This window comes from Geobacter sp. (assembly GCA_009684525.1).
Lineage (GTDB): Bacteria > Desulfobacterota > Desulfuromonadia > Geobacterales > DSM-12255 > Geoanaerobacter.
In genome coordinates this window covers 633,476-691,146 of record WKKR01000002.1, presented here as the reverse complement: position 1 = coordinate 691,146, position 57,671 = coordinate 633,476, and the positions used below count along the sequence as shown (strand labels likewise).

The window sequence follows — 57,671 nt, the reverse complement described above, 5'->3', positions numbered from 1 at the left end:
GCCGCGGAATAGAGGTTGAAACCAACGCTGTTCCCCGGATAGTGGGCGGTGGGGTCGGCAACCGTACCGTCGCCCCCCGCACTGATGACATGGCTGTGGGCCGGGATCTGCGTCGTGTCCAGCGTGACCGTCTCCGTTCCAAAGGCACTGCCGGGCAGCCTGTTGGTCAGGTTCGGCCCCTGCCCGCTGTGGACCGGCACGCGGCCCCGCAGATCGGGCAGCTTGAAGGTGGTCACGCCATCGCCGCCGTAGGTCGTACCAATCAACGAGTACAATTCGTTGTACTCGCCGATCGACAGTATCCTGCCGTCACAAAAGGCCCAGTTTACCGGGGCGAAGTTCCCCCCGAACATTCTGATCTCTCCGATATAGCAATCGCTCATCTCTGTCCTCCCTGTCAGCAGGTTGTTGAAACACAGCCATCTCGCCGTCGTCCTCGAAAAGCCGCCTTGTGCGGCGTAGCGTGGCTACGCCTCCGCCGGGCTTTCTGCGGGTACGACGATCTGACCGTTTTTGAACAACCTGAGGTTTTTTACAACGTCATCGTTTCGGCGCGCTGAAGATCGCCTGGTAATAGATCGCATCCGGCCTGCCGGTATGGACCGGCCCCAGAAAAAGCTCCATCTCCCCCAGGGCGGGATGTCGCACCCGGTGGGTGTCGTGTCGGAACACCGGGCCCGTCCCCCCCCGGAACAGGAGCGAGAAGCCGTCCAGCGCCGCAAAACCGCTATCCTTCACCTCGACCAGTTCCACCGGCACCCGGTCCATGCCGACCGGCGCCACCTCGAAGATTGTCGCAATATGGGGCTCGAAGTCCTCTCTACGGAAACTCATCATTCCCTTCCTCCGGTTCTCTGCCAGTGTCGTCCCCACCAGAACGGTCCTTTGCCGCCGGGGTCCGGATCATGTAGAAATAGGCTCCCCGGTCTTCCGCGATCCGGAACCCGATCCGCCGGTAGTAGTCGAGGATCGGGTTGTGCTTCTCCACATGCAGGCTGACCGGAAAGCCCTGCTCTTCGGATTCCTGCACGACCGCCTTCAGGAGGCTGCTTCCGATGCCCAGGCCACGGAACTGCGGCAGCAGCGCAAGGTCGATCAGACGGTATTCGTCGGCCCGGCGGTCGAGATAGAGCCTGCCGACCGGGGTGTCGTCCGCCAAGATGATGTCGAAGGAGGGGTTGTCGTAGCTTCGCCGGTAGTGGGCCTGCTGGAGATCGAACTGCATCCGCATGAACTGGTCCCACAATTCGTCCGGCCAGCCGACCAGCTCCTTTTCTTCGGCGCGGGTCGAAGCATAGAGCTGGATGAGAAACTCCTGATCGTCATCGGTAACGGGCCGCAGGGAGATCCGGGGAATGGTACTGCACCTGTTCGTGGAACAGGTCTTTCCATACCGTGAAACCTTCGCTTCAGACATATCCTCCCCAGGCATCGATTCTCCGGTCATCGGCACCGGAAAGCCGTCAGCGCACCACCCTCTTCATGCAGCTACTGCACTCTCTCATTTCTGAATTACGGAGGATTACTACACCACATAACACTAATTGGCAACCACAAAATATAAGTGTAAATTTTCTTTACACAGTAAAATATCTTTACACATCACCTCGATAACTATGTAAATATCATGTTATGCCAGTACATCATAAAATATAAAACAAATTTTATTTGTATTAACTTCATGTGCGCATTTAATGAGGATATCTGCAGCAGGAAACAGCAAAATCAGCCCTTGACTGGAGACAATGTCTCGCATCAAGGGCTGAACAGGTGCTTCTTTCACCGGAAAAGTCTCTGCAACGAGCCGGTTACTCAGCCTGGGGCGGGTTGAGTTCGATGGCGTCGGAGTAGACGAGGCGCGGCCAGACCGCGGTCTTGCTGACGCTCGCCAGCATGCGCAGTTCAGTGGCGGCCCTGTTGTCGAAACCGCGGCCCGGATCGGCATTGAGGAACTCGTATTCCTCCACGACGATCCGGTAGCGCTGGGCGTCGCGGACCTGCGGCAGGGCGATCTCTCCGCTCCAGACCGTGACGGTCTTGGAGACCTGCATCTCGGCAAGCGGCACCCACGGGCCGGCAACCGGCACCCAGACGGGCGTCTCGGTACCGGGCATCATCACCTCGGCCCGGATAATGACCCGGTTGGGGCAAACGACATTGAAGCAGGCGCGCGGCGCCACACCCGACAGCGAGACGCGCACCCCGGCCGGGTTATTGGGATCGGGGCTCACCCAGGCGAGACGATCGGGTGCGGTCTGGACGCAATCGGCGGTGAAGACGCGGGAGAGTTCGGTTCCCGCGACCGAGCAGGGCTGGTAACGTGCCAGGGCGAGGCGGACAAAGGGGTAATAGGACGGGCCGGCATCGATGTCGATGTCGCAATACCAGAGCTTCCGCTCGCTGTCGTAGGCAACCGGGTGGCCGGCCACTGCCACTCCCCAACGCGGCTCATCCGCCGGGACCGGCGGATTTTCCTCCAGGGTGAGGTCGGTAGCGCGGGCAACGGCAGCCGGAAAGTGGTGGAGCGTGGGGGTCTGATGGACAAGGCCCGACAGCCAGACAGGATCGATCCCCCAGCGGGTAACGAACGGCTGGAGCTTTTCCGGTGGCACCGGCACCCTGGGGCTGGCAAGGGCCATCCCCTCCTCGTCGGTCAGGCCGTTGGTGGTGACAATCTGCGGACCGTGGGCAAGGAGAACGCCGAGCAGCTCCCCCTCCCCCGACGAGAACCAGTCGCCCCCCATGTAGACGCGGAGGCTGTTGCCGCTGCGGCGGCGCGAGACGCCGTCGTCGGTCCGCTCCTCTTCCCAGCCAAAGGTGGGGATGATGTATTCGATCCTGGGCGCCAGCGGCCGGGCCGAACTGGGGACATCGAGGACGAAGTCGGCCGGACGGTCGAGGGTCACCGGGGTGGTGAAGGTCAGTCCCTTCGGCAGGGTCGGATCGGCATCGTTTTCAAAGTACTCGCGGAAGCGCGAGGCAGCCGTTGCCCAGTAGGAGATGCGGCGATGCCTGGTATCGCCCAGTTCGTGACGCTCCGCCATTGCCGCATGCAGCATCTCGGGGTCGCTGACGTTGAAACGGCAGGCATCGGCAGCCCGTGGCAGACGGACGAACCCTTCCGCAGCAGCAGGAGCCGGCTCGAAATCCTCCCAGGTCGCGCGGAAATCCACCTTGTCCGTGCTCTTGCCATGGAGATGGAGGATTCCCTTGAGGGTGCAGAAGGTCTCGCCGGCATTTCTCCAGGGAGAGGCGCCCTGGAGGCGCGGGGCTGTAAGCGGGTTTTGCACCGCATGAACGAGCGTGATCTCGCGGTACGGGGTGATCATCCAGTGACGGCCTTCGGTGGCAATCTTCGACAGCTTGCCGAGCCAGGGCGTGGGCGCGGCCTCGCGGATCCAGTGCCAGAGCCCGAGCTTTTCGAGGGTGGCGGCATCGGGAAGCGAGCAGCTCAACCGGACGGTGACCCGTTCAGCCTTGGGGAGGCTGACGAGAAGGCGTTGCTCCGCTTCCCGCCATTCATAGCCGGCAGCCCCTTCCTGCAGCTCCAGCCTGAAGGTCCCGACGGATGGCCACGTCTTGCCGGCGAAATCCACGGAAAAGGCGAGCGGCGCATCGGCACCGGGGAGCCCCACAAAGGTGGCGCCCCTGGCGATCGGTTCGGGCAGGTAGGGGACCTCTGCCATGCTTTCGCCCGGATCGAGAAACTGGTCGACCTGGGCGGCATCCCGTTTCTTCAGCTCGGCATACCAGGAGGTCGCGCCGGCCGGGGCAGGGCCATCGATCATGCCGTGCTGTTCGGCCAACTGCACCGAGGCGCGCGGCGGCAGGATCTGGCGGCGGGTGGTCTCGCCGGTGGCAGTGGTTTCGTGCGCGGCCCAGCTCCGGATGACGAGGCGATCCACGGATTCGCCAGGGCGAAGGGCGGGATCGCTCATCATGGCTGGCGAGGCGACCGGTTCGAACCGCAGGTAGGGCGCGGAGGCAGTGGCACCGCTGGCGTCCAGGTCGGTTTCGAAGAGGCGGCTGTTGCCGGCGATGTCGACGATGCGGGCCCGGAGCCGGTAGTGCCGGCCGAAGCGAAGCCGCGGCAGGGTGCCGGGGGGGACGGTGAAGGTGGTTGCGAGGCCGATGGTGTTGGCCATGTCGCTCGGTTCGTAGCCGACGTTGTTGTCGGCCGCATCCTTGACCGGCTTCTTGATGGTCTGGCCGGGGAGACCGACGACCAGGCTCCAGCCATCCCAGTGGAACAGCGCCTCGTGCAGGTAGAGGTCCGTGCTCCCGGCCGGGTCGCTGCTGCTGATACCGGGCACGGTAACGGTCCCCTCGTCCCGCAGCCCCTGGGGCAGGATGAAGCTCCCTGCCGGGTCGCCGGCGTGGGAGTAGTCCCCCTGACGCTGGCAGAGGGAGAACCATTCCCCCTTTTCCTGGTCATAGATGTCGATGCGATAGCCGCGGGCAACATCCTCGGCGCTGAATTTGATGCTGTTGCGCGTCGACGGGTTGGCGAGCAGCGTCTCGTAGCCGGTGCCGTTCTTGAGCTTTGTGACGAACTCCGCGGCGCGGTCGCTCATCAGGACCGACATGCCGCCGGAACGGAGCGCGGGAAGGCCGGCAGTCCGCGGTGTACCGAGCACGGCGGGCTTCTTGATGCCCAGGTCGCCGAGCGTCTGGGTGAAGCCGATCGCCTTGATGGCCGAGCCGTCGATATCGACCTGGGCGACGGAGAAGTCCGGGCCGGACATGTCGAGATGCCCGTTCGTGATGAGGCTCCCCGCGGCCCTGGCGCTGAACAGGCCGGCAGCGGCGTTGTAGTCGTAGCGGGTGGCAAGGGCGACCTTGGCGTCTGCGCCATCCTGGAGCTGGTTCTCCGGCCAGACCCGCACGATCCGTTCGACGACGCCCCCCATGCCCGCCGGGATCGGCACCTCGATGTCGAAGATCAGCCCCAGAGCCCGCATCAGCTCGGGATAATCGCCGAGCATGGCGATGACCTGGTGGAAATCGAGATCGGGCCGGACCGGCGCAATGCCGTAAGCACCACCCTTGGGGGCGTGGAAATATTCGGCCTGGAAAAAATCAAGCCGGATAGCCTCGGCAGCGGAGACTGATGACGGGTAGGTGGATGGCACGACGCCGTTCACCATGAGCCCATCAAGCTGCGCCTTTCGTTTTTCGCGGTCGCCGAGATCGAGCAGCGAGAAGTCAGCCGTGCCGTGGGGGAAGGAAGTACCCGCGACCACCTCCCCCTTGCGGCCGTAGAGCCAGCCGGGCGTGGGGAGATCGGTGGGGGATTCGAGCGCCACGGCCGTGTACTGCTGCCGGATGAAGTCGAGCACGCGCGCCGCCGGGAACGAGCGGACCACGGGGTTGGAGAAATCCCTGGCGGTCCTGTCGCGAACGACAACCGTCGGCGTGCCCTGGAACAGCTTTGTCCAGAGCGCGGGGAGCAGCGTATTGACCGGCTTCAGCCCGGTGGCGGTCGGGACGGTGGGACCGCTGGTCATGTAATCGCCCAAAAGGACCGAGAACGACCAGGGCTTGCCGGCCCAGTCGACGAAGTCGGCAAAGCTGGCAAGCGGGGTTTCCCCCCCATCGGGGGTAAGCCGCGGGGAGACGCGCACGGAGAGCTTGAGCACGGGGGCAGTGCCGCCGGTGGCGGTAGCGATGCCGTTCGGGAGGGGTGTCCAGGTGATGAGCTGTTTCATGATCTGTCTCTCCTTATGCCGCAAAGGCTGCGCAGTAGTCGTCCCACTCGCCCTGGCTGAAGGTATCCCCAAGGGTCGGATCGGCGGCGTCGCCCGCGAATTCGCGGCGGACGGTGAGGGTGACATCGGCGCTGAAGAAGAGCACCTCCACCTCCACGGTCATGCTCGCCTCGCCCCAAGCCTTGTTGTTGGAAATTTCGTAGGTCAGCCCGAGGTAGAACTCCACGCTCACCGTGATCAGGCCGAGGACCTCGACGGCGCCGCCGGCCCGGACATAGCCGGTGAGCGAGGCGGCCTCATCCGTGTATTTGATGTAGATGCCGGCCATGACATAGACCCCGCCGCTGGCTACACCGATGTCGAGGGAGAAGCTGCCGCCGAATTCCAGCGAGACCTCAAGCAGCTCCACGCCGTCGAGCCCGACGCCGACAGCGAAGAAGCCGCCGCCGGTAAAGAGCGAGACCGATATCAGGAACGGGTCCTGGCGCTCCGACAGGGCAAAACGCGCCCGGAAGGGGTCGCCGGTAAAGGGGAGCGTGGCCGCGGCCCTCAGTGCCAGGTTCTGCAGGGCAAACGCCCCCACCTGGATCGAGGGGATCTGTATCCCATAGCCGATGGACAGCCCCTCGGCACTCACATCGATGCTGGGCGGATCGACGAAACGGTCCAGGTGCAGCTTGTCTTCGATCTCGGAGACAAAGGCGAGTGCGCCGCAGAATCCCACCTTGCCGATATCGACGTTCACCTCGGGTTTACGCCCCGCCTCCATGGTCATGGAAAATTCGTTGAAGCGGATGGCAATGACATCGGCCAGGGTGATGGTGAAATCGACCAGCCTGGCGAGGAGGGTTGCCTTCGTGTCTACGCCGGCCGCTCCGACCTGCACGGTGCAGGTGATCTCCAGGGCGCGGGCGTCGCCGGAGGCAAAGGCGCCGGCAGCGGCCTTCAGCTTGTCGGTCTTCCAGGTGAACGAGCGGGAAAGGGTGCCGTCGGCAGCAGCGGTGCTGATCCAGCGCGGGATCTGCAGCTCGCCGCCGCCGGCGAAGTCGTCGATCCCGGTGAGGATCGAGAAGAGGTCGATGCCGCCGAGGATCTTTGCCGAGGTGCCGCCGAAGAAATCAGCCGGGTTGAACGTCCCGGCACCGAAGCCAGCGAGCTGATCGTCGACGCTGGTGGCGCCCTCCGTGATGCCGACGATGCCGTGGGCGCGGGAGAGGCCGCCCGCCAGCATGCCGGGGGAAACGATCCCCCCCACCTTGTCGGTGCCGTTGCCGCCGCCGTAGGTGATCGGCACGCTGTTCACGAACCGGGCAAAGACCTGCCCCTGGCTGTTCGTGCCGGCAAAGCCGTTGGCGAGGTAGCCGCTGATGAAGCTGATGGCATTGGCCGTCACCACATTGGCGAACTGGCGCATGGCCGGCACCACCACCTCGGCCGTGGTCATTTCCGGGTAGAAGGGGCGGGCCCAGGTCTCGCCGCTGTTCTTCTGCCGGAAGAAGGCGGTGAAGGAGATGCCGGTTGCCTCCAGCGCCTCGTCGGTGCCCCCCTGGGGATCGGCGAAGACGACCTTCTGGCCGCCGAAGGGATAACGGCGGCGTTCCTCTGGTCCGTCTTTCTGATTTTTAATCACCGCCGCAACATCGTCGGCGCTCTTGCTCACGTCGTTACGGACAAAGGCGAGTGGGACCGAGAACTCGACCTGGTTGCCCGCCTTGTCGGTGGCGCTCAGGTTGAAGAGGTAGTCGGCATTGCCGACCCGCGGCCAGAAGGCGGCCTCCTCTGCAGTCGAGGTGGAGACCGGGATCGTCTCGAACGGCTGGTCGAGCAGGGGGGTGATCCGTGTCAGCAGCCGCACGCTCTGGAACGGGATCTCGCGCCCCTGGCTGGGGAAGACGCTGTGGCCGCTCTGGTCGGCGCTGTAGTTGCGCTCGTATTCCTTTGCCACGAGAAACTTCCGCTTGCGCAGCCAGGCGCCGACGCGGCCCGGAGGGTTCTGGCCGAATTTCCTCTCGGTGATCTCGATCAGCACGGCCTTGTGCCCGAAGGGGAAGAGGTAGCCGCGCTTGACCACCTGGACGAACTGGTCGCGACCGAGGGTGGAGCGGTGGAGCCATTTCTCCAGGGTGACCAGGTCGTCGGGAAGCTGCGACCAGTCGCCGTCCAGATTCAGCCAGGCACCGAGGGAGGTGAGCATCAGCCGGTTGGCATCGACCGCCTTCAGGGCGCTGTTCGTGACCAGGAGATCCCGGTCCTCTGCGGTCAGGGAGGCATTCTCGCCAAACGGGTCGGGAGAGACGCCGGGGGTGTTGTCGACCGACCAGATGGCGCGCACGTCGGGAACGGAAGCGGCAAGGGCGGAGGTCTTGAGCCGGGCGTGCCAAAGCACGGCGCGGGGGCTCGCCTCCATGGCGGCCGAGACTGCGGTGTCCCAGTAGCCATACTGGTCGGGCGAGAGGAGAAGCCGGTAGGGCGCCTCGATGGCGGTGCTGTCGAGAAATGGCGGGTACTGGTCGCTGCCGGCGCTTTCCTGGGGAGCGGCCGGCATGAACATGCCATGGGCCAGCCTGGCCGAAACAATGCCGCGTACCGCGTAGTGCGGTTCCAGGGTCATCGAAGGGCTGACGGCGCGATCGTCGAGCCTGGGTTTCAGGCTGCCATCCTTCCAGTTGAGCAGCTGATCCACGGTGTAGGGAATCTCGGTGATCCCTGACCTGAAATCGAAGGCCAGCCTGGAGAGTCCGGCGCTCCGGTAGTTGATGGGGGTCGCTGGAACGGAGTCGGCGGTGGTCGTGGTGTCTTCCTTGAAGGAGCGCTCCCCCAGGCTTTGGGGCGGGAAGTAGACGACAACGCGCGGGACATCCTTGGTCGAACGGAACAGGCGGCCGGGTCCGGTACCGTGGAACTCGGGACGCAGGCCGAGGAACTGCAGCCCCAGGACCATCAGGTCGCGCGGACGGACGATCTGGGTGAGAACCCACTCCGGTAGCCGGATGCGAGCGTACGGATCGGCATCGGAGACGGCGATTTCCCCTTCGACGGACACCAGGTCGCGGTCGAGCGACGCAATGGAGAGCACCATGTAGCTCTTGGTCAGCGGTGGCATCGGGTCGACCACGACCTCGTCCAGACGCGGGGCGGTCGCATCGAGGGCAAAATGGAGGCCGTGCTGGAGGATGCCGCTCCCATTGGGCAAGGGGCCGACGTAGAGGCTGGCGGGCTTGCCGGCCAGCGCCGGGATGTCGAGCAGCATGAAGCCGGGCTTGCGGGGCATCGGCCCCAAGAGAAGGCTGCACCGCTCGGTGTGAGCCGTGAGGGTAACCGGGGTGCGGAGAGCGAGCAGGGCCGCGCCGCGCCGGTCGCCGTCCCCCGTGTAGACTGCCGCGTAGACCGGCATCTGCAGCGGGATTGAGAACGGCACCATATAGTCGTTCTTCAGGTCGGCACCGGGCTGAAACAGTATCCCGCTGGCAGGCGGACCGACCGCGACAACCGCCCGGCGCACATCGCCGTCGAGCTGCTCGTCAGCCTCGATGGCGAGCCAGTGGAAGGCAGGCAGGGGGCGGACGAAACGCCACCCCTCGGTCCGTTCCGGCCAGAGCGGCATATCGAACGGCTCCTGCTCGGGGATGAAGAGCGCCGAGCGGCGTTTGGCCGGGTTGGGAAGCGTGCTCGGCATGCCGGGCGCGAGAAGCGCCAGCGCCAAGGACCTGGAGCTGATCGTATCGCCTTGCGTGGTCAGATCGACAAAGGGCTGCCCGGCGCCGAACAGGAAGAGCCAGGACGGGTGAAAGACCGCATTGGTGGAACCGCCCACCCTGAGATGCATGCCGCCTGTGACGTAACAGACGGAATCGTCGAGCAGGACCTTGGCCGTGGCCTGAGCAGTACCGTTCAGCCAGTCTGCCAGCCCCACCCGGCTGGAGAACCCGCAGAAGGCAAACGCCAGCTCCATCTGCGCGACACCCCCCTCCATGAAGAGCCGGGCCGTCAGATCGGCGGAGATGTCGAGACCGGGAAAACGCGCGCCGGTGAGGGTGATGATGATTTCGCCGCTCGCCTTCACCTCCACCTTGAGCTTGGGGGTGCCGCTGAAACGTGCGGTGTTGATACCCCAGTGGCCGCTGCTGCCGGGCGTCAGGGTCACCCAGCTCGCGGTATAGCTGACCGTAACCGTCCCGAAGACGATCTTTCGCACCAATGTGACATTACCGACATGACCGGCCATGCCCGGCTGGATCTCCCACCTGTGCAGGGTTGCGCCCGATTGCGAAACGAGGAATCTGCCGGATGCGTCGAGACGGAGATAGCTGTTGGTCTTCAGGACCGAGAGGTTAAGCGGCGTCGGATTCATGGCGATGTCCTTTCGAGGAATGCGGCCGGAAGCCGTCCTGGGAATGGGTGAGGATCATGACTGTGCGCCTTTTGTCCATCGAAGATTGCCTATATTCAAACCATCGAATCAATTAAATGTTCACAAATCACAAATATGCCTGCAAATCAATAAATGTTACACACTTAGCTAGCAAAAAAGTTTTCTTTGATATCGCATATACTATTGATAAACCTAAATTAATGTGGATTACTACACGACATCCCGAGACTTGGCAACAGCAAATATTCTGTGCAGACTAATTCACACTCTGTCCATACAATATGCACATACAGTAAAATGTCGTGGTTTCGAAAGGTTATTCCAGCATTACTACACTGGCCAGGTCAGCTATTCCATACCAAGCTGAGAACAGTCGGCTTCTAAGCCATTGTGGGCAATTGAACGAAAAAAGGCCCTTGCGCGGGCAAGGGCCTTTTTTCGTTTCGTCGGCATGACGAAGTATGAATGGTGGAGCTGATGAGGATCGAACTCACGACCTACGCATTGCGAACGCGTCGCTCTCCCAGCTGAGCTACAGCCCCACAGATGAATTACGTGACGCAACGGAAGGTAATATACATTCAAACCCCCTCCGGCGCAAGGGGGAAATCAGCCCCCCTGGCTCGGCGGCGGGGGTTCCAGCGGGATGATGACCACGAACTCCACGCCGACACCCTGGTAGTTGTTGACCTGCAGCTTGCCGCCATGGTTGGTGACGATCCGGTTGGCAATTGGGAGCCCCAGACCGGTACCGCTCTCCTTGGTGGTGAAGAACGGATGGAAGATGTTGCCGAGCGATTCCAGCGGTATCCCGCCGCCGGTGTCCGCCACCTTGACCATGATGGCATCGCGGCCGGCGAGCCTGGCAGGCGATGCGGCAATCTTCAGCTCGCCCGGTCCCTGCATCGCCTCCTGGGCGTTGGTGAAGATATTGATGAAGACCTGCTTGAGCTGCTGGCAATCGCCGAGAAATGAGAGAACCTTGGTGGGGAATTTTCGGCTGACGGTTATCCGGTTCTCCTCAAAACCGAGGGCAACCACGGAAAGGGCCTCGTCAATGATCTCCTGCATGGTGCAGACCGAGTAGCAGATGGTGGATTTGCGGGAGAAGGAGAGGATGTCGGTCAACATCTTTTCCAGCCGGTTCACCTCGCCGACGATGGTGGCAACATAGCCCCCTTCTTCTGACGCCTTGGGGAACTTCCGCTGCAGGCGCCGGGCAAATCCGCCAATAGAGATGAGCGGACTCTTCAGCTCGTGGGCGATACCGGCAGCCATCTCGCCGATGGTCGCCAGACGCTCGCCGTGCAAGAGCCGCTCCTGGGCATCGCGCAGCTTGCGGTTGGCATCCTCGATCCGGTTATAGAGCAGCGAGTTCTCGATGGCCATCCCGGCCTGGTTGGTAAACAACTCCAGAAAGCGGAGATCGTCCTGGCTGATGGTCTTGTTGCTGCAGGGGTTGTCGACGACCACGACCCCCACCACCTTGTCCTTGGCCAGAAGCGGCATGGCGGCAAAGGAGCTGATGCCGAATTTCCTGATGAATTCCCGATCGACGCGCTTTTCGCGGCCGGTGTCCGCAACGTAGACCAGGCGCTTCTCCAGGACGGCCCGCGAGGACATGTTTTTCACCTTGCTCAGTTCAAGCCTGCTGGCCCTGACTTGGGTACTGAATTCCGACTGCTGCTGCCGCTGCATCTCTTCCTCGGAGATATCCCAGCGGCTGGTCAGCGCACTCTCCACATCCACAAGGGGGGTAGCAAGGCCGGTAGGCGACTCGCGGGTCACCCCGAGCATCCCCTGCATGACCCCGGCACGCTCATTAATGAGAAAGAGCATGGAACGTTCAAAGAGCGGATTGGACCCGCTGGTGAGCGCGGAGAGGATCAGGTGCATCAGCTTGTTGAGACGGATCGTGGAGAGCATGGTATTGCTGAGCCGGTAGAGCAGGGAAAGCTCCTTGAGCTTCTGATCGTTCTCGCGGCTCAGGCGGACGGCCTGCTGATAGTTTGTGGCGCCGGTGATGGCGTTGGAGATCAGCACAGCCATGCTCTCGAAAAGCTCCCGCTCTTCTTCGGTGAAATTCTGCCAGGTCCCGGCCTGCCCGCGTCTGCCGAAGAAGGTCAGGGTGCCGAATATCCTGTTCTCGAATTTGAGCGGCACGCAGACATAGGAGGGGGGGAGTTCGTCTTCGGAGATCAGATCGCTGATCAGGAGCGGAACGCCGCTCAGCCTGACCTTTGCCGAGCATAGCTCCTCGATCCCCAGCAGGGTTTCCTGGTGGCGGCGCATGGCATGGCTGATGCGATACTGAAGGAGCGGCAGCATCCCCTCGCTCCCCATCAACCGGAAAACGGTACAACAGGAATCGCTCTGCTGGTGGCAGGTATCGAGGATAACGGGAATCAGGGTCGCAGGGGGAACGGAGCGGTTGAGGAGCGCACCCAGTTCGCTCAGCATGGTCAGATTGCCGATGCGGCGCTGCGATCCACTGGAGATCCCGATCCGCTGGATGATCCCGCCGATGACGACGAGGATATCCTCAAGGGGCTCCAGTTCGCTGCCCGACGGCGGATCGGTTGCGGAGAGGCCAAACATGAGGACGCCACAGACCATCCGGGAATCCCCTATGGGAAAGGCGCAAAATTGCTTTTCCGTCCCCCGGCGCGGCTCCTGTGGGTGAAGAGCGGTCGGCGACAGGCAGACCTGCTGGCGTTTCGCAGCGCACAGGCCGGCCAACCCTTCTCCCAGCGTGATATTACAGTCAGACGATGCGCGGGAAGTCGCCGTAGATACCAGCCTCGCCAAGGAGCGGTTGTTCTCGTCCATGAGGTATATGGTTGCCGAGGTGCAGGCATAGGAAGAACAGAGAAATTTGGCAAGGGACTTGAGACGTTGCAGGTAGGAAAGGTCGGCGGCATTGGCGATTCGGACCGCTTTGCTCAGAAGGGTATATCTGTCCTTACCAGGCATGGTCACACCAGAGGCTCTTCCCCGGATAATGGAATGAGCGGAAGTACGGCTCGGTGGCAATGGCTAAGGGAGCTTCTCTTTCTGCTCCTGCTCCATCTTGCAGTCGATACAGAGGGTGGTGACGGGACGGGCCTTCAACCGGGCCTCGCTGATCTCTTCGCCGCAGACGTCGCAGATGCCGAATGTCCCTTCGTCGATCCTCTCCAGAGCTTCCTTGATCTTGTTGATGAGTTTGCGCTCCCGGTCGCGGATGCGCAACTCGAAACTCCGGTCCGATTCCTGGGTGGCACGGTCATTGGGGTCCGGAAAATTTGTGGTTTCCGCCGTCATGCCGGAAACGGTCTTCTCGGCATCTTCCAGCAGAACCCGCATCTCTTCCAGCAGCACTCCCCGGAAGTATTCACTTTTGCCCTCTTCCATCTCATCACCCCACAGATCTTAAACTTTCGTAATACACAATAGTATGTAAACAGCGCTGTTAAGTAAAGAAAAAATGTCTATCGTCACCCTCTGACATCAGGTCAGAGACGCTCCAGCGACTCTTCGAGGGAGCGAACACCGATCAGTTCGATTCCCGGCACCTTCATCTGCTTCTGGTTGCCATACGGAAGAAGGCAGCGGGTGAACCCGAGCTTGGCAGCCTCCCTGACGCGCAATTCGGGCTGGCTTATGGCCCGCACTTCGCCGGCCAGCCCCACTTCACCCAGCACCAGGGTCTGCGGATCAACCACCCGGTCCAGATGGCTGGAAGCGACAGCCAGGGCCATCCCCAGGTCGGCTGCAGGCTCGCTCAGCCGCACCCCTCCCGCCACGTTGAGAAAGATATCCTGTCCGGCCATGGTCAGGCCGACCTTCTTCTCCAGGACGGCAACCAGGAGCGCCAGCCGGTTGTGGTCGACACCGATGGTGGTCCGCCGAGGCACGCCGAACGAGGAAGAACTCACCAGCGCCTGCAGTTCCACCAGAAGCGGCCGGCTCCCCTCCAGGGCCGCAACGACCAGGGAGCCGGATACCCCCAGCGGCCGTTCGGAGAGAAAGAGTTCGGAAGGGTTCTTCACCTCTGCCAGCCCCCCCTCCTTCATCTCGAAGACACCGATCTCGTTGGTGGAACCGAAGCGGTTCTTCACGGCGCGCAGGATACGGAACGGATGGCCGGCATCACCCTCGAAGTAGAGCACGGTATCGACCATGTGCTCCAGCACCCGCGGGCCGGCGAGGGTCCCGTCCTTGGTGACATGCCCGACCAGGAAGACCGGCAGGCCGCTCCCCTTGGCGAGCAGCATGAGGCGACCGGCGGTCTCGCGCACCTGGCTGACACTTCCCGGCGCAGACTCGATGGTGGAGGTAAAGACGGTCTGGATGGAGTCGACCACCAGGGCCGCTGGCTTCAAGCGGTTCACCTGGGTGAGTATCCGCTCCAGGGAGGTCTCGGCCAGCAGAAAGAGGTGCTCGTGGGTTACGCCCATCCTGGTGCCGCGCAGCTTGATCTGCTGGGGCGACTCCTCGCCGGAAACATAGAGGACCGGGCCGCCGCTGCCGGCGAGATGATGCATGACCTGCAAGAGGAGGGTCGATTTGCCAATCCCGGGATCGCCGCCGATGAGCACCAGCGAACCGGCCACCAGCCCTCCCCCCAGCACCCGATCGAACTCAGCGATCCCGCAGGGAAGCCGGTCTTCGGCACTTGCCGAGATCTCGCTGATGGGACGGGGCTCTGTCTCGGCAACGCCCCCCAGGCCATGGGAATCGCGCCGGGAAACCAGCTCTTCGTGGATAGTGTTCCAGGCGTTACAGTCAGGGCACTTCCCCAGCCACTTGGCTGACTGGTAACCGCACTGCTGGCAGACATAAAGGGCTTTTGTTTTCACGGCATTCCTTCGGTTAATCTTTTGTGCATACTAACCCCATAACCTCCCGCTGTCAATGTACGGCAACGAGTGCCAATGCCCGCCGAGAGCAGTTTTCCGCAACCCTCAACACTGTCATGGGCAATGGAACACTTCCAGCACGGGATACCGTGGATATCCAGCCGTACCGCGCTGTTTTGTTGATGCAGAATCCGTCACATGAGCGTATTATGCCATCCGTCTTATTACACCCCCGTGCCGGGATGCCGACTGCTCAATCCCCCCCCTGCACAAAAGGACCAGTTCGTGCGTATCAACCTCAAGGCAGCCCTCCTTTCGGCATTCATCCTCCCCGGTCTCGGCCAGCTCTACAAGGGTGACAAGCTCAAAGGAGCGATCCTCATAGCGCTTGTCAACATATTCCTGCTCGCGACCCTGTTCCTGCTCCTGCAGGCAGCTGGCCCCATCCTAGCAAGCCAGATCGGCGGGCCACCCGACGCGTCTGCCGTGCTGGCCGAGCTTAAATCCCGCTCGCCGGCAGCCAGGTGGCTGCTGTCGGCCTTTTTCGGCCTCTGGATCTTCGGCGTGGTGGATGCGGCACGGCAATGACCGGCCACTGATCCTGTCTTGCGGGGATGAATTGGTTTGACAAACACTGTTTTTATGTGCGATAAGATGTTAATTTCGCTCTCATGAAGGCACCCTTGTACGGCCTCGGTCGGCAGAGTGACAATAAAGGATCAGCCATGAACTACTCGCATGTACTGGGAACCGGCGGAGCACTCCCCGAACGGGTCGTGACCAACGACCATTTCTCCTACCTGGTGGAAAATGCCGACGAATGGATCCAGTCACGCACCGGAATCTGCGAGCGCCGCTTTGCCTCGGAGCAGGAATCGTCCTCGGATCTCGCCACCATTGCCGCCCGCCGGGCGCTGGAAAGCGCTGGTCTTGACCCCCTGGAACTGGACGGCATCATCGTCGGCACATCGACCCCGGACATGTGCCTCCCAGCCACGGCCTGCATGGTGCAGAAAAACATCGGGGCAAGGAATGCCGTTGCCTTTGACATGAACGCCGTCTGCAGCAGTTTCGTCTTTGCAGTGGAAACCGCCGACAGCTACATCAAGGCGGGCAAATTCGGCAAGGTACTGGTGATCGGCGCCGACACCTATTCAAAGATACTCGATTTCGATGACAAGAATACCTCGCCGCTCTTCGGCGATGGCGCCAGCGCCATGATCCTCGGTGCGGGCAGCGAGCGGAAAGGGATCATTTCGAGCCTCATCCGGAGTGACGGAAACGGCTGGGAACTCATTCAGGTGCCCTCCTCGGGCTCCCGCAAGCCGGTTACGGCGGAAACCATCGCCAACCGCGAACACACCTTCAAGATGGAAGGGAAAAAGGTCTTTATCTTCGCCACCGATGTGATCCCGAAGATCATCGAAGAGGTTACCAGCAGGGCGGGCGTGACCCCGGACCAACTCGACCATATCATCCCCCACCAGGCCAATGTCAGGATCATCGATTTTATCTCGAAGAAGACCGGCATCGCCAAGGAACGGTTCCTGCTCAACCTCGACCGTTGCGGCAATACCGCTGCCGCCTCCGTGGGGCTGGCACTGGACGAGAACATGAGAAACGGCGTTATCAAAGCGGGCGAGTCGGTGCTTATCATGGGATTCGGCGGCGGGCTGTCGTGGGGAGGCATGCTCCTGCAGTTCTAACCGCAGATCAGAGCCCTGCCGGGCATCAGCCCCCGGAGGGCTTTTATGCCTCCGATTCCTTCGCCGACCTGTACCAGCGATAGCCCCTCTGCGCAGAACAAGGATTCCAGCTGGGTTGCTGGCACCACCTTCCTCCAGCCGGCATGAAACCGGTCAGCTGCTAGCAGTATCCCCCCCCGCTCCAAGCTCCTCGCCAGCCGCCTCACAACATCTTTCAATGCATCATCGTGATGGAGCATCGGACCTCCAAGCACACCGTTACAGAGTATGACGTGGAAAAGCTCCGGCGGCTCCCATGTGCGGAGGTCTGTAGCAGCGAAACGGATTTCGCCCCAGGAATGTCCATCATTCACAGACCCCAGGAAACTACGAACCAATCGTTCATGATCGGGATCGTGCGGGAAGCAGGCATGGCTTGCAGCGAAGACTTCCAAAGGACTCAGGGTAACACCTGAAATGCTGACTGCTCCTGCTGGAACGCCCGCATCCTTTACTAGACGGGCAAGTTCATACGTCCCTTCGCCGCTGCCGCAGGCAGCATCGAGACATCGAAGCTGACCACCGCCAGACACGCCCCGCGCTCTCAACCACTGCCGGAGAAAGGCGTACTGCTTGGGATACCTGCCAAACCCACCCCCGAACTGCTGTGGCAGATATATTGAAAACAGAAACCTCTGCCGTTCCAATTCATTACCCATGAGCACCCCAAGGACGGCGGCAGGATCGGTACGTACGAATCCACCCTGAAGGCGATGCAGCAGGTCAAGCCAACTGGAAGACTGCTGGAAGAGCGGCGGGATAATTTCACGACCCTGGCGCAAGGAGAGGCGCACCAGGCGCTGAAAAGCTCCTTGAATGACAGCAAACGGGAAGAAGGTCTCCGACATCCTGCTGGTTTCGTTGGTAACGATCAGTCCAGGAGCCCAGAACGGTACGGGACAGAAATTTACGTAACTGAGGAAGTAACGGGAGAGGTCAGTCCGACGACGCTGCAATTCGGGGTCGTCGATAACACCAGTGACCATCAGCCGGGAAAGGTCGCTGATTGCAGCTTGTGGATCAAAAATTGGATGAAGCCAGTCGAGCGCTGTGTTCACGGAGAGAGGAATACAAGGGCAGTGATCATGAATATTGCCGTAAAAACCTGGACAGCGCTTAGAGTATTCGTGGTCATCGCAAGCGCCTGCTTCAGAAAAGGAAATACCCTGCAAATCGGTGATAATCGGGACTCCGTGGCTTTCTGCTACGATCTCCGCCCGGTTACCCCAGCAGAACTCAAGCTGATCCTTGCTACGCCAGATGCTTTTCTTGACAAGAAGCGTCGACTCCTGCTGACAATTATCGATTGCCCCCTGCTGTTGGCACCACTGCTACTCTTTTACTTGAAACGTCATGGTTTTTCAAGATGTAGGGTATGGCGGGAACCAGCAGGAATGACCTTTACGGCCGCCAGGTGATCTACCCACCAATGCGGCCGATCTCATAACCGATCTCCCCGAGCGGCAGCACTTCGTCAGCCACGCCCCCGTCGACGCAGCTCTTGGGCATGCCATAAATGGTCGAGGTTGCCTCATCCTGGACCAGAGTCACCCCGCCTTTGCTCTTCAGGTGCTGCATCCCCTTGAAGCCGTCATTTCCCATCCCGGTAAGGATAACCCCTAACATCGAACCGTTACAGGCATCCGCCATCGAGGTCATCATCAGGTCAACCGACGGGATATAGAGATACTGGGGATAGTCGGTAGTCGGCACGGTCTTTACGGTGATACCAGCGGCATGACGCACCAGGAGAGTATGCTTGCCTCCGGGAGCTACGAGAGCCTGTCCTGGCTTCAGAATATCCCCGTCGACAGCCTCCTTTATGGCAAGTGAGCATTTGGAGTTGAGCCGCTCGGCATAGGGGCCGGTAAAAGCCTTGGGCATGTGAATGGCGATCATGATGCCATACGGATAATTCACAGGGACACGTGAGAGCACTTCCTGGAGTGCAACAGGCCCCCCGGTGGAAGCACCGATCCCCACACAACTGATCTTGCGCTGCGAAAAGCGGGAGCTGGCAACGCGATGCGCCGGAGCAACTGCGGGACGGGATGTTGCCGCGACTCTTTTGGCAAACAGGGATATGGATGCTTCCTTTACCCTGCGCAACAGTTCGGAGCGGAACACTTTCTGAGCATCGACCGAATCGGTGACGTTCTTGGGAATATAGTCGACAGCCCCAGCTTCCAGGGCCTCGAAGGTAGCCTTTGCACCTTCGTTGGTGAGGGTCGAGACCATCAGCACCCTGGTCGGCGCCTTGGCCATGATCGCCTTCAGGGCGCTGATACCGTCCATGCGCGGCATCTCCACGTCCATCGTAATCAGGTCGGGTTTCAGGTTCAAGGCCTTCTCGACCCCTTCGACACCATCGGCCGCAACCCCGACCACCTCGATATTTGGATCGCTGGTCAGTATGCCGCGGATCGCCATCCGCATGAATGAAGAGTCGTCAACGATCAACACCCGCATCTTTTTCGCCTGAGTCGTGAATGTCATGCAGAATCACTCCATTACCATGCCTTCAAAGATAGATTTCACCAAATCCTGCACTTCAGGTACCCGGTCGTCAAGTTCATAACAGAAACGTTCGACATCAAGCTTGGCCATGTGCGGGGCAAACTTCTTGAGGATATCCCATGCCTTCTCCTCGGCAAGGTTGAAACTGACCCATTCACGACCGCCATAATCCAACTGCCGCACCGAGCAGAAGAGGTCGGCAAGATTGACGATTGCCACCAGGTTAGGGTCAATGGTTGCCAGTTCCGGTTCATGATGATGGGCAATGACTTCACAGTATTCGGGGGGGAAGTTCCACTTCTGTGCGATGGCAACCCCGATGTAGCTGTGATTAGTCCCCCAGAAACGGTCCTCGGCATCCACCAGCTTGTAGGGAGTCGATTTTATCTCCTGAAGGATGCGCTGAAAGTCCTTTTGGTAGTAATAACTGAGGAAAACTTCACCGATATCATGAATGATCCCGGCCAGATAGGCTTTTTCCGTGTCGATGTAACGCGCCCTCTGGGCAATGATCTTGGCGACAATCCCCACGCCGAAGGAGTGTTCCCAGAAGGTCATGACATCGAATGCCCCGTCTTTTCCCTGGAATGCCTCGATGAATGAACAGGTCAGGGCAAGTTCGCGGATATGGCGGAAACCGAGATAGACCAAAGCGCGCTTAACGGACTTGATCTCCTGGCTGGAGCGGTACAGAGGAGAGTTGACGATCTTGATGACCCTGGCTGCCAGCACCTGGTCGGTGAGGATCATATCCGCAACTTCTTCAAGTTCCACATCAGGCTTATCGAGAAGTTCCAGGACCTTTGATGCAACTATCGGAATAGTGGGGAGATCGCTGATCTTCTCCACCATCTCCTGGGCCTTCTTAAGCTTTACATTTGTTTCCATTGCATCCTCTCACTTTTTATAGGCAAAACCACCCGGGAAATGGATCGTCTTGAAACTGTCATTCACTCCATGCAAGGACTCGGACTGCCCGACGAAAAAGTAGCCGTAAGGCTGTAGGTTATTGTAAAAATGCTGGACAACCTTTGATTTGGATGCAGTATCGAAATAAATCAACACATTTGCACAGAAGATGAAATCGAAACTCTTCATGAAAATCATCTTGGTGTCATCGTAGAGGTTCAGGTGAGTAAACGTAACCAGCTTCTTCACATCCGGCGACAGTATGAATTTTTCGGTCGACTCCTGCTTGAAATATTTCTTGCGAAAGAATTCAGGGGTATTCCTCACTGAATAGGAATTGTACACCCCCTCACGGGCCATGGCGAGGACGGTTTCATTGATATCGGTTCCCACGATCTCGATAATCCAGTCCTTAAGCAGCGTCTGCCGCTTTTCGAGCAAGATCATGGCCATGGTATAGGCCTCTTCCCCCGACGATGAGCCAGCACTCCATATCCTCAGCTTGCGGAAACCGATTTTACCCTTCACCTCAACCAGTTCGGGCAGGAGTTTGTTTTCCAGAGCTGTCAGCTGCGGCACATTACGGAAGAAGCAGGTTTCATTGGTGGTAACCTCGTCCAGAAGCCGCTTCAGCTCCTGAGCTCCTCCTGCTCCCCCCTTGAGAAGCTTGTAATAGTCGGCATGGCTCGTGATGCCTGTCTCTTCCATGCGCCTAGCCAGCCGGCTCTCAAGGAAATACTTCTTGCTGGCATGGAAATAGATGCCGCACAGGTTATAGATATAGTCCCTGAATAGTTCGAAATCCTTATCCGCTAGTTTCACGGCAATCCCTTCTCTGATAGGTGTTGTAAAGCTGAGGTCGCGCTATGCCGCTATCCGACCGGTACTTGCGCCGTCATTCCCTTCGACCAGGCTGACAGGATCGACTATGAGGGCCACACTACCGTCACCCAAAATGGTCGACCCCGCAATGCCGGGGAGATTGGCCAGATATTTCCCAAGAGACTTGATCGCCACCTCCTGCTGTCCGAGCAGCCTGGTAACGATGAGTCCTACCCGCTTCTCGCCAACTCCGACCACAACCACATAACACGCCGAATCCGTATCCATCTTGCGAGATACACCAAACACCCGCTCCAAGCGGACCAGCGGCAGAACGATTTCCCGGAGTTTCAGCATCTCCTTGCCGCCAATGGTATGGAACTCCCGTTGATCTACCCGGAGCGTTTCCATAACCGCCGAAAGCGGAATGGAGTAAATTTCCCCTTCCACCTCCACCAGCAATGACTGAATGATGGCGAGGGTGAGCGGAAGCTTGAGGATGAATTCAGATCCTTTCCCCAATTCGCTCTTGATATCTATGATGCCATTCAGCTTCTTGATGTTGGTTCGCACCACGTCCATGCCGACTCCTCTTCCCGAAAGATCCGATGCCTTCTCTTTCGTGGAGAACCCCGGCAGGAAAATGAGGTCAAGGATCTCTCTAGGCATCATGGATGCCAGCTGATCATCGGTAATCAGCCCCTTCTCCAGTGCCTTGCGGCCGATCTTGTCCGGATCGAGTCCTTTCCCGTCATCCTTGATGCTGATGATGATCTGGTTCCCTTCGTGGGCTGCGGCAAGAATCAGTGTGCCCATTTTTGACTTGCCTGCGGCAAGTCGCTCGTCGGGAGTTTCCAGACCGTGATCCATGGCATTGCGGATGAGATGGATGAGAGGATCACCAATCTCGTCAACAACGGAACGGTCGAGTTCGGTCTCTTCACCCATGAGCTGGAGATCGACTTCTTTCCCCAGGTCTCGAGCCAGGTTGCGCACGATGCGCGGAAATTTCTTGAACACCTTTTCCACGGGGATCATGCGCATCTTCAAAACTTGCATCTGCAGTTCTGAAGTTACAAAATTCAGACGCTTGGTGAGCTTGTTGAAATCCTCGGAAAAACTTTCCTGGTTGACCTCACCCTGATAATTGGAATTTAGCTGGATCATCCGGTTTCGTTCCAGCACCAATTCCCCAACCTGGTTCATGAGATCGTCGAGTCGCTTCACATCCACGCGAACTGTCGTATTATCCGACAGGTCTTCACCTTTTGACTCTACGGCCTTTACCACGGGTTGGGGTGGCGGCGCCACCGTTGCGGCTTTCGGCGGTTGTGGCGAGATTGCATTTGATTGCGGTTCCGCTTCCGGTTTTGTTTCCCCGGCAGCAGGAGTCGCCGTGGCGGTTGCTGCCTGCTGCGGCGGGGCAGCTTCCGATGCGGAACCACCATCCGTGGCAGAAGATGAAAGGAGCGGGATAAGCTTTTCAATCGTTCCGTCGATCTCCCGTTCCTTGATATCATTGGCCTTGATATCGCTGACCAATACCTTCACGAGATCGACCGATTCGAGAATTACGTCCATGATTTCGGGTGTGACTACCAGTTCACCCTTGCGCAACCGGTTCAACACATCCTCGGTCTTGTGGGTTACCTTGACCAGCAGCTCGAAACCCAAAAAACTTGAGGCGCCTTTGACAGTGTGAATCGATCGAAAGATCCTGTTCAGAAGCTCGGTATCACCTGTGGTCTTTTCCAGGGTTACCAGGTCGTCATCAAGCTTTTCAAGAAGCTCGGTGGTCTCAGTGAGAAATCCGTCCAACAACTCTTGATCTTCGATTTCCATTGACATGTGAAGTCCCTCTCTCAAACGATAAATCAAGCACATGCAAGTCACTCCGAAACCGGAGTCGACGGATTAGATGGAAAGATTGCTCAACATCTTCCGGTCTTCCCGGGAAGACATCTTCTCCAGATCGAGAAGTACCAGCAATCGCTCAGGCTGGTTGATCACGCCTGACATGCATTCCTGGTCCACACCGCTAGTTGCCACCGGAGGAGGCGGCTGGATCTCTTTCTCGGAAATCCTGATGACCTCGGAAACAGAATCGACGATGAATCCCATCAATTCGCCATCCACATCCATCACCATGATCCTCGTGCTCTTGTCGTTTTCCACCTCTCCCAGTCCAAACCGCCGGCGAATCGACATGATGGGGATCACCTTCCCGCGCAGGTTGATCACACCTTCCACATAGTGCGGGGTATTGGGAACCCGCGTAATACTGGGCATCCGGATGATTTCCCGCACTTTCAGCACATCGACCCCATACTCTTCCTCATCGAGTTTGAAACTTACCAGTTGAATCAGTTCACCTGAGGCATCTTCTTTTTCTTTCTGGTCACGGTGAATCGTCAATGCATTTTCCATCAGAACCTCCTATCTGAAATACGTGAGGGTATTGCATAAACTGAATCGCTCAGTGACATGAAAAGGCATATGGAACTTTCTCAAAGCCACCTATCAAAATACGTGCGGCATGCGCCTCGCCAGCTCTTTTTGGTTGCAATGAGAGACTGAATGTTCAACTGGTCCATTTCCTCCAACCAAGATGCTATTCCCTGTGGGAGGGGAAATGGCACGGGAAGGGGTCATGTTTTCTGCCACCAAGCCGAATTCCGTCCTGATGAAACCAAGCGGCACTGCGCTATGTAAGTGGAAACCGTATCCGGAGTGCAATGCACCTGTTTTTCGCATAAATTTATATCCTCATGACTCCGCCCAAAAAGAAATCGCAAATTATTCCTTACCTGCTCCTCGCTCAAGCGTCAGCACAGAACCGTCCTCGTATATTCCTGACACACTTTTGACACCTACGCCGCTGACTGGCAGGATATTTCTTTAATTGCAGCAGGGTAGAATCGTCCAAGAGTCGAGATGATATTTCACTTTACCCGCTCCCTTTCGATACATTTTCAGAGAGTCATTTTATTGACTTTCACTGCCCATGTGTTATAGTAGGCATCGTTATGAAACTCTTCGGCGAGTAATGTTCTAACTTTAATCGCCGGAACGAGGTATCCATGGAGAATGCCAAGATTCTCATTGCTGATGATGACAAAAAGACGAGAGATTTTGTCGCTGCATTCCTGAGTTACAAGGGGTACCAGGTTTATCAAGCTTCTGACGGTCAAGATGCACTTGAGAAGATTGACATGAATGAAGTGCACCTGGTCATCACCGACTTGATGATGCCTCGCATCAACGGAATAGAATTTATCAAGAAACTCAAGGCATTAAGGCCCGAAATCGTGACTATCGCGTACAGTGCCTTTGCCAATTCGGAGATGACTGCTAACCTCCTCAAAGCAGGAGCATTTTTCTATCTCGAAAAACCGTTTAACCTTGAAGAACTCGAAACCCACGTAAAGCGTGGTCTTGAGCACCATGCACTGCAGAATCAGAGCTTCCGCACCAAACCCTGCATCAAAAACCGGCCACGCCTCAACAATATCATTGGTGAAAGCGACAAGATGCTTGCCCTCTTCGAGCTTATCGAAAAGGTGGCAAACTCCGACTCGACCGTTCTCCTGCAGGGTGAGTCCGGCACGGGCAAGGAGCTTGTTGCACGTGCCATACACGATCTGAGCAACCGGCACGCAAAGAACTTCGTCCCGGTAAACTGCGCAGCTATTCCCGACGATCTCCTGGAAAGCGAATTATTCGGTCATGTCAAGGGTTCCTTTACTGGTGCCATTGCAACCAGAATCGGACGTTTTGAAATGGCCGACAAGGGGACTCTGTTCCTTGACGAAATTGGGGACATGAAGCCCAGCCTCCAGGTAAAGTTGCTGCGCGTTCTGCAAAACAAGGAACTCGAACCCGTCGGTTCCACCACAACCAAAAAGATCGATGTGCGCATAATTGCTGCGACAAACCAGAATCTTGAAAAACTGGTTTCGGTGAAAGAGTTCCGCGAAGACCTGTTTTACCGGATTTCAGTCATCCCCATAAACCTTCCGCCGCTTCGCGAACGTAAAGGCGATATCCAGCTACTGGTCAATACCTTCCTGGAGCGATTCAACAAAGATAAACAGCACAAGGTCAAAGGTCTCGATGCCACGACCATGCATCTCCTCTCCAACTATGACTGGCCGGGAAACGTTCGCGAATTGGAGAACCTTATCGAGCGAATGGTCATACTGAAAGGGAGTGGCATCATCTCAGTCAGCGACCTTCCCGAAAAATACCGGGGGCGAAGATCCACCCTGACGAACGAACCGATCTCCCTTCCGGACAAGGGTTTCTGCCTCAACAGTGCAGTCGAGGAATTCGAAAATCAACTGATCCTTCAGGCACTGGAAAAAACCGCCGGGAACAAGAAAGAAGCTGCCATGCTGCTGAACCTGAAGCGAACGACACTCATCGAAAAACTGAAGAAGAAAAAGCTGCTCATCCCGGGATCAGCGCAACCTCTGTAACGTATTCCTCCTGCCCTGCACGGAGCCTTCATGGCACCGAAGACGAGCATTGAGAATGGCATACAATATGCTTTCCTCTCTCCATGGCCATCAATCCCGTTGAATCCGCACTATCCCTGCTTCCTGGCAAGCCCCCCGAGCGTCCTTCAGCCAGTGATGCAGCCGCCCGCCAATCCTTTGCCGACGTCATGTCAGCAGCTGTTGATGTGCAGCAGCAAGGCATCCCACGGACTAGTGGTGCAGCTGCCAACGCAGCCATAGAGCTCATGCAGCTGGAGATGATGAAAAATGCCCTGTCTTTGGGTAACACCGAATCATCGGCATCTCCTGTGTCATTCATCTCACCAGCTAAACTGATTTTGGCTAATCTCGTGGGAGGAAGTCAACAGGTTGACAGTACAACAACCCAGCAACTCCCGGCACAGGGTCCGCTCATCAGCCAGGAAACGCTTTCATCACCCACTGATCTTGACGGAATCATAAACCAGGCGTCACAGCGTCACGGCGTTGATGTGTCTCTCATCAAGGCAGTCATAAAAGCTGAAAGCAACTTCAACCCCACCGCCGTCTCCCACGCCGGGGCACAGGGCCTGATGCAACTCATGCCCGGGACAGCTCGGGATCTAGGGGTCACCAACTCCTTCGACCCCGAACAAAACGTCATGGCCGGCACCAGATTTCTCAAAGACATGCTGAAGCGGTATCACGGAAATGTGGACTCAGCACTGGCTGCCTACAATTGGGGGCCGGGCAATGTGGACAAGAAGGGAACCTCGGTACTTCCCCAGGAAACGCGTAACTACCTTGCTCGGGTCAAGGGATACTATTCCCAGTATCAGGGCTAGCTTGGTACACTCATAAAAAAAGCGGCCGGTGTGGATACCGACCGCTTCTGTTTTTTTCTGAATCATATTTGCTACTTTGCTTTGCCGCTCCCTGCTGTACCAGATTCACGATCTCCTTGCTTGAACGGATTTGACAGAAAGTGGCCGATCACCTGACGATCTCTAGCTGTCAACCTGACCCCTTTGGCCTCCATTCTGCGAAGGATGGCCTCTGTGTCCCGTTGCGCTTCCCGTGCAGCATCAATCCGCTGATGGTTGTGGCAGACTAGACACTTTTCTTCGACAACCTTCTGTTCAGGTTGCACGAGCTTTACCTTCCGCACATCTTGCGAACCCCAGGCCACTCCCTGAACACCCGCCAGCAAAAGCAGGGCGACTACACGTATTTTGGCTCTGTGTCTCATCATTCCCTTACATAGGTATCTTGGTCGGATTTGTCAACCATACGCATGACATGCATGTACTCGTCTTCAATCATGTCGTAATGGTTCTGCGTTTCCTTGACAACCCGGGTAAAGATCCCCTTGACCAACGGATCGATGATGTCCTTGGCCAGGAGGGTGTACTGTTCGATACAGGACTTCTCTTCCTTGAGGGCGATCTCCAGGGCCTTCTGTTCATGGGTATTCTCGTTGATGGCCTTCTCAAGAGCCAGAATGGTCGCGCTCTTTTTGTCGGGCGGTGATTCGATGAAGGTTTTGAGATCGCCGAATTCCCCTCCCTTATAGTGCTCGAAGAAAGACTTCAGGTGACCGACCTCTTCATTAGCCAACAGTTCAAACACCTTCTTGGCCCGATCATTCTTGGTAACCGCGGCTGCCTTGCGATAAAAATCCAAGCTGTCCTTCTCACCCTGAACCGCCAATTTCAATGCTTCCTGCACAGAGTATTCTTTTCCCATAAACGTCACCTCCTCTGCATTCGATTGAAATATTTGTGGAAGTCAGTATATCGGCAAATAGAGGCGAGTCAATGCCCCCCGATGATTTTCAATCAAGGGTTTTCAGTAGGTCGTTTATGGCAACGCCTGCCATGGTGAGGCCAAAGATACCCGGGATAAAGGAGATACTGCCGAGAATCAGCCGACGATGTTCACAGGTAAACGCCTGGTCATCGCGATTGGGGCAGATACAGTTGCCACGGCAACTGCCATCCTGGGTGAGAGGGGCGCGGTACTCCTCTGTGGAAAAGACCACCTTGAAACCGCGAGTTATGCCTTGTTTTTTCAGCAGTTTCCTCATAGTCCGCGCCATGCGGCAACCATGGGTAGCAGAGATGTCAGCAACCTGCACCAGGGTCGGATCGAGACGGTTTGCTGCACCCATGCTCGAAATGAGGGGAATGGAACGCTCCAGACTGCTTTTGATCAAATGGAGCTTGCTGGTAATATGATCGATGGCGTCTACGACATAATCGAGTCGCTGGGAAAAGAGAAGATCGCTATTCTCGGCTGCATAAAACTCCCTGAACGGGACGACCTCGGCATCCGGATTGATCAAGCGAAGCCGCTCGGCCATTACCTGCACCTTGGGCTTCCCCACCGTACCCACCATGGCATGCAACTGCCGGTTGACGTTGGTGAGACAGATATCATCAAAATCGACGATTACCAGACGTCCGACTCCAGCCCTGCAGAGCGCCTCGGCTGCGTAACTCCCGACGCCACCCAGGCCAATGACCCCAACGGTCGCCTCACGCAGCCGGCCCTGCCCATTCGGACCAATCAGGAGCTCGTTTCGTGAAAAACGGTGTAACATTGCCACCTATCCCTTTCTCCAGGAGCCAACGTGCCGCATGTATGCCGAGAAAATCCGCTTCATATCCCGAATAATCGGCGGGCATTTGCCGTTGTTGCTTCCGCCACCTCTTCGAAGGATACACCGCGAATACGTGCAACCGCCGCTGCAACCAGAGGGAGGAACGCCGGCTCATTCTTCCCGCCTCTGTGCGGTTCGGGAGTAAGATCAGGGGCATCGGTTTCGATCACCAGACTGTCGAGAGGTACCTGCGCAGCCACCTGCAGCGGACGAACTGCATTGGCATACGTCACCGGACCGGCAACTGAAATGAGCAAACCGAGCCTTACCGCCTCCCGGGCGATCTCCGGACTTCCCGAAAAGGCATGCATGACCCCGCCGACCCGCTGCACCGTCTCTTGGCGCAGGATATCCATGAGATCGCGAAAGGCCTGCCGGCAGTGGATGAGCACCGGCATCCCTGACTGCACCGCCAGCCGGAGTTGCTGGCGGAAGGCCTCAACCTGTATCTCCCGCGGCACATCCGTGCACAGGTAATCAAGGCCAATCTCACCGACGGCAACCGCTTGAGGGAGGTACTCCTTGAGACGGTCAAACATCGCAGGCGTAAAGTGGGCGGCATGCATCGGATGAAGGCCATAGGCAGGAAAAATCCCTCGTCTCGCATCGGCGGTGGAGGCGATGCGAGGCCAATGCTGCCCGTCAACACCAGGGACGATGAACCGCGACACTCCGGCGTCATTGGCAGTGGACAACACCTGCTCCAGCCTGCAGTTCAGGCCCGGTTCATCCAGATGGCAATGGGTGTCTACCAGCATAGGTATACGGGGAAAGATTCAAGCAGGCGCATGTCGATTCCGCCACCAGCAGAGCAGCACGACAGGCAGGAGGTCTGCGGGCAGGAGTTTTTATTCAGAACAACTGGTCCTTCAGCTCCCGGATGATCTCGACCTGCTTCTGGAAAATGAACTGCGATATCGCAGCTTCTATCCGGTTGTCAGTTTCCAATTCGAAGATATATCGCCACTGGGCGTCGAGGGGGATAATTTTTATGAGTCTGCCGGGAATCTCCAACTGAACATTGGGAAGAGAGACACTGAGGATGCCCGCGGTTTCAAGGTCAACGGCATGCTGCTCGGGGCTGACAAGCGAAAGGCCACCGATGGAGATATCCAGAAGCCGTCCGGGCACATTTACTCCCAACCGCCTGAAAGCAATCTCTATCCTCTCACCGATCTCCACACGGATGAATCGCCGTCGTTCTGCCCGTATCTGGGCATAGGAAAAGCGTGAGAGCAAGGCCACACTCTTGTCAACATTGACCTTATAAGTCTTTGCAACCACATCGTGAGGGAAATGGGCACTCTTCAGGAAGGTCATCTTTTCGGCATACATCACCACGGCCTGGTGTTGATGCACCTTGAGCTCTACCAGGTCTTCATCGATAAATGAGACCACCGCATCATAGCTGACCGGCATCTCCCGGTAATAGTTGAGCAGCCTCAGGTCGTTGGGGAGACGTGATTCATGAATCCCCTTCAGCACCTCGACAATAGCAGCCGTGTCTTTCTGAACATCAGCAACCGTCAACAGATGATAGACATCACTCATACAGAACGCCCCATGTCCGAAACAGGCAGATTGCTGTTGCCCTTTTTTTTCTAACGTGCAATTATAGCATTGTTTTTGGCGAAGATATCCTCTTCGCCTTTATTTTGTCCAGATTTTTTTCGGAGTTGCATCGTGCAGCAATACAATGTTCATGAAATCGACAGGCGCCGCACCTTCGCCATAATTAGCCATCCGGACGCTGGAAAGACCACCATCACCGAAAAACTCCTCCTTTTTGGTGGCGCCATTCAACAGGCTGGCGAGGTTCGGGCGCGGAAGGCATCCCGTCATGCCACCTCCGACTGGATGGAGATGGAAAAACAGCGTGGCATTTCCGTTACTTCGTCGGTCATGAAGTTCACCTACCAGGATTTCGAGGTCAATCTTCTCGACACCCCCGGCCACAACGACTTTTCCGAAGATACCTATCGTGTCCTCACTGCCGTTGACTCCGCTCTGATGGTCATCGACTCGGTGAAAGGGGTGGAAAGCCAGACCAAGAAACTCCTTGAGGTCTGCCGGCTTCGGCACACCCCGATCATGACCTTCATCAACAAGCTTGACCGTGAAGGGCGCGAACCTTTGGAACTGATCGACGAAATAGAGAGCGTCCTTAAGATCCAGTGTGCTCCCATGACCTGGCCGATTGGCATGGGCAAACGGTTTCGTGGCACCTATCACCTCTATACCAAGGAGTTGACCTTTTTCGACCCGGAGGCGGAACGAGGAACCGGACAGATCGTAACCGTTCAGGGGCTCGACGACCCTCGACTCGAACAGCTCCTGGGAAGCCAGGTCGATGAACTCAGGCACGATATCGAACTGATCGAGGGAGTTGCACAGCCCTTTGAACAGGAGGCCTACCTGGCCGGGCTGCAGACACCGGTCTTCTTCGGCAGCGCCATCAACACCTTCGGGGTCCAGCAGCTGCTCGACAGCTTCGTCGAGCATGCACCGGCACCACTCCCCCGTGAAGCGGTGACCCGCACCGTATCCCCCTATGAAGAACCATTCAGCGGCTTTGTGTTCAAGATCCAGGCGAACATGGACCCTGCCCACCGCGATCGTATCGCCTTCTTCCGGATCTGCTCGGGAAAGTTCACCCGTGGCATGAAGGTCAAGCACCTGCGACTCGGCCGCGACATGCAGATCGCCAATGCGACGATCTTCATGGCCCAGGACCGGACCAACGTGGACGAGGCATATCCCGGCGACATCATCGGCATCCACAACCACGGCATCATCAAGATCGGGGACACCTTTACCCAAGGAGAAGACCTCAAGTTCACCGGCATCCCCAATTTCGCCCCGGAGCATTTCCGCAAGGTCCGACTCCTCGACCCGATGAAGTCAAAATCGCTGGAAAAAGGGCTGGTACAGCTGGCAGAAGAAGGGACCACCCAGGTTTTCCGTGCCCAGATGGGTGCTGACTGGATCGTCGGCGCTGTCGGCCTGCTCCAGTTCGATGTGGTCATGCACCGGCTTGAACATGAATACAAGGTCAAGGCCACCTATGAACCGGCATCCTATGTCACCGCCAGGTGGGTAACCGGGGAAAAGAAGAAACTGGACGAATTCCAGCGTAAAGAGGCCATGCACTGCTATATCGACGGGGAAGGTAATCTGGCCTATCTGGCAGGAAGCCAGTGGCGCCTGGAAAACACTATGGAAAACTGGAAGGAACTGGTGTTCCTCGAAACCCGCGAACACCGCTAGCTGTCGGACCATCATCACCTTCAAGCCCTCTCACCCGGAGGGCTTTTTTGTTATACCCCCTGCAGAAGCCACCACCAGAGCGGAAGAGAGAGAAACGACAAAGGAATGCCGATCCCGAGCATGAGCGTAACCAATGACGGGTTCAGCCGGTGATCGACGGCTATGATGCCAGCCGTGATCATCGGCGCCATGGCTGCCTCGAAAAGGGTTACCTGCATGACCTTGCCACTGCCGCCAAGCATGACCACATAGACGAGATAGAGGATCACCGGGCCGAGCGCCAGTTTATAGAGCAACCCCAGCGAAAGCCCCTTCAGCTCCTGTCTGATCTGGCCAAACCGGAGCTGGAACCCGACTGAAGCGAGGGCTAGCGGTGTCAGGGTGTCGCCGAGTTTTTGCAGGACACTGGTGAGCCACTCGGGAAACGGCAGCGGTTTGAGCAGAAACGCCAAGAGCAACGCCTGGAAGGGCGGGAAAAGGATGACCTTACGAATGATCTCACGGGGGGAGGTATGGCCACTCGAATAGATGGTGGCAGTCAGAATACCGAGCGTGGAGAGGACAAGGAAAGAGCCGAGCTGATCGGCAATAAGCCCGATCCCCAGGTACTCCTTGCCGTAGTATGCCTCTATCATGGGCAGACCGACAAATGAGGTATTGCCCAGCCCCCCCACCAGCATGAGGGCACCAATACTTTGGGTATCCAGGCCTGCCAGTCGTCCGGTCAACTTGAAGAAGAGATAGCCAGCACCGAACAGGCACCAGGCCATCCCGGCAGTAAAAAGCAGGGAAACGTCGAGAGTAAGCCGGTGGATATGGAGAAGAGCAAGGGCAGGAAGCGATACGTGAATGATGAAGCCGTTGAGCGCTGCAGGAGTGGATTCGGGAAAGCGGCCGGTGCGCCGTAACCCCATTCCGGCAAGGAAACAGACAATGAGCAAGATGATATTGGACATTACCGTGCCGGTATTCTGAAATGCATCACAGTGAAGTATCCCTGTTTTCCCGCTCAATCTTGTCGACGATGCAGTAAATGCCACCTTCTTTCAGCCCCGGTTTAAAACAGCCATTGCACGAGATACAGCGTGCATGGACTTCGTTCCCCTCCTCCCAGCGCCGGGGGAGATTCGGTTCGCGGATCAACGGGCGAGAGAATGCAACAAAGTCAGCTTCTTCCCGCCTGACAATCCCCTCCACGAGCTCAAACGACCTGAGACCGCCAACGACTATCACGGGACAGGTCACCGCATTCTTGATCCGATACGCCAGCGGCAGATTGTACGCCTCTTTTTCCCGCGATTCGATCCCCTGCCGCACCGGTGTCTTGTTACCGGAGGCAGGCGTGCCGCCGCTCACCTCTATGGCATCGATACCTTCGTCATCGAGGATCCGCGCGGCAATCACCGCATCATCCAGTGTCAGTCCGCCGTCAAGGTTGTCCGAACCATTGAGTTTTGCCAGCACGGGGAATTCATGGCCGACCGCTTCTCTCACAGAACGGTAGACTTCCACCATGAAGCGGCAACGGCTTTCCGTATTGCCGCCGTAGCCGTCTTCACGGCAGTTGGTAAGGGGAGAAAGGAACTGATTGATGAGATAGCCATGGGCAGCGTGAATCTGAACGGCGTCGCACCCCGAATCTTTTACCCGCCGCGCAGCTGCGCCGAAACATTCGACAATGGTCCTGATATCTTCAATCGTTAGCGCTGCCGGCATCTCGGGATACTGATCGACCTTGAGAGCAGATGGAGCGACTGGCTGACTTCCCGCGTAGGTGGCTGTGGTCTGCCCGCCGCAGTGAACCAGCTGCATGCAGAGCTTCCCCCCTTCCCGGTGGACCGACTCTGCCAACAATGCAAGATCGGGCACTACCTCGTCCCGATATATTCCCAACTGGCCGGGGAGTTGCTTGCCATCCGGGCGAACATAGGCATAACCACTGATGAGCAGCCCCACCCGCCCGCTGGCCAGGGTACGGTAATATTCCGCCAGCTTTCGCGTTGGGTGACCGTCATCGGCACACATTCCTTCCCACGTTGCAGAGCGCACTAGCCGGTTGGCAAGGTGCATCCCCTTGATCCGCGTCTCGTCAAACAGCTTTCGCATCAGTGCACTCCCCTAGAATATTTCGTAGAATCCTTTTGCACCTAGCTTGTGTACCTTCATGAGATTGGTCGATCCCCTGGCCTCGATCGGTACACCCATGGTGATTATGGCGACATCACCTTTCCTGTAGCCGAGAGAAAGCATAGTTTCCTCAACGGCAAATATCTGCTCATCGGTGCCGGAGACCTTACCTACCCTGCAGGTCCTCACCCCCCAATAGAGAGAGAGGCGACGCTCAATCTCAGGAACCGAAGTAAAGGCTATTATCGGCAGCTGCGGACGGAATTTCGAGATGAGTGCTGCCGTGCTTCCTGATTCAGTAAAGACCGCAATGGTCTTTGCCTTGAGCGAAGCTGCCGCCTGGCAAGCAGCTTCAGCCACAGCCTGGGCGACATTGTTGCTGTGGGTGTGTTTACGGGGTGTGAGACGCCACAACTCGGAACGTTCCACATCGACTGCAACCTTGGCCATGGTTCGTACCGCTGCCACCGGATGCGCGCCGGACGCCGTCTCACCGGAAAGCATCACTGCATCGGTGCCGTCCAGGATGGCATTGGCCACATCAGAGGTCTCCGCACGTGTCGGTCGAGGATGGATAATCATCGACTCCAGCATCTGCGTAGCGGTAATAACCGGTTTGCCAGCCTCGTTGCAGGCGCGGATGATCTTTTTCTGGAGAAGCGGGACCTTTTCCGGGTTGATTTCCACTCCCAAATCACCGCGGGCCACCATAATGGCATCCGCAGCCCGAAGAATCGATTTGAAATTTCGCAGTGCCTCGGGCTTTTCAATCTTTGCTATAACCGGCACGTTCATGTCATGCTCGAAGATGATCCGTTTCAGCCCTTCGACGTCATTTGCAGTACGCACAAAGGAAAGCGCAATGTAATCAACCCTGGCCTGAAGGCAGAACTCCAAGTCATTCAGGTCTTTTTCCGTCAGTGAAGGGCTTGAGACATTGACCCCTGGAAGATTGATCCCCTTAAGGTCCTTGAGGATTCCTCCTTCCACAACCAGACAGTGAACCGTATCCCCCTTGACATCGATGACCCTCAGCTCAATGAGTCCATCATCCATCAGTATTCGTGAGCCCTGCTGCACATCCTTTGGCAATGCTTGATACACGGTGGATATCAATCCGGGGCGACCGAGCAGATCACGGGTGGTTATGGACAGCTGCTCGCCTTTATTGAGAAGCAGGGCACCGTTTTCCATTCTTCCCGTTCTGATTTTCGGCCCCTGCAAATCAGCCAATATACCAACCGGACGATTTTTTTGTCCCGATATCTCACGAATCATGGCGATGGTCGACAATTTTTCCTGATTGCTGCCATGGGAAAAATTGAGTCGAAACAGATCAACCCCCGCATCCATGAGCTGGCCAACCATCGCCGGGGATGAACTCACCGGCCCAAGTGTTGCGACAATTTTCGTTCTGCGGAGTGCTTTTGGCATCTGGGCGACCTTAATGGTGGAAACGCCCGACACGTCCACGGTGTGCGGCATTGGGAGTACGGTGGCATTCAAAGCATTTCAGGTCCTGAACCTTACGCACCTCAAGGGATGATGCAGGTTGCCCGGCAGCTTGCGGCATGGTGAACGTGGCAGTCTGGAACGCATCCCGGTTCCGTTCGTCAGTCAGTATCGGGGCCTGGTAGGCCACTTTCCAGTCATTGCTGATGGCAGCGGTATGGCACTGGTCACACCCACCGGGAGGAGGTATGCTTTTCCACGCTGAGATCATGACGCATCCGTTCATGACCGCGACCGACATAATGCCGAACAACACTCCAAAGATAAATCTCATATCGCACCTCAACCCAGTTTCATTCAGATTTCAATAGCATAACACACTGTCGTGCTATCTCAACTCTCCTTTACACCTACAATGCTCCTGACATTTGTTCCACGCGCTGACTTACAATTTTATACACTGTTTTCTCCACAAAGAAATGCCAAGATATCATCTACTTAGCCTGCAGACTCCGCAATCATTCTATTGCATAGCATTGTCATGTCTGTATATATACCCGATACAGTAGACACCCAGTCGTCATCTGAAAGCCTACTGCTCAGTGGTCGCTGACACCTTTACAATCAGCATGTTACAATGTTTTTATTAACACCAACTAACTTATGGCACGACAGATGCTAGTGATAAGGCATAATCCGTTATAGATGCAGTCAAAGGAGGCTCCCATGAAATCCGCTCTTAAAATCACAACTGCTCTGGCCCTTATCACATCTTCAGCATTTGCCGCCAGTGGGGCATCTTCAGACGAAAATGGTCTGCTTGTCACGCTTTTTCTCGCATTCGGCGCCATAATCATCATCTTTCAGCTGGTTCCAGGCATGCTGCTCTTCGGTTCCATGCTCAAAGGCATATTTGGCAAGGAAGAAAAAGCACAGCAGGCTAGCGAGTGACCGGCAGGACAACCCCAATACCAGCGAGGCTGACCACCATGATAACCCTTTTGGTTGCCGATAGTGATAACGACAGCAGAGAAAAGATTGCCGCCCTTCTCGGTCAGGCAGGATACTCTGTAACCGTAACTGATTCCCTCGCAAGCGTCCTGAACGATACTCTGAAGAAAAAGGCAGAGGTCATCATACTCGGGCAGAAATGTGACGATGTCAGCGCCGTGGAACTGGTACCGATTCTGAAGCGTTGCAATAAAAAGGTTCCCATCATCCTCGTTTCCGGGGACCAGCCACTACCTGTCATGCGTAGAGTGCGAAGCGAAGGCATTTTTTATCACGCACGTAAATCCTTCGATCCAGAAGCCAGGCAGGAACTTCTGGAGGCTGTAAGGTGTGCCATAAAGAACATGTTGCGTGGACAGGCTACCTGCGGAAGCTATTGACGACTTCTGAGCACCAGTGGAGGTATTACCATGAGATCTGTTGTGAATACTATCATTCAGGCAATGAGCATTATCGTTGTCCCGGCAGCCTTCGCAGCTTCTGGTGCGCGAGAAGATAGTAGCAACCTTTTTGTTTGGATATTCCTTGGCATGTGTGCACTCATCGTTGTGGTACAACTGTTTCCAGCCATAATGATGATTGTCGGTTTTGCGTCAGGTGTTAAAAAGAGCCCGTCCGCCGATTTGGCCAAGGAATCTGCCGAACAGTAACGCGTATGGGGCAAAAGGAGGGGGACCATGCATAGAGGTTACTCTGTCGCAACCGTACTGACCGCCTTGATCTGCACTGTAACAAATTCCTGGGCAGCAGCTTCTGCAGATGAAGGTACCTTTACAAGCGTCTTTGCGTATGTATTCATCGGCTACTGTTCCCTCGTGGCCCTTACGCACATCATAGAATTCATTCGTCTGCGCAACGGCAATTCAGGAAAACACGAAGAACTCGCAACAAGCTCAACAGAAAGCGGAAGCTAGGATTCTAAATTTCGGCAATGAACCTTCTGATGATGCTCTGCGCATCCTCGGGGATCACGGTAAACTCAACCCCGAACCCCTCAGGGAGATCTTCTCTAGCTCCTTGAGGGGTTTTATTTATCCAAACCACACGGCCACACACTTCCACGACTGACGGATAGATATCCGAAACGACAAAACCCATCTCGACCATATCTCCGACTGAAACTGGGCCGTCGTAGGCAATGTACATTCCGTGCACCCCAAGATTCCAGCATGTACCGTATTGATGCAGATGATTCAGGCGGAATTCTACGGTTATTCGGCAATGTATTCTCACCTCGCGACGGTCACCCCCGGTGAGAAGCGTCTGTCCGATCCCGAGCAGTTGAGCGTAGTTGAGTGGTCTTGTCAGTACTGCATCACTCCCAGTGCTTTTGCAATGATTCAGATTATCCTGGTGCGCACTTGCGGCAATGAGTATTACGGGTATTCCCTCTAGCGACTCGTTTCTTTTGAGCATCTCACAGCATGTCACCCCATCCAAGCCGGCAAGATCCTGATCCAGGCAAATGAGCCTTGGTTTGCATTCCAATGCCTCCTGGACAACCTGACTGCCATCAGCGACGAGAATAACCTCGCACACGCAATTTCCCCTGATTTCATCAGCAATTCTTCCGAATTCCTCAAAGGAACCAGCCAAGAGAAGTACCATGTTCTCCATAATCATCTCCCATCAAACAGAAGCATCACTCACTGATTATCAATGCATCGCGCTCCAGACAAGCCTTGCAGCCATGACCAGAAGAAAACAGGCAAAGGCTTTCTTGAGATTCTGCACGGGAAGTCTATGGGCAAGCCGCGCCCCCATCGGGGCTGTCAACATGCTGGCAAATGCAATACCCAAAAGGGCTGGCAGATAGACAAATCCAATGCACAGTGCCGGCAACCCGGCGATGCCGTAACCACTAATCATATAGCCTGTTGAGCCGGCAAGCGCGATCGGTAACCCGATGGCAGCAGACGTCGCAATGGCACGTTGCACAGTCACATTGCACCAGACAAGAAAGGGTACCGTCATACTACCCCCTCCAATGCCCACTAAACTCGAAAATCCGCCGATTAACGCTCCTGCAGTGAACAGGCCTGCCCAGCCGGGTAAGTTGCGCACAGCATTCGGTTTGATATCGAAAATCATCTGCAATGCGACAAAGATTACAAAACAGGCAAACAACCACTTGAGAAAACCGGTTGACAGATGAAGCACCAGCAGTGTCGCGCCACCTGTCCCAATAAGAATCCCTGGCACCATGCGAAAAACCACACCCCATTCAACCGCTCCATGGGTATGATGCGCGCGGACACTGGCCAATGCAGTGAAAATGATGGTCGCCAGTGAAGTACCAACCGCAAGATGCACATGATGGGGTGCAGGCAACTTCTCCGCAGCAAAGAGAACCATGAGTGCTGGAACAACGATCAAGCCTCCGCCGATACCCAATAAACCGGCAAGAGTTCCGACAACACCTCCAACGAGAGCATACGCAGCAAAAAACAACAGGCTCACCTCTGAGACTATCACGTCTCTGGCCCACCATGCACTGACGGGGAAATTGGAGGTATATCTATCAAATAACTCTCCAGGACAGGAAACCCGACGCCTTCAGAATCCAGTCGTTCGTAATAGAGCGATACCATAAGTTGTCCTGCAGGATTGTCATCTGTCAATGCTATCCGCATACCAAAGGGAAGCAGGGCATCCGCTGATACAGCGCGCGGCAGAAAGATAAAACGTGCAACACCCTGTTTCGCTTCCAAGGCAGGATAAAGGCGTGTAGAGATTTCCATGTTCAGGAGCAAACCTCCTGAACAATTGAGTACTCTGCCAGTAAACTCGAGATATTCTTTATATCTAAGTACCTTCCAATGAACACGTACGTTAGGGTGCACATAGGTACCTTCACTCGTAGGAACCTCAGCGGAAACCGCTATAGGCATCTGAATGAACAGGATACAGAATAGCAGAAGACTACATTTGATATATCGGATCACGGTGTGATTCACTATAGCACCTCGTTTTCCGGCACATCCAAAAAATAAAGCCCCTCTGCAAGCAGAGGGGCTTTGAATGTGAACATCGTGAAGACTCTATTACATCAACACTGCTTGCTGAGCAAGTGAAAGGAGCGTCCCCGGAACGATGCCAGGGATAAGCACGCCGGCAACTGCGAGAATAACACAGAGAGCGATTGCCGGGGAGACCTTAAGCCAGTCGAACTCTTCCGTCGGATCTTTCATATACATGTAGACCATCACGCGCAGGTAATAATAAACAGATGCTGCGCTGTTCAGTACGCCGATAATTGCCAGCCAGACATACCCAGCTTGAATGGCTCCGGAGAAGAGATAGAACTTACCAATGAAACCAGCTGCCGGCGGAATGCCTGCAAGGGAGAACAAGAAGATCGACATGCACATGCCGAGTACTGGGTGCTTGAAACCAAATCCAGCGTAATCAGAGACGTTATTGTTATCTTCGCCTTTCTTCCCAACCATGACAATGATAGCAAATGCCCCAATGTTCATGAATGCATAGGAGAGCATGTAGAACATAACCCCCGCAGTCCCAACGGCGTTACCTGCAGTAAAACCGACCAGGACATACCCTGCATGGGCAATGGAGGAATAGGCAAGCATTCTCTTGATATTGTTCTGATAGAGAGCAGTGATGTTACCAACTGTCATGGTGAGAACGGCGAGAACCCAGAGGAGCATGGACCAGTCAGCCCTCAGTGCCGGGAGCGCAACCAGAAGGACTCGCATGAATGCTGCAAAACCCGCTGCTTTCGGACCAACCGACATGAACGCTGTCATGGGTGTCGGCGCGCCTTCGTAAACATCCGGAGTCCACATATGGAAAGGTGCAGCCGCTACTTTGAACGAGAAACCAACTGCCATCATCAACATGCCAACAAGCAACATGGGGTTGGCTAGGACAGAGCCGTTCTGCATGACCTGTTCCGCGATACCTGCAATCCTCGTAGTACCGGTTGAACCATAGGTAAGGGCCATCCCGTAGAGCAGAAAGCCAGTGGAAAATGCACCAAGGAGGAAATATTTGAGGCCCGCCTCGTTTGATTTGACATTGTTCCTGTTGAAGCCTGCAAGGATGTACAAAGTAACCGAAAGAACTTCAAGACCGAGGAAGATAGTCATGAGATCGGTTCCGGATGCCATCAGCATCATCCCGACCGTTGCAAACAGGATCAGCGGGTACATTTCACCCCAGTTGCACTCCTCACGCTGCAGATACTGGTCGGTAATCAGTATCGTCAGAAATGCGGAGATCAGAAATATTCCCTTGAAGAAGAGTGCAAAGTTATCCTGAAGTACTGCCCCGTTAAAACCTGCCTGAGGGCTGTTCCATCCGCTTACCACCGAAACAAAGGTGACGATGATACCAATAAGGCTCATGTAGCCCAGGTAGGCCTTCTGCTCGCTCGGAACGAACACGTTGATGAGCAGGAGCACCATGGCTACCACCGAAAGGATCATTTCCGGCATGATAGCGGCAAAGTTGATTGCAGGCATAGCGATCGTTTCCATCTATAAACTCCTCCGGTGGCTTGTCTACTTTTCTTCCGCTGCGGGGGTCACGGTCATCGGCTCTGCATGAGGCATTGCCGGCATCGCAGGCATTGCAGGAACCGAGGCTACCTGCTGCTTCGTTTTGCTGATCAGGATCATTTTATCAATTGCCGGCACCATACGATCAATGAACGGCTTCGGATACAGACCCATGACAAAGATCATTACTATGAGCGGGACCATGATCACGATCTCACGTGCATTGAGGTCTTTCAGCACTTGATTCTTGGGATTGCTTAACTCCCCGAACATGACGCGCTGGAACATCCAGAGCATGTAAACGGCTGAAAGGATGACACCACTTGTGGCAATGACAGTGTACCAGCGAAGGTTGCTCTCATAGGCGCCAACCAGGACGAGGAACTCGCCGACGAACCCGTTCGTACCGGGAAGACCTATCGAGGAAAGGGTGACGATCATGAATACTGTGGCAAAGATCGGCATCTGCTTGGAGAGGCCGCCGAAATCGGTGATGAGCCGTGTGTGTCGGCGTTCATAAATGAAGCCGACGATGAGGAAGAGTGCGCCAGTGGAAACACCATGGTTGAGCATCTGCAGCATACCGCCGGCAACACCCTGCTGATTCAGGGCAAACACACCGAGCATGACGAAACCGAGGTGGGCTACGGATGAGTAGGCAACAAGTTTCTTGACATCCTCCTGGACCATGGCCACCAAAGCGGCGTAGATGATGCCGATAACCGAAAGTGTTGCAATAAGTGGCGTGAACTGCTCAGTTGCCTGCGGGAAGAGCGGCATTGCGAAGCGAACATAACCGTACGTACCCATTTTCAGGAGGATGGCTGCCAGGATAACAGAACCTGCTGTCGGTGCTTCGGTATGTGCATCCGGCAACCAGGTGTGGAACGGAAACATCGGAACCTTGATGGCAAAGGCAAGGGCAAACGCCAAGAACATCCAGGTCTGGGTCGCTGCAGGGAGATTCAACCCGTAGAAGCGGAGAATGTTGAAATCACCACCACCAGCCTTGAAGTAGAGGACTATCAGAGCGATCAGCATCAACAGAGAGCCAACCATGGTATAGATGAAGAACTTCAGTGTAGCGTAGATACGGTTCTTGCCGCCCCAGATACCGATAATAAAGTACATCGGGATCAGCATCAGTTCCCAGAAGATATAGAAGAGGAACATGTCAAGGGATACAAATGCCCCGAGCATACCGACTTCCAGCAAGAGGAGGAAGATCATGTACTCCTTCACTCTCTCCTCGACCGCAGTCCATGTTGAAAGGATTGCAATCGGCATGATGAAGGTAGTCAGGATGACCAGCCACAGGCTGATACCGTCAATCCCCACATGATAACTCATCTCAAAGGGGCCAGCAGCGATCCAGGGTACTTTTTGGACGAACTGGAATTCAGCATTCGTCACAAAGCCGGTCATTATTGGCAGGGAGATAACGAAGGTGACCAGTGATGTGGCGAGGGCGACCCCCCGCAGCAGACCATGACTGTTTTTCGGTATGAAAAACAACAACAACAGGCCAGCTAGCGGAGAAAAGGTCATCAGACTGAGGATCATGTCGTTCATTGAATCTGCTCCTTTTGCTCTATCTCTAAAAAGAAGTCTCTATTCGTCCTAACGGAAAATGTAGACAACTACGATCACGACGGCACCCAAGGCCATACCGAGTGCATAATTGTGAGTGTAGCCACTCTGCAGGCCCTTCAGACCTGCACTGAAACCCATTACTGCTTTGCCTACGCCATTCACAATCCCGTCCACTATCAGCACATCAAAGCCCTTCCAGAGAAGGTTGCCTAGCGATTTGCACGGATTGACGATCAGGCAGTCGTACAGCTCATCAATGTACCACTTGTTGTAAACCGCACGGTGGAGAGCCGGGAAAGTCGAGGTGAATTTCGCGGGCAGTTTGTCATTGGCCATGTACATGGCGAATGCGATCGAGATACCAACAAGAGCGATTACCACGGAGAGTCCCATAAGCCCCCACTCAAGGGCGTGCGAATGATGTGCCCCGGCGTGCGCGTACTGGGTTCCGTAATGCTGTGCCTGTTCAAAGACCGGCTCAAGCCAATGCTCGAAATAGTTGGGAACGCCACCCAGCAGATCGCCGATCAGCTTCGGCAGGCCGATGTAACCGCCAACCACTGCCAAGAAGCCGAGCACCATGAGCGGAATGGTAATAACCAGCGGTGACTCGTGGAGATGATCCTTCACCTTGGGGTTGATGCGGCATTTGCCGAAGAAGGTCATAAAGACGAGGCGGAACATGTAGAATGCGGTGAAACATGCGGCAACCGCACCAATTCCCCAGAGAACGATGTTGAGCGTCCCATGATACGGGTTGGCAAATGCCTGCCAGAGGATCTCGTCCTTGGAGAAGAAGCCGGAGAAACCAGGGATACCGGCAATAGCGATGGTCGATACAAAGAAGGTCAGGAAGGTGATCGGCATGACCGATTTCAGACCACCCATGTTACGCATGTCCTGAGCATCGTCATGCAGATGCCCATGATGCAAGGCATGATGCATTGAGTGAATAACCGAGCCTGACCCGAGGAAGAGGCAGGCCTTGAAGAATGCGTGTGTCATCAGATGGAAAATACCGGCTGCGAATGCGCCTGCACCCATGGCAAGAAACATGAACCCGAGCTGGGAAACCGTTGAATAGGCCAGAACCCTCTTGATGTCATTCTGCGCCGTACCGATAGTAGCGGCAAAGATTGCAGTTGCGGCACCGACACAGGCAATTACCATCATGGTATCGGGAGACTTGATGAAGACAAAGCTCATCCTGCCGATCATGTAGACACCGGCGGTAACCATGGTAGCAGCGTGGATGAGAGCAGATACTGGAGTCGGACCTTCCATGGCGTCTGGCAACCAGGTATAGAGTGGAATCTGTGCAGATTTACCTGTTGCACCGAGGAAGAAGCAGAGTGTTGCGATCGTCACTACACCACCATAAGGAAGCAGGTGAGAAGCAGCCTTGATCTCAGTGAAATTGATCGTCCAGATGTTATGGTTCGCACCGAACCACCAGTAGAGAGTGAAGAGGCCGAGCAGGAAACCGAAGTCGCCGACCCTGTTCATGACAAATGCCTTCTTGCCTGCATCACCAGCGGACTTCTTGTGGAAATAATAGCCAATCAAGAGATAGGAGCAGAGACCAACACCCTCCCAGCCAATGAACATGACCAGCATGTTGTTTCCGAGGACAAGCAGCAGCATGGACATACAGAACAGGTTAAGATACGCAAAGAACCTGTAGAATCCTTCCTCGCCGTGCATATAACCAATGGAGTAGAGGTGGATGAGCGTACCAACCCCTGTTACTACCATGATCATCACTGTAGAAAGGGGATCGACGAGAAACGCCATGTCCGCTTTAAAATTGCCACAGTGAATCCAGGGGAACATTACCTTCTCGAACACTCTCTGCTCGGCGGGAAGGCCGATCATCTGCATCAGGATCCCGCACGACACGAGGAAGGAGAGGAAGATCATCAGCGTACCTATACCTCCGATGACTGCCTCGTTCTTGATCCTTTTGCCCAGAAGGCCGTTGATCAGGAAGCCGATCAGGGGGAACAGTGGTATGAGCCATACGTTATCAAGCATTCCAGACTCCTTGCGTGAAATGATTCGTGAGCGTTCTCGTCCTTACCACTTCATCAGTCGCAGATCTTCAACGTCGATGGATTCGCGATTCTTGTAGAATGCGATCATCAGCGCGAGACCTACCGCTGCCTCGGCAGCGGCAACCGTCATGACGAAGAAGACAAAGACCTGTCCGTCGATGTTGCCGAGGTACTTGGAAAAGGCGATGAAGGTCAGGTTCACGGAGTTGAGCATGAGCTCCACGCACATGAATATGACGATCGCATTGCGGCGGACCAGCACCCCGACTGTGCCTATAGAGAAGAGTATTGCGCTCAATATCAGATAGCTGTGCAGTGAAAGCATCTCGTCACCCCTGTAACGTTATATTTTCTTCTTGGTAAGGATCACTGCGCCAATAATGGCAACCAGCAACAGGATCGATGTAATCTCGAACGGCAGCAGGAAGTCCGTAAAGAGAGCCTTGCCTATCAGTTCCGTATGCCCGACCTGGTTGATAACTGCCGTGTCCAGGCTTCCACGCACACCGGTGAGGCTGCTGTGATTCAGGAAGTACAGGGAAACGAACAGCAGCAGACAGCCAACGACAGAACTTATGAAGCCTGCGTGGGTATACCGTTTCGCCGTCTCGGATCGCACATTCAGGAGCATGATGACGAAGACGATCAAGACCATGATGGCGCCCGCGTAAACGAGCACTTGGATAGCAGCCATGAATGGCGCATCAAGCATCACGTAGAGCGTAGCGAGACAGAAGAAGGTCATCACCAGAGACAATGCACTGTTGATCGGGTTGCGGCACGTGACAACCAGAAGACCAGTGAGGACAGCAGCCGCTGCCACAAGAGTAAAGAAGATGGTTTCCATTGCTGCTCCTTTATTTCTTTTCTAGCAGGGCTTGCTTGGTATAGATGAAGTCTTCCCGCTTGTAATTGGCAAGCTCAAAGGTATCAGTCATCTTCAGGGCATCGACAGGACAGGCCTCCACACAGTACCCGCAGAATATGCAGCGGAGAATGTCAATCTCGTACCGTGCAGCAAACTTGTCGTGATTCTCGTCTTCCCCAGCCTCAACAGTGATGCACTTGGCCGGACAAACCGTCGGGCAGAGATAACATGCAACGCACTTCGCATTGTTGTGTGATACCTTGAGTGCGTGCAGCCCGCGATAGTTCGGCGAAGGGGTCGGCCGCTCTTCCGGATACAGCAGGGTGACCGGCTTCATGAACAGGTGCTTCAGGGTGATCTTAAGACCATTAATCAACGGCATTATCATGGTGTGTAACCTCTTCGTGAAGTTGAGACTAGAAGAACGATGCGACGATCCCCGTAATAACGATGTTCAGAAGTGTCAGGGGGAGGAATACCTTCCACCCGAGACGCATCAACTGGTCATAGCGGTAGCGAGGGTAGGTAGCACGCACCCACATGCAGAGGAAGATCAAGAAGTACACCTTGGCGACAAACCAGACCCAACCGGGAAGGATTGCAGGTCCATGCCAGCCACCGAGGAACAGGGTGGTCGTTACCGCGCAAACCGTGATCATGTTGGCATATTCTGCCATGAAGAACATAGCGTACTTCATGCTCGAATATTCAGTACAGAAACCGGATACCAGTTCTGTTTCAGCTTCCGGCAAGTCGAACGGCGTCCTGTTGATTTCCGCCAGTGAACAGATGGAGAAGAGAACGAACGCCAGCGGCTGCTTGAATGCATACCAGTTCCAGAACATTCCGGACTGATCGGCGACGATCTTCTGCAGCGACAGGGACTCGGACAGCATGAAGACCGAAACAATGGCAAGACCGGCAGCCAGTTCGTACGAAATCATCTGGGCCGAGGAACGGAGGCCACCGAGCAGCGAATACTTGCTGTTTGAAGCCCAACCTGCCAGCACGATACCGTACACGCCCAGCGATGCGAGACCCAGGATGTAGAGGACGCCAACATTCAGGTCAACTACCTTTCCGGCTGAAGTATCGTAAAATGCGGCGATCTGCAGCGGAATCTTGTAGCCCATCACCTCGATGGTATCCCCGAACGGGATGACGGCAAACCCTATGAAGGCCGGCACCAGGGCGATGATCGGGGCAAGGAGGAAGGCGAACTTGTCAGCCTGTGCCGGGATTATCTCTTCCTTGAAGAAGAGCTTCAAGCCGTCGGCTATCGGTTGCAATAAGCCGTGCCAGCCTGTCCGCATTGGTCCGAAACGGACCTGCATGTGGCCGATGAGCTTCCGCTCGGCATACGTTGCATATGCCACGGTTAGCAGGACGAACACGAAGACCACGAGGACCTTCAAAACCATGGATATGTAGTAGATCATTGGTAGTCCAAACAGTTCGTATCCCATGTGCTCCTCTTCCCCTTCTCTATAGTATGTATAGACGTTAGATGGTTACGCCGCTTATTTAGCGAGGCTGACCCAGGTAATAGCGTTGCCGCTGGTTATGGTATTGATGGATGAATCGGCAAAATGGTAGGGGGCGAACACAAGCCCCTTCGGGACGCGGGAACCAACCTTCACCGCCAGTTTCACCTCGCCGGTTGCCGAGGAAACCTTCACGGTTTCACCGTCCTTCACGCCGACAGCTTTTGCATCCTCTCTGCTCAACTCTATATACCCGGCAGGGCATACCAGCATCGGCCCTTCACCGTAGAGTGAAAGCGTGCCGCAGTGATTCAGTGCGGAGCCGGTTACCAGCGCAAACTTTCCGGCCTCGGAAGTCGGCACGGCAGCAGGGACCGGAACAAACGTCGCGGTTCCCGAAACGGCCCTGATGGCGCCGTTATCGCCGAGACCGGCCTGCGTCAGGCCTGCATAACCAGGTACCGTAGCAGCAAGATCAAGGAAAGCGGCCGCAGAGTTCGCATAGGCTGGCTGACCAGTGATCGCCTGGAAAAGTCCGTTCAGGATAGCAAGGTCGCTCCGGGACTGGCCGATTGCCTTGATTGCCGGGTTGATCCGCTGCACAGCACCGCCAACACTGGTAAAGGTCCCCTCCTTTTCTGCAAAAGAGCACGCAGGAAGTACCACGTGTGCCTTGGCGGACGTTTCCGTCAGGAACAGTTCGGAAACCACCAGGAATTCCACTGCATCGAGCGCTTTTTCCACCTGGGAACGATTAGGATAGGAAACAACCGGGTTTTCACCGGCAATGAACAGGGTCTTAATGCTGCCTGCGGCGCATCCCGCCAGGATCGCCTGGGCTTCCTTGCCACCAGCGGTGGGGTAGATAGCGAGATCGGCAGCACCCTGGCTGTTGTTTTTCTCGCCAAGGATGAGAACACCGCACCCTTCCTTGCCGACGCGACCGGTGAGCAGAGCGAGGTTGATGACGGCCTGCGCCATCTCCTTGCCATGCCCAGGGTAGCCCATACCGGTAGGGAGAATGATGAGGGCCTTTTCCGCTGCAGCATAATCGCGTGCCAGACCTTTGATGGTATCGGTGTCGACACCGCACTGAGCGGCAACCTGATCGATCGCACAATTGGCAAGTGACTGTTGCCAGGCGGAGAATCCGCCGATTGCCTGCGCAGCTGCCGCATTGTGCAGGCTTTCATCGAGAATGACCTTGGCAATGGCATTGACGAGCAGAAGATCAGCACCTGCTTTGTGCACATACGTCTGTGCGTTGGGCAGTTTGGAGAGCTTGCCTTTCTTGTCGGAAAGTAGCCTGATGTCTACACCGTGCTGCTTCACTGCCAGGTTTATCTCAAACCCGAGAACCGGGTGAGTTTCATAGGCATCTGTCTTTATAACCAGCAGGAGATTAGTCTTCTTGATGTCGGCGATGACTGATGGTGATCCAGCATAGCCGAGGCTCTCTTTTGCACCTGCAGTAAGAGCCTTGTGTGAGTAACCACCTGCATGGTCTATGTTGTCGCAGCCCAGAGTCTCTTTGAACAACTTTTTCATGACGAAAAGCTCTTCATTGGTGAGACGCGGAGAGACCAATGCAGCGAGGGAATCGGGTGAACCTTTTGCATCGCCCAGACGCTTGGCAACGAGGCCAAGTGCTTCGTCCCAGCTTGCCGGCTCCAACTTGCCGTTCTTGCGGATCATCGGCGTGGTAAGCCGCTTTTCGCTGTTGACGAACTGATATCCCCAGCGACCACGCGTACAGAGCTGTCCGTTGTGGAAACCCTGATTCTCGTCGTAGATCGTGGTCATGACTTCGTTGTTTTTCACACCGAGGGTCAACTGACAGCCGGTACCACAGTAGGAGCAGACCGACTTGACTTTGTTGAGTGACCACCAGCGTGCCTTGAATTTGAACGGCCGGCTGATGAGAGCGCCAACGGGGCAGACCGATACGCATGAGCCGCAGAATTCGCAGTTCAACGGACCGTCGAATTCGGTACCGATCCGTGCCTGGATACCGCGATTGATGAAAGAGTATGCGCCGAAGGAAACGATCTCGTCACAGATACGTGCGCACTTGCCGCAATGGACGCAACGATTCATATCCCGCTCGATGAGCGGATTTTCATAATCGATCTTCCAGTTGAACTTCTCATCCTGGAAGCGGTTGGTATTGACCTGATATTCGTAGGTCAGATTCTGCAGATCGCAGTCGCCCGCGGCATCGCACACCGGACAATCGATGGGGTGCTTGAGGAGGAGCAGCTCAAGGACCATCTTCCGGGCCTTGATGATCTCATCCGTCGATGTCCTGACGATCATCCCTTCAGTTACCGGTGTGGTACACGCCGGGATCTGTCGGCCTTTCATCTGTTCGACTTCGACGAGACACATGCGGCAGCCGCCAAAGGGCTGCAGCTTCTTGTCGTGGCAGATGATGGGGATGCGAATGCCGGCAGCTTTGGCAGCATCGTATATGGTGGCATCCTTGGATACCGTTACCTGCTTGTCATCGATTGTAAGAGTAACCATCTCGACCTCTGTCTCCCTCGGATGTTTGACTTACAGCTCGCAGCTACTCGATGGCCATGAAACGGCAGGCGTCGTAGCAGGACTTGCACTTTGTGCATTTTTCCTTGATAAGCTCGGCTACCTGACCCTTTTCCCACTTGATGGCATCCACCGGACACGCCTTGAGACAGGCACCGCACTTGACACACTTCTCTTCCACAACCTGCCACAGGAGGAGTTCCTTACAGCAGTTGGAGGGACAGCGCTTATCAAGGATATGAGCTTCATATTCATGACGGAAATATTTGACCGTAGACAGAATCGGGTTCGGTGCAGTCTGACCGAGACCACAGAGCGATGCCTTCTTGATGGTGTTACCCATCTCCAGCAGCGTCTCGATATCAGATTCCTGACCACGCCCTTCAGTGATCCGCTCCAGGATGTCGAGCATCGCCTTCAGACCGATCCGGCAGGGAACACACTTACCGCAGGATTCATCACGGGTAAAAGTAAGGAAGAAGCGAGCCACGTCGACCATGCAGGTCGTTTCGTCCATGACAACCAGACCACCCGAACCCATCATGGCACCGGCCTTGATCAGGGAGTCATAGTCAACCGGCGTATCAAGGATCTCAGCCGGGATGCAGCCACCAGACGGACCGCCTGCCTGTACCGCCTTGAATTTGCGGTTGTTGGCAATGCCACCGCAGACATTGTAGATAACCTCGCGGATGGACATACCTGCCGGGACCTCAACGAGGCCGGTGTGCTTGACCTTGCCGGTTACGGCAAAGATCTTGGTCCCCTTGGTCGTTTCCGTACCGAGCGAGGCGTACCATTCTGCACCGCGGAGGATGATATGGCGAACGTTGGCAAAGGTCTCGACGTTGTTGATGTTGGTCGGCTTCGCCCACAGACCCTTGACTGCCGGGAACGGAGGTCGTGGACGGGGCATGCCGCGCTCACCCTCGATGGATGCCATAAGAGCGGTTTCTTCGCCGCAGACAAAGGCACCGGCCCCCTTCTTGATCCGAAGGTTGAAGTCAAACCCGAGCCCCATGACGTTGGTGCCGAGATACCCCTTCTCGTAGCAGACATCCAGGGCCATCTGCAGACGTTCAATGGCCAGAGGATATTCCGCACGGACATACACGTACCCAGCTGTGGCGCCAATGGCGAATCCGGCAATCATCATCCCTTCGATAATGCAGTAGGGGTCGCCTTCGAGGATGGAGCGGTCCATGAATGCGCCTGGATCGCCTTCGTCGGCGTTGCAGATGATATATTTGTGATGACCGGGGCTTGCTGCGCAAAAGGACCATTTCATGCCGGTCGGGAAGCCACCGCCCCCACGACCGCGCAGACCCGACTTCTTGACCTCGTCGATGACCGAAGCAGGGTTCATCTCCTTGACGCACTTTTCAATGGCCTTGAAACCGTCTTCTTCAAGGTAAGCGTCAAGTTTTTCCGGGTTGATCTGGCCGCAGCCGGTCATGACGACTCGCATCTGCTGATCAACGAAGGTGTTGTAATACGGTTTCGCCTTCCGCTTTTCCAGGACAGTCTTGTTGACGATATGCTCATCAACAAGCATTTCCACCTCTTCCGGCTTGACGAAGTCGTAGGTAACCCGACCCTGTTCCTCGGTGATGATGTCAACGAGAACGTCGTTGGCGCAGAGTCCGCGGCAGCCGGTCTTGATGACGTCACAGCGCTTGCCGACAGTGGCGTTGACACCCTTTTCGTTGATCACCCTCGTGAACTCGGCCTCGACCTCTTTGGCGCCCATCGAGACACCGCCGGTCCCCTGACAGATCAGAATTTTTATCGCTGCGTTTTCGCTCATAACTGAATTGTCCCTTACTGGATAGTATCGAGCTACTTACTTTTTCATCGGCCGCTGGTTGTAATCGGCAATGATTTGATCGACTTTCTGGACCGTCATTTGCCCGTAGGTTGAATCATTAACCATTGCGAGGGGCGCCATTCCGCAGGCTCCGAGACAGGCGACCTTTTCAAACGTGTAGCGCAGGTCAGGGGTTGTCTCTGCATGACCTATCCCGAGTTTGTCGAAGAACGTTTCGACGATTCGGGGCGCGCCCTGAACGTGGCATGCGGTTCCTACGCAGACGCGGATGATGAAGCGACCACGCGGCTTGAGATGGAACTGGGCATAAAAGGTCAACACGCCAAAGATCTGGCTCGGATAGACATTCAGGCGTTCGGCCACCAGATCGATGGTCGGTCTGGGAACATAACCATACTCGTCCTGGATCCCCTGCAATACCGGCATCAGGTTGCCGGGCAGGGTCAGATACTTGTCGATGATATGGTTTGCTGGCTCGAGATCTATCTCTTCAGCAGGTGCTTCTTCAGCTTTCGTTGCTTCGGCCGGAGCGTTGCTCATTACTCCCTCTCCTTTGTCGCGGTGACGTTACCGGTCGATTTCACCAAGCACGATATCCAAGGTTCCGATGACTGCTACCAAGTCGGCGAGCATCGAGCCCTTTGCCATCTTCTCGATCGCACCGAGGTTCACGAATGAGGGTGGGCGGATCCTCATGCGGTAGGGCTTGGGTCCACCATCACTGACGAGGTAGAAGCCAAGCTCACCCTTGGGAGCCTCGACGCTCTGGTATACTTCACCTTCCGGTACGGGGAAACCTTCACTGGCAATCTTGAAGTGGTGAATCAGCCCCTCGATGGTGTTGTACACATTCTCTTTGGGGGGGTAGCAGACCTGCGGATCATCGGCAAGAATCGGTCCCGGCTTCAGGGATTCGAGGGCCTGCTTGACGATCTTGACCGCTTCGCGCATCTCCACCAGCCTGACCTTGTAACGGTCAAAGGTGTCGCACTTCTCGCCCACGGGCACGGCAAACTTGTATTTTTCGTAGCCACTGTAAGGATTGTCGCGCCGGAGATCCCAGTCAACGCCGGAACCACGCAGGGCAGGACCGGTGATGCCATAACTGATGGCGTCTTCCGCCGAGATCACGCCATTGCCAACCGTACGCTGGAGCCAGATGGTGTTCTTGGTGAGGAGCCCTTCATAGACATCGAAATATCCGGGGAAGGTATCGATGATCTCACGAACATCCCGCTCGAAACCGTCGTACACCTCCGACGAAAGCCCGCCGACCCTGAAGTAGTTGCTGGTCATGCGCGCACCGGAGATTTTCTCGTACAGCTCCATGACCTTCTCACGCTCACGGAAGGCGTAGATAAAGACCGTCATGGCACCGATATCGAGGGCGTGACAGGCAATCCAAACCAGGTGCGACTTGAGACGGGTAAGTTCGGCGAGGATGACCCGGATCGTCTGGGCACGTTCAGGCACCTCTATTCCGAGCAGCTTCTCAACTGCCAGAACATATCCCAGGTTGTTGCTCATCGGCGCCAGATAGTCGAGACGGTCGGTAAGCGGGATTGTCTGGTGGTAGGTGCGGTGCTCAGAGAGCTTCTCGACCCCACGGTGAAGGTAGCCGATGTGGGGTGTAATCTTTTGAACGATCTCGCCGTCCAGCTCGACGACCATTCGCAGAACGCCGTGGGTACTGGGGTGCTGCGGTCCCATATTGACTGTCATTATCTCTGTAGCCATTGCTCGCCTCTGTATCCTCTAGTGAAGTTGATTTGTATGCACGAGAATGTGAGCCGCCTAGGAGACGCGACCCTGATACGGTTCGCGGTCCGGGCCCTGAACCGGATAATCTTTCCGGAGAGGATGCCCGACCCAATCATCCGTCATAAGGATCCGGCGCAAGTCAGGATGATTGTTGAACACGAGTCCCATCAAATCGTAAACCTCGCGCTCAAGGAAGATGGCTGATTTCCAGAGCCCTGAAACCGTATCTATGGTACAGTCAGCTTCGGGCACAGCCGCTCTGACAAAGAAGCGGTCTTTTTTCGGGATGGAGTACAGGTTGTAGACCGCCATGAATCGCGGCTCCTGCTTCCCGAGGTAATCCACGGCGAGAACGTCAGTCAGGAGATTGTACTGTAGCGAGTCCCGCAAGAATGTGCAGATCTCGACGATGTTCTCCCTCGGGACAGTGACGGTCACCTGGCCGCGAAATTCCTTGGCGTCAAGGATCAACGATGCGAACTTCTCTCTCAACTTTATTACTGCGCGATTATTTTCAGCCATAACCGTTCTTTCCCCTTATGAATGGTTTGGTTACGCAGCCGACACGATTCGATCGCCCAGGCCGATTGTCGATCCGAAGGAATTCTTTTCCTTCATGATCTTGTCCTGCAGCTTGAGCAGGCCATACAGCAGGGCCTCCGGCCGCGGCGGGCAACCCGGAATGTAGACATCAACCGGCAGGGCGGTATCTATCCCTTGCACAACACTGTAGGTATCGAATACCCCTCCGGAGCATGCACAGGCACCCATGGCGACAACCCATTTCGGCTCCGGCATCTGCTCATAGACAGTCTTAATCACCGGCAGCATCTTCTTGGTAACGGTTCCGGCGATTATGATGCAGTCCGACTGGCGCGGCGAAGCCCGGAAGATGATACCGAAGCGGTCCAGGTCATTGTGGGATGCCCCAGTGGCCATCATCTCAATGGCGCAGCAGGCAAGACCGAAGGTCATCGGCCAGATTGAGGACTTTCTCGCCCAGTTGACGAGTCCATCCAAGCTCGCGGTGATGATGTTATCTCCCAACGGCTGATCTACTCCCATTCCAGTGCTCCTTTTTTCCAGACGTAAATATAACCGACAAAGAGGATGACGATGAATATCCCCATCTCAACCAGCCCGAACATTCCCAGCCTCTTATACAGGACCGCCCAGGGATAGAGGAAAACTGCTTCAATGTCGAACAGGATGAAGAGCATTGCGATGATGTAGAACTTGACGGAAAAACGTTCGCGCGCGGAACCAACCGGCTCGCAGCCGCACTCGTAAGGAGCGAGCTTGACGACGGACGGTTTCTTCTGACCGATCAGCGACGAAAAGGTCAGCGCGACAACGCCAAAAATCGCCGCAATTATTACCAGCAGGATAATCGGTAAGTAGGCACCTAGCATATGCAGCTTCCTCCACTCTGGGGTTACGCTCGACCTGTGCAGCCTGTTGTCGGCTTTTCAAATCGGGCTATATCTCTGCTTTATAATTCACGAAATATCTATAAGTTAAACAAGTCTTTCTCTTCACTGACACGTATACTGTATACAAGAATCGATCGGGAAAATATGCCATTTCTTAACCGATGTCAAGAAAAAAAAACTCTAATTTTAGCCACACCCAACACCCCCCCAGCTGCTCAATACAAGCTTCTGCAGTCAGCCCCTGTTACCATCCACTTACGCCTTGACACGCGTCGCGCATATATGCTAACAAGGCCTTGATTTATATAGAATTCTTTACCGAGGTGCCAGCCATGCAAAACAGCCGATCACATCAGCTTTTCACCCAGGCGCAGCAGGTTATTCCCGGCGGTGTCAACAGTCCGGTACGTGCCTTCAGATCCGTGGGCTCAGACCCGCTCTTCATCAAACGCGCATCCGGTTGCACCATCTTTGACGAGGATGGCAATTCCTATATAGACTTTGTCGGTTCCTGGGGACCGATGATCCTGGGGCATTGTCACCCCCAGGTGATCTCCGCCGTCAAAACCGCCATGGAGAACGGCTGCAGCTTCGGTGCCCCCACCGAGCTGGAGGTGACGCTCGCCGAGATGGTGGTCAAGGCGGTCCCGTCCATTGAGATGGTGCGCATGGTCAGTTCCGGCACCGAGGCGACCATGAGCGCGATCCGCCTGGCGCGCGGCTATACGAACCGGGACAAGATCCTCAAATTCTCCGGCTGCTACCACGGACACTCCGATGCCCTGCTGGTGAAGGCAGGCTCCGGCGCCGCCACCTTCGGCGTACCCGACTCTCCGGGAGTACCGGCAGACTTTGCCAAGCTCACCCTCACCGCCCGCTACAACGACCTGGAATCGGTCCGCGCACTCGTTGCCGAAAACAAGGGCCAGGTCGCGTGCATCATCATTGAGCCGATCGCCGGCAATATGGGGACCGTCCCCCCCAAGGCAGGATTCCTCGAAGGCCTCCGCCAGCTCTGTACCGACGAAGGGATCGTGCTGATATTCGACGAGGTCATGAGCGGATTCCGTGTTGCCTATGGCGGCGCCCAGGAGGTGTATGGCGTCACCCCCGACATGACGACCCTCGGCAAGATCATCGGCGGAGGGCTGCCGGTTGGCGCCTTTGGCGGCAAGAAAGAGATCATGTCGCTTCTTTCCCCGGCTGGCGGCGTCTACCAGGCGGGCACACTTTCGGGCAACCCTCTGGCCATGACCGCCGGGATCGAAACCCTGAAGCTCCTCCAGCGCCCCGGCTTCTACAAGGAACTGGAAGAAAAGAGCGCTTATTTCGCCGCCGGCATCGCCAAGGCAGCCGCAGACGCCGGGTACCCGCTCTACTCGACCCGCGTGGGGAGCATGGTCTGCGCCTTCTTTACCAAGGGTGAAGTCCACGACTGGGACAGCGCGGCGGCCTGCGACACCAAGGCGTTCGCGAAATACTTCAGGCTGATGCTGGAAGAGGGGATCTATCTGGCACCGTCGCAGTTTGAGACCGCCTTCGTCTCCATCGCCCACACCCAGGCAGACCTGGACCGGACGATAGCGGCGGCGGCAAAGAGCTTCAAGTCCCTGTAGACCGCAATTACTGCAGACGCGAATAAGAGGCCCGCTGGATCAGAAATCCAGCGGGCTTTTTGCTTCCTTGATCGACGCAATATAGTGAGCAGCATCCGCATCCCGAACTTCGGCAACGTCCACAGCCTCAACCTCTCCAGCCCCACCCCATCCACAGTCAATCAGTTAATGAAAAGCTATCATGATTCAGTTAAGCATATACTCGTGCTCCCAGTCGGCGCTACTCTGTCATAAGCTGGCGAAATAACGAATGTGCCTGACTCGCTTGCTGCTGTGACAGTTGATACTTCAGTTAGAGCTAAATTCACCTTGCCTGTTGTGAGAAGCTGGTGTAGTAATCTTCAGTGAATCAGTGAGTTACGAGGGAAGCAACTCCCAGCTTAGCAACTAGGGAGCCTGCATTTACGTGTGTTCGCAAACAGTAGCGGAATTAAATAAACTGTCCCCGGAATGGCCACGTGGGAGTAGGAAACCAAAAATGAGAATCATGAGGCCGTCCCGTTTGACACCGACCGGACACCCCGCGAAGGGTTCCAGTAGCTATAGAGGGAAAAGAAGACCGTTCAACGAAAAAGGGAATATTATTTAATGGATACCCGGAACGTCATTTTCATAAGCCATGCCACTCCCGACGATAACGAGTTCACTCGCTGGCTGGGCCTGCAACTGGCACAAGAGGGATATTCCATCTGGTCGGATGTTACCAAATTATTGGGTGGCGAGTCGGGGAATTCCGGGGACAGTTTACATAATTAAATAGAGATAAATATACTGTCCCCAGAAATCCCCTGTCCCCAGAAATCCCCCAGAACAAAAAACCGTTAAATCAAGGGAAGGAATGCTATTCCCTTATTGACACTGACAGACATATCAGGAGTTGGTCGCAAAACAAGGAAGAATTAAGGAGGTCAGATGGATACTCAGACTGCACAAAATGACGATAGTAACTTTATGAATCGCTTGGATTCGCAAATTGCTTTTCAGCGAAAATGGCGTCTTATAATGATGACCACTTATATCTCAACCACGATATTCATTATGTTGTTTTCATCGTCAGCAACTATTCTCGCTGCTATCGAACTTAGTCATTATGCTGCGATAGCCGCTGCTGCAACTACAGTTCTTGTCTCAATCGAGAAAAGCCTTCTATTTAGAGAGAAATGGAAGCTACACGTGACCATTCAAACCAATTTAGAGAATATAAAGTTGCTTTACGACACAAAACACATAGATCTTAAAGAGGCAGCACATGAGGTAGTAAACATCATGGAACGTTACTCTACAGAATTACCAATATCCTCTCGCGATTAAGAATAAGTATTTGAGAAGGAACATGTGATGTCAGGGGAGGATAACAAGGGCAACAATTGAAATTTAACAAAACTGAAAAAACTGCATGAATAGAGGAGTTACAGCTATACAGTTGGGAATAGCCGCCTTGCCAACTACCGGATCGATAGGTGAGAAATAATGACAAATACGGAAGGCAAAAGTGAACCTAGCCATAGAGGTAAAACGACATGACACTAGAAACCATTTTCTATACTCAGATCACCTCGGTGATTGCCTTTATCTTTGTGGTGTTTGGCGTGTACCGACTGTTGGTCCAGCAGAAAGATGCTACGATCGAGCAACTAAAGGAGCGGTTGACGTATCTGGAGACAAAAGTAAAAGATTTTGAAAAGCAAAGTCCGGACGTTATGGTCGAATCATTACATCGGAGGGTTGAAATAGCTAAAGCTGAAATCTTACGACTGAAGGATGAGGGCGAAGAATACAAAGGTCAGGTAACGGGCAAAGAGGAAGAATTACACGGACTCAAATTTAAATTGGAAAAATTGGCTGCGCTCTTAGCTGATAGCGACCTTGTTTGTCCAGACTGCGGTGCTCCTTTAGTTACCAGGAATTACTATACGATATATGGTCCAGGGGATCAGGATGCAGACGTAGAGTATGCTGAGTATGAATGCGGGTATGTCCGCGACGAGGGCAATGAAAGAGGAAACCGGCCATGCGGTGCAAGAGGAACCTTCGAAGGTGAGACCTAGGCATAACCAGA

Annotated in this window: 52 protein-coding genes and 1 tRNA gene (1 of these 53 cut by a window edge); 13 read left to right on the top strand and 40 right to left on the bottom strand. The window is 55.7% G+C overall.

Features of this window, described 5'->3' with window-relative positions; genetic code table 11:
* The 9 genes from GJT30_09280 to radA all read right to left on the bottom strand — a co-directional run.
* On the bottom strand, positions 1–383 hold the 5' portion of the coding sequence (locus GJT30_09280; protein MSM39793.1) for a phage tail protein. 139 nt of this gene lie to the left of the window's left edge; the window shows 383 of its 522 coding nt (coding positions 1–383); the start codon lies at positions 381–383; the stop codon falls past the left edge of the window.
* Positions 384–540: 157 nt separating this feature from the next.
* Entirely contained in the window at positions 541–837 is a 297-nt protein-coding gene (locus tag GJT30_09275; GenBank protein MSM39792.1) for a hypothetical protein, read from the bottom strand.
* Positions 821–1,417, bottom strand: a complete 597-nt coding sequence (locus GJT30_09270) for a GNAT family N-acetyltransferase (protein MSM39791.1) — start codon at positions 1,415–1,417, stop codon at positions 821–823. The genes GJT30_09275 and GJT30_09270 overlap by 17 nt, the downstream gene beginning before the upstream one ends.
* Before the next feature lie 391 nt (positions 1,418–1,808).
* Positions 1,809–5,708, bottom strand: a complete 3,900-nt coding sequence (locus GJT30_09265) for a hypothetical protein (GenBank protein MSM39790.1) — start codon at positions 5,706–5,708, stop codon at positions 1,809–1,811.
* Between the two features lie 13 nt (positions 5,709–5,721).
* A complete protein-coding gene (locus GJT30_09260; protein ID MSM39789.1) occupies positions 5,722–10,059 on the bottom strand; it encodes a hypothetical protein in 4,338 nt (1,445 codons plus the stop codon).
* A 487-nt stretch (positions 10,060–10,546) separates the two neighbouring features.
* Positions 10,547–10,622 (bottom strand) — tRNA-Ala (locus GJT30_09255).
* A gap of 67 nt (positions 10,623–10,689) precedes the next feature.
* Positions 10,690–13,053, bottom strand: a complete 2,364-nt coding sequence (locus GJT30_09250; GenBank protein ID MSM39788.1) for a GAF domain-containing protein — start codon at positions 13,051–13,053, stop codon at positions 10,690–10,692.
* Between the two features lie 63 nt (positions 13,054–13,116).
* A complete protein-coding gene (gene dksA, locus GJT30_09245) occupies positions 13,117–13,473 on the bottom strand; it encodes an RNA polymerase-binding protein DksA (GenBank protein ID MSM39787.1) in 357 nt (118 codons plus the stop codon).
* A gap of 101 nt (positions 13,474–13,574) precedes the next feature.
* The gene (radA, locus tag GJT30_09240; GenBank protein MSM39786.1) at positions 13,575–14,921 is read right to left on the bottom strand and encodes a DNA repair protein RadA; all 1,347 of its coding nucleotides are present in this window, start codon (positions 14,919–14,921) and stop codon (positions 13,575–13,577) included.
* Between the two features lie 285 nt (positions 14,922–15,206).
* Here radA and GJT30_09235 point away from each other — a divergent pair, with 285 nt between their 5' ends.
* Together GJT30_09235 and fabH are read left to right on the top strand one after the other, a co-directional pair.
* Positions 15,207–15,509: a hypothetical protein gene (locus tag GJT30_09235; protein MSM39785.1), complete on the top strand. Its 303-nt coding sequence runs from the start codon at positions 15,207–15,209 to the stop codon at positions 15,507–15,509.
* A 137-nt stretch (positions 15,510–15,646) separates the two neighbouring features.
* Complete coding sequence (gene fabH, locus GJT30_09230; protein MSM39784.1) at positions 15,647–16,627, top strand: beta-ketoacyl-ACP synthase III; 981 nt, start codon at positions 15,647–15,649, stop codon at positions 16,625–16,627.
* Here fabH and GJT30_09225 read toward each other — a convergent pair.
* Complete coding sequence (locus GJT30_09225) at positions 16,624–17,724, bottom strand: chemotaxis protein CheR (protein MSM39783.1); 1,101 nt, start codon at positions 17,722–17,724, stop codon at positions 16,624–16,626. The two genes, fabH and GJT30_09225, sit on opposite strands and share 4 nt — an antisense overlap.
* A gap of 27 nt (positions 17,725–17,751) precedes the next feature.
* Here GJT30_09225 and GJT30_09220 point away from each other — a divergent pair, with 27 nt between their 5' ends.
* Entirely contained in the window at positions 17,752–18,084 is a 333-nt protein-coding gene (locus GJT30_09220; GenBank protein MSM39782.1) for a hypothetical protein, read from the top strand.
* Position 18,085: 1 nt separating this feature from the next.
* Here the strand turns inward: GJT30_09220 and cheB are convergent, their stop codons facing one another.
* The 5 genes from cheB to GJT30_09195 form a co-directional block, all read right to left on the bottom strand.
* Positions 18,086–19,162, bottom strand: coding sequence for a chemotaxis-specific protein-glutamate methyltransferase CheB (gene cheB, locus GJT30_09215; GenBank protein MSM39781.1), 1,077 nt, complete (start codon positions 19,160–19,162; stop codon positions 18,086–18,088).
* Between the two features lie 6 nt (positions 19,163–19,168).
* The gene (locus tag GJT30_09210) at positions 19,169–20,071 is read right to left on the bottom strand and encodes an HDOD domain-containing protein (GenBank protein ID MSM39780.1); all 903 of its coding nucleotides are present in this window, start codon (positions 20,069–20,071) and stop codon (positions 19,169–19,171) included.
* A 9-nt stretch (positions 20,072–20,080) separates the two neighbouring features.
* Positions 20,081–20,914, bottom strand: coding sequence for a protein-glutamate O-methyltransferase CheR (locus tag GJT30_09205; protein MSM39779.1), 834 nt, complete (start codon positions 20,912–20,914; stop codon positions 20,081–20,083).
* Positions 20,915–20,956: 42 nt separating this feature from the next.
* Positions 20,957–22,762, bottom strand: a complete 1,806-nt coding sequence (locus tag GJT30_09200) for a chemotaxis protein CheA (protein MSM39778.1) — start codon at positions 22,760–22,762, stop codon at positions 20,957–20,959.
* Between the two features lie 66 nt (positions 22,763–22,828).
* Positions 22,829–23,341 carry a chemotaxis protein CheW gene (locus GJT30_09195; protein ID MSM39777.1) on the bottom strand — a complete coding sequence of 171 codons (513 nt, stop codon included), beginning with the start codon at positions 23,339–23,341 and terminating at the stop codon, positions 22,829–22,831.
* Positions 23,342–23,994: 653 nt separating this feature from the next.
* On the opposite strand from GJT30_09195, the gene GJT30_09190 reads away from it, so the two are divergent.
* On the top strand, positions 23,995–25,392 hold the full coding sequence (locus GJT30_09190) for a response regulator (protein ID MSM39776.1): 1,398 nt from the start codon (positions 23,995–23,997) through the stop codon (positions 25,390–25,392).
* 83 nt (positions 25,393–25,475) lie between these two features.
* Entirely contained in the window at positions 25,476–26,237 is a 762-nt protein-coding gene (locus GJT30_09185) for a transglycosylase SLT domain-containing protein (GenBank protein MSM39775.1), read from the top strand.
* 403 nt (positions 26,238–26,640) lie between these two features.
* Here GJT30_09185 and GJT30_09180 read toward each other — a convergent pair whose 3' ends face one another.
* From GJT30_09180 to GJT30_09165, 4 genes are all read right to left on the bottom strand, one after another.
* A complete protein-coding gene (locus GJT30_09180) occupies positions 26,641–27,138 on the bottom strand; it encodes a ferritin (GenBank protein ID MSM39774.1) in 498 nt (165 codons plus the stop codon).
* Positions 27,139–27,226: 88 nt separating this feature from the next.
* Positions 27,227–28,000, bottom strand: a complete 774-nt coding sequence (locus GJT30_09175; GenBank protein ID MSM39773.1) for a tRNA threonylcarbamoyladenosine dehydratase — start codon at positions 27,998–28,000, stop codon at positions 27,227–27,229.
* 53 nt (positions 28,001–28,053) lie between these two features.
* Positions 28,054–28,812 carry a YchF/TatD family DNA exonuclease gene (locus GJT30_09170; GenBank protein ID MSM39772.1) on the bottom strand — a complete coding sequence of 253 codons (759 nt, stop codon included), beginning with the start codon at positions 28,810–28,812 and terminating at the stop codon, positions 28,054–28,056.
* A 94-nt stretch (positions 28,813–28,906) separates the two neighbouring features.
* Complete coding sequence (locus tag GJT30_09165; GenBank protein MSM39771.1) at positions 28,907–29,605, bottom strand: PilZ domain-containing protein; 699 nt, start codon at positions 29,603–29,605, stop codon at positions 28,907–28,909.
* 132 nt (positions 29,606–29,737) lie between these two features.
* Between GJT30_09165 and GJT30_09160 the strand changes: the two genes are divergently transcribed.
* Positions 29,738–31,321: a peptide chain release factor 3 gene (locus GJT30_09160; GenBank protein ID MSM39770.1), complete on the top strand. Its 1,584-nt coding sequence runs from the start codon at positions 29,738–29,740 to the stop codon at positions 31,319–31,321.
* A 50-nt stretch (positions 31,322–31,371) separates the two neighbouring features.
* Here GJT30_09160 and GJT30_09155 read toward each other — a convergent pair whose 3' ends face one another.
* From GJT30_09155 to GJT30_09140, 4 genes are read right to left on the bottom strand one after another with little or no spacing between them, the layout of a single operon-like run.
* Entirely contained in the window at positions 31,372–32,277 is a 906-nt protein-coding gene (locus tag GJT30_09155; protein MSM39769.1) for an AEC family transporter, read from the bottom strand.
* 25 nt (positions 32,278–32,302) lie between these two features.
* Positions 32,303–33,427 (bottom strand): NADH:flavin oxidoreductase, encoded by a 1,125-nt coding sequence (locus GJT30_09150; protein ID MSM39768.1) that lies wholly within the window; start codon positions 33,425–33,427, stop codon positions 32,303–32,305.
* Between the two features lie 12 nt (positions 33,428–33,439).
* Complete coding sequence (gene pyk, locus GJT30_09145) at positions 33,440–34,882, bottom strand: pyruvate kinase (GenBank protein MSM39767.1); 1,443 nt, start codon at positions 34,880–34,882, stop codon at positions 33,440–33,442.
* A 10-nt stretch (positions 34,883–34,892) separates the two neighbouring features.
* Positions 34,893–35,234: a cytochrome C gene (locus tag GJT30_09140; GenBank protein ID MSM39766.1), complete on the bottom strand. Its 342-nt coding sequence runs from the start codon at positions 35,232–35,234 to the stop codon at positions 34,893–34,895.
* Positions 35,235–35,626: 392 nt separating this feature from the next.
* Between GJT30_09140 and GJT30_09135 the strand changes: the two genes are divergently transcribed.
* Genes GJT30_09135 through GJT30_09120 form a run of 4 tightly spaced genes read left to right on the top strand, consistent with a single transcriptional unit; the run spans position 35,627 to position 36,825 of the window.
* On the top strand, positions 35,627–35,851 hold the full coding sequence (locus GJT30_09135; GenBank protein MSM39765.1) for a hypothetical protein: 225 nt from the start codon (positions 35,627–35,629) through the stop codon (positions 35,849–35,851).
* 38 nt (positions 35,852–35,889) lie between these two features.
* Positions 35,890–36,291, top strand: coding sequence for a response regulator (locus tag GJT30_09130; protein ID MSM39764.1), 402 nt, complete (start codon positions 35,890–35,892; stop codon positions 36,289–36,291).
* Between the two features lie 30 nt (positions 36,292–36,321).
* Complete coding sequence (locus GJT30_09125) at positions 36,322–36,561, top strand: hypothetical protein (protein ID MSM39763.1); 240 nt, start codon at positions 36,322–36,324, stop codon at positions 36,559–36,561.
* Positions 36,562–36,588: 27 nt separating this feature from the next.
* On the top strand, positions 36,589–36,825 hold the full coding sequence (locus GJT30_09120) for a hypothetical protein (protein ID MSM39762.1): 237 nt from the start codon (positions 36,589–36,591) through the stop codon (positions 36,823–36,825).
* Between the two features lie 4 nt (positions 36,826–36,829).
* Here the strand turns inward: GJT30_09120 and GJT30_09115 are convergent, their stop codons facing one another.
* The 17 genes from GJT30_09115 to GJT30_09035 all read right to left on the bottom strand — a co-directional run bounded on the left by GJT30_09115 (position 36,830) and on the right by GJT30_09035 (position 53,975).
* Complete coding sequence (locus GJT30_09115; protein ID MSM39761.1) at positions 36,830–37,534, bottom strand: response regulator; 705 nt, start codon at positions 37,532–37,534, stop codon at positions 36,830–36,832.
* Between the two features lie 33 nt (positions 37,535–37,567).
* A complete protein-coding gene (locus GJT30_09110) occupies positions 37,568–38,365 on the bottom strand; it encodes a TSUP family transporter (GenBank protein ID MSM39760.1) in 798 nt (265 codons plus the stop codon).
* Between the two features lie 17 nt (positions 38,366–38,382).
* Positions 38,383–38,652 (bottom strand): hypothetical protein, encoded by a 270-nt coding sequence (locus tag GJT30_09105; GenBank protein MSM39759.1) that lies wholly within the window; start codon positions 38,650–38,652, stop codon positions 38,383–38,385.
* Between the two features lie 303 nt (positions 38,653–38,955).
* A complete protein-coding gene (gene nuoN, locus GJT30_09100; protein MSM39758.1) occupies positions 38,956–40,410 on the bottom strand; it encodes an NADH-quinone oxidoreductase subunit NuoN in 1,455 nt (484 codons plus the stop codon).
* A gap of 24 nt (positions 40,411–40,434) precedes the next feature.
* Positions 40,435–42,003, bottom strand: coding sequence for an NADH-quinone oxidoreductase subunit M (locus GJT30_09095; GenBank protein MSM39757.1), 1,569 nt, complete (start codon positions 42,001–42,003; stop codon positions 40,435–40,437).
* Between the two features lie 48 nt (positions 42,004–42,051).
* Positions 42,052–44,058 (bottom strand): NADH-quinone oxidoreductase subunit L, encoded by a 2,007-nt coding sequence (gene nuoL, locus GJT30_09090; GenBank protein ID MSM39756.1) that lies wholly within the window; start codon positions 44,056–44,058, stop codon positions 42,052–42,054.
* Between the two features lie 42 nt (positions 44,059–44,100).
* A complete protein-coding gene (nuoK, locus tag GJT30_09085; protein ID MSM39755.1) occupies positions 44,101–44,403 on the bottom strand; it encodes an NADH-quinone oxidoreductase subunit NuoK in 303 nt (100 codons plus the stop codon).
* Between the two features lie 18 nt (positions 44,404–44,421).
* The gene (locus GJT30_09080; protein ID MSM39754.1) at positions 44,422–44,925 is read right to left on the bottom strand and encodes an NADH-quinone oxidoreductase subunit J; all 504 of its coding nucleotides are present in this window, start codon (positions 44,923–44,925) and stop codon (positions 44,422–44,424) included.
* 10 nt (positions 44,926–44,935) lie between these two features.
* Positions 44,936–45,334, bottom strand: a complete 399-nt coding sequence (nuoI, locus tag GJT30_09075) for an NADH-quinone oxidoreductase subunit NuoI (GenBank protein MSM39753.1) — start codon at positions 45,332–45,334, stop codon at positions 44,936–44,938.
* Between the two features lie 28 nt (positions 45,335–45,362).
* Positions 45,363–46,412 (bottom strand): NADH-quinone oxidoreductase subunit NuoH, encoded by a 1,050-nt coding sequence (gene nuoH, locus GJT30_09070; protein ID MSM39752.1) that lies wholly within the window; start codon positions 46,410–46,412, stop codon positions 45,363–45,365.
* A 54-nt stretch (positions 46,413–46,466) separates the two neighbouring features.
* On the bottom strand, positions 46,467–48,956 hold the full coding sequence (locus GJT30_09065) for a molybdopterin-dependent oxidoreductase (GenBank protein MSM39751.1): 2,490 nt from the start codon (positions 48,954–48,956) through the stop codon (positions 46,467–46,469).
* A 43-nt stretch (positions 48,957–48,999) separates the two neighbouring features.
* Positions 49,000–50,781: an NADH-quinone oxidoreductase subunit NuoF gene (gene nuoF / locus GJT30_09060; protein ID MSM39750.1), complete on the bottom strand. Its 1,782-nt coding sequence runs from the start codon at positions 50,779–50,781 to the stop codon at positions 49,000–49,002.
* Positions 50,782–50,817: 36 nt separating this feature from the next.
* Entirely contained in the window at positions 50,818–51,342 is a 525-nt protein-coding gene (locus GJT30_09055) for an NAD(P)H-dependent oxidoreductase subunit E (protein MSM39749.1), read from the bottom strand.
* A gap of 27 nt (positions 51,343–51,369) precedes the next feature.
* On the bottom strand, positions 51,370–52,539 hold the full coding sequence (nuoD, locus tag GJT30_09050) for an NADH dehydrogenase (quinone) subunit D (protein ID MSM39748.1): 1,170 nt from the start codon (positions 52,537–52,539) through the stop codon (positions 51,370–51,372).
* Between the two features lie 57 nt (positions 52,540–52,596).
* The gene (locus GJT30_09045; protein ID MSM39747.1) at positions 52,597–53,085 is read right to left on the bottom strand and encodes an NADH-quinone oxidoreductase subunit C; all 489 of its coding nucleotides are present in this window, start codon (positions 53,083–53,085) and stop codon (positions 52,597–52,599) included.
* A 30-nt stretch (positions 53,086–53,115) separates the two neighbouring features.
* Positions 53,116–53,628, bottom strand: coding sequence for an NADH-quinone oxidoreductase subunit B (locus GJT30_09040; protein MSM39746.1), 513 nt, complete (start codon positions 53,626–53,628; stop codon positions 53,116–53,118).
* Positions 53,619–53,975: an NADH-quinone oxidoreductase subunit A gene (locus GJT30_09035; GenBank protein MSM39745.1), complete on the bottom strand. Its 357-nt coding sequence runs from the start codon at positions 53,973–53,975 to the stop codon at positions 53,619–53,621. The genes GJT30_09040 and GJT30_09035 overlap by 10 nt, the downstream gene beginning before the upstream one ends.
* Positions 53,976–54,328: 353 nt before the next feature.
* On the opposite strand from GJT30_09035, the gene hemL reads away from it, so the two are divergent.
* The 3 genes from hemL to GJT30_09020 all read left to right on the top strand — a co-directional run bounded on the left by hemL (position 54,329) and on the right by GJT30_09020 (position 57,660).
* Positions 54,329–55,612 carry a glutamate-1-semialdehyde 2,1-aminomutase gene (gene hemL, locus GJT30_09030; GenBank protein MSM39744.1) on the top strand — a complete coding sequence of 428 codons (1,284 nt, stop codon included), beginning with the start codon at positions 54,329–54,331 and terminating at the stop codon, positions 55,610–55,612.
* Between the two features lie 912 nt (positions 55,613–56,524).
* The gene (locus tag GJT30_09025; GenBank protein ID MSM39743.1) at positions 56,525–56,923 is read left to right on the top strand and encodes a hypothetical protein; all 399 of its coding nucleotides are present in this window, start codon (positions 56,525–56,527) and stop codon (positions 56,921–56,923) included.
* 209 nt (positions 56,924–57,132) lie between these two features.
* A complete protein-coding gene (locus GJT30_09020; GenBank protein ID MSM39742.1) occupies positions 57,133–57,660 on the top strand; it encodes a hypothetical protein in 528 nt (175 codons plus the stop codon).
* The last annotated feature ends 11 nt before the right edge of the window (positions 57,661–57,671 follow it).

What these genes read in the sequence shown, in the direction of transcription:
- GJT30_09275 (MSM39792.1), bottom strand. Translation starts at nt 837, where the DNA reads ATGATGAGTTTCCGTAGAGAGGACTTCGAGCCCCATATTGCGACAATC.
- GJT30_09270 (MSM39791.1), bottom strand. Translation starts at nt 1,417, where the DNA reads ATGTCTGAAGCGAAGGTTTCACGGTATGGAAAGACCTGTTCCACGAAC.
- GJT30_09265 (MSM39790.1), bottom strand. Translation starts at nt 5,708, where the DNA reads ATGAAACAGCTCATCACCTGGACACCCCTCCCGAACGGCATCGCTACC.
- GJT30_09260 (MSM39789.1), bottom strand. Translation starts at nt 10,059, where the DNA reads ATGAATCCGACGCCGCTTAACCTCTCGGTCCTGAAGACCAACAGCTAT.
- GJT30_09250 (MSM39788.1), bottom strand. Translation starts at nt 13,053, where the DNA reads ATGCCTGGTAAGGACAGATATACCCTTCTGAGCAAAGCGGTCCGAATC.
- dksA (MSM39787.1), bottom strand. Translation starts at nt 13,473, where the DNA reads ATGGAAGAGGGCAAAAGTGAATACTTCCGGGGAGTGCTGCTGGAAGAG.
- fabH (MSM39784.1), top strand. Translation starts at nt 15,647, where the DNA reads ATGAACTACTCGCATGTACTGGGAACCGGCGGAGCACTCCCCGAACGG.
- GJT30_09220 (MSM39782.1), top strand. Translation starts at nt 17,752, where the DNA reads ATGAATATTGCCGTAAAAACCTGGACAGCGCTTAGAGTATTCGTGGTC.
- cheB (MSM39781.1), bottom strand. Translation starts at nt 19,162, where the DNA reads ATGACATTCACGACTCAGGCGAAAAAGATGCGGGTGTTGATCGTTGAC.
- GJT30_09210 (MSM39780.1), bottom strand. Translation starts at nt 20,071, where the DNA reads ATGGAAACAAATGTAAAGCTTAAGAAGGCCCAGGAGATGGTGGAGAAG.
- GJT30_09200 (MSM39778.1), bottom strand. Translation starts at nt 22,762, where the DNA reads ATGTCAATGGAAATCGAAGATCAAGAGTTGTTGGACGGATTTCTCACT.
- GJT30_09195 (MSM39777.1), bottom strand. Translation starts at nt 23,341, where the DNA reads ATGGAAAATGCATTGACGATTCACCGTGACCAGAAAGAAAAAGAAGAT.
- GJT30_09190 (MSM39776.1), top strand. Translation starts at nt 23,995, where the DNA reads ATGGAGAATGCCAAGATTCTCATTGCTGATGATGACAAAAAGACGAGA.
- GJT30_09185 (MSM39775.1), top strand. Translation starts at nt 25,476, where the DNA reads ATGGCCATCAATCCCGTTGAATCCGCACTATCCCTGCTTCCTGGCAAG.
- GJT30_09180 (MSM39774.1), bottom strand. Translation starts at nt 27,138, where the DNA reads ATGGGAAAAGAATACTCTGTGCAGGAAGCATTGAAATTGGCGGTTCAG.
- GJT30_09170 (MSM39772.1), bottom strand. Translation starts at nt 28,812, where the DNA reads ATGCTGGTAGACACCCATTGCCATCTGGATGAACCGGGCCTGAACTGC.
- GJT30_09165 (MSM39771.1), bottom strand. Translation starts at nt 29,605, where the DNA reads ATGAGTGATGTCTATCATCTGTTGACGGTTGCTGATGTTCAGAAAGAC.
- GJT30_09155 (MSM39769.1), bottom strand. Translation starts at nt 32,277, where the DNA reads ATGTCCAATATCATCTTGCTCATTGTCTGTTTCCTTGCCGGAATGGGG.
- GJT30_09150 (MSM39768.1), bottom strand. Translation starts at nt 33,427, where the DNA reads ATGCGAAAGCTGTTTGACGAGACGCGGATCAAGGGGATGCACCTTGCC.
- pyk (MSM39767.1), bottom strand. Translation starts at nt 34,882, where the DNA reads ATGCCAAAAGCACTCCGCAGAACGAAAATTGTCGCAACACTTGGGCCG.
- GJT30_09140 (MSM39766.1), bottom strand. Translation starts at nt 35,234, where the DNA reads ATGAGATTTATCTTTGGAGTGTTGTTCGGCATTATGTCGGTCGCGGTC.
- GJT30_09135 (MSM39765.1), top strand. Translation starts at nt 35,627, where the DNA reads ATGAAATCCGCTCTTAAAATCACAACTGCTCTGGCCCTTATCACATCT.
- GJT30_09130 (MSM39764.1), top strand. Translation starts at nt 35,890, where the DNA reads ATGATAACCCTTTTGGTTGCCGATAGTGATAACGACAGCAGAGAAAAG.
- GJT30_09125 (MSM39763.1), top strand. Translation starts at nt 36,322, where the DNA reads ATGAGATCTGTTGTGAATACTATCATTCAGGCAATGAGCATTATCGTT.
- GJT30_09120 (MSM39762.1), top strand. Translation starts at nt 36,589, where the DNA reads ATGCATAGAGGTTACTCTGTCGCAACCGTACTGACCGCCTTGATCTGC.
- GJT30_09115 (MSM39761.1), bottom strand. Translation starts at nt 37,534, where the DNA reads ATGATTATGGAGAACATGGTACTTCTCTTGGCTGGTTCCTTTGAGGAA.
- GJT30_09105 (MSM39759.1), bottom strand. Translation starts at nt 38,652, where the DNA reads ATGGAAATCTCTACACGCCTTTATCCTGCCTTGGAAGCGAAACAGGGT.
- nuoN (MSM39758.1), bottom strand. Translation starts at nt 40,410, where the DNA reads ATGGAAACGATCGCTATGCCTGCAATCAACTTTGCCGCTATCATGCCG.
- GJT30_09095 (MSM39757.1), bottom strand. Translation starts at nt 42,003, where the DNA reads ATGAACGACATGATCCTCAGTCTGATGACCTTTTCTCCGCTAGCTGGC.
- nuoL (MSM39756.1), bottom strand. Translation starts at nt 44,058, where the DNA reads ATGCTTGATAACGTATGGCTCATACCACTGTTCCCCCTGATCGGCTTC.
- nuoK (MSM39755.1), bottom strand. Translation starts at nt 44,403, where the DNA reads ATGCTTTCACTGCACAGCTATCTGATATTGAGCGCAATACTCTTCTCT.
- GJT30_09080 (MSM39754.1), bottom strand. Translation starts at nt 44,925, where the DNA reads ATGGAAACCATCTTCTTTACTCTTGTGGCAGCGGCTGCTGTCCTCACT.
- nuoI (MSM39753.1), bottom strand. Translation starts at nt 45,334, where the DNA reads ATGATAATGCCGTTGATTAATGGTCTTAAGATCACCCTGAAGCACCTG.
- nuoH (MSM39752.1), bottom strand. Translation starts at nt 46,412, where the DNA reads ATGGGATACGAACTGTTTGGACTACCAATGATCTACTACATATCCATG.
- GJT30_09065 (MSM39751.1), bottom strand. Translation starts at nt 48,956, where the DNA reads ATGGTTACTCTTACAATCGATGACAAGCAGGTAACGGTATCCAAGGAT.
- nuoF (MSM39750.1), bottom strand. Translation starts at nt 50,781, where the DNA reads ATGAGCGAAAACGCAGCGATAAAAATTCTGATCTGTCAGGGGACCGGC.
- GJT30_09055 (MSM39749.1), bottom strand. Translation starts at nt 51,342, where the DNA reads ATGAGCAACGCTCCGGCCGAAGCAACGAAAGCTGAAGAAGCACCTGCT.
- nuoD (MSM39748.1), bottom strand. Translation starts at nt 52,539, where the DNA reads ATGGCTACAGAGATAATGACAGTCAATATGGGACCGCAGCACCCCAGT.
- GJT30_09045 (MSM39747.1), bottom strand. Translation starts at nt 53,085, where the DNA reads ATGGCTGAAAATAATCGCGCAGTAATAAAGTTGAGAGAGAAGTTCGCA.
- GJT30_09040 (MSM39746.1), bottom strand. Translation starts at nt 53,628, where the DNA reads ATGGGAGTAGATCAGCCGTTGGGAGATAACATCATCACCGCGAGCTTG.
- GJT30_09035 (MSM39745.1), bottom strand. Translation starts at nt 53,975, where the DNA reads ATGCTAGGTGCCTACTTACCGATTATCCTGCTGGTAATAATTGCGGCG.
- hemL (MSM39744.1), top strand. Translation starts at nt 54,329, where the DNA reads ATGCAAAACAGCCGATCACATCAGCTTTTCACCCAGGCGCAGCAGGTT.
- GJT30_09025 (MSM39743.1), top strand. Translation starts at nt 56,525, where the DNA reads ATGGATACTCAGACTGCACAAAATGACGATAGTAACTTTATGAATCGC.
- GJT30_09020 (MSM39742.1), top strand. Translation starts at nt 57,133, where the DNA reads ATGACACTAGAAACCATTTTCTATACTCAGATCACCTCGGTGATTGCC.